This is a genomic window from Rudaea sp. 3F27F6, assembly GCF_005503555.1.
Taxonomy (GTDB): Bacteria; Pseudomonadota; Gammaproteobacteria; order Xanthomonadales; family Rhodanobacteraceae; genus Rudaea.
This window is the reverse complement of record NZ_SCNG01000005.1, coordinates 1-55,469: the sequence shown is the minus strand read 5'-3', so window position 1 is coordinate 55,469 and position 55,469 is coordinate 1. Positions and strand designations below refer to the sequence as shown.

Here is a 55,469-nt window from a genome sequence, read left to right as displayed (position 1 = left end):
CGTTCTGCGCGGACGGCGCGGCGGCCTGCTGGGTAACGGTCTGGACTTGCGACATGGCATTCTCCGACGCGAACGAAAACGATGCGTGGATTGCACCAAGATCGCATGTCCCTGCCTAGCTGGGTCGCACCCTAGCTAGGGACAACCCTAGGACCTTGCGAAGAGAGAAAGCGTGCGTGCCGAAGCGACGCGCCGATCAATAGCTGCCGTGCTGCATGTCGCCGTACCACCAGGCGAACGTCGTCGAAAGATCGGTGGTGCTGTAGAGCGTGTGGCCGCGGTTGAGTTCGTAGCCCATCGCGGGTTTGCCGTTCAATTGCCCCGACCACCACGCCGACTGATGCTGCCCCTTGAAGCGCACCGAGCCCGAGGCAAAGGTGAATTCGAGGGTCATATCCGCAGTGCCCGGCTCGGTCTTGATCTCCATGCGGCAGGTCTGTGCGGGCTCGGCGCCCGATTGGCAGTACAGCGTCGAAGCCGGCGTGCCGGCGTTCGCTGCTGCCGCGGTGCGCGGCGCGGCTTCTTTGTTTGGCGCCGATGCGCTTGATGACTTCGGCGCCGATTCCTGCGGCGCGGCGTTCGCCGTGCACGCACCGACGCCGAGACAGAAAAGAGCCATCGCGATAGTCCGCTGCAGCATATTCATTCCTTCGATCTCAGACGTGCAGCACGGGCTCGAACTCGATCTCGCCGAGTCCGCGTTCGGCGAAGCGCCGCGTCAGTTCGCTGCCGCAGTCGCAGATGCGTTCGTAGGAATCGCGTGCGCGAATATCGGCGCGCAGGCGCCAGCCGTTCTCGCTCCGCGTCAGGCTCAGCTCGGTGCCCGGCAGCACCGTGTCGGACAACTGCAGGCGCACGCTCGCATCGCGAGCGCCGCTGCGCGCGCCGTCGGACACGAGCAGGCGCGCGACTTGCTTTTCGATCAGCTCGGCCAGTTGCTGCGGCGGCGCGGGCGGCGGTGCGGACGCGACACTTTGCGGCGCGCTCTGCGCGACCATGCGCTGCGCGAGCAACATCGCGGACACGTCGGCCGGCGCGTTGCCGTCGGTGTCGGCGAGCCCGCCCTTGCGCCGCGGCGCGGGTTCGTCGGCATCGTCGTCGAGCACGCTGCGCACGTTCTGCCCGAGAGGATCGGGCGTATCGCCGCGCGGCGGCGTCTGCTTCGTTTCCAGCAAGGATCGGAACTGCTGCATATCGTCGGCCGACGGCACGCGCCGCGGCGCGGTGCGCGTCGCATCGCCGTCGCGCGCGCGCTGGGCTTCGCTGGATGATTCGCTACGCATGGTGCATTCCTCCCGCGGTGGTTCGCCGATACTGGGTCAATTCCTGCGCGCGCCCGTTTTCCGCACGCCGTTGCGCGCGTTCGAGTTCGCTGCGCCAGCGCTGCTTCTGCTGCTCCAGCGCATCGAGCTTGGCCTGCGCGGCGCGGAACACTTTCAACGCCTTCGCCACCTCGGCCTCGGCCTCGGCCACGCGCTGTTCGGCCTGCGCGACGCGCGCGGCCTGCTGCTCGATCTGCACGTCGAGCAGGAGAGTGCGCTGTTCGATGCGCGCGTATCCGCTCGGGCTGCACTCGCCGGCGTGGGTGACGTTGGCGAGATACTGCTGTTGCGTCGCACGCTGATCGCCCAGCTCGATGCGCTTGCGCAGCGCGGCGTCGCGTTCCGCACAGCGTTCGGCGAGTACCGCCTGCCGCGCCTGAGTTTCGCGCAACGCGCGTTCGCAGCGCAGCGTGCGCGTGGCGATCAAAGGTTCGAGCGGATAGCGGCGGCTCATGCGAGCACCTTGTCGAGTCCGGCGAGCGCGTCGCCGAACGATGTCAGCCGGTGTGCGTCCTGGCGCAGCAGCGCATTGATCACGCCGATGCGGTCAAGGGCGAAATCCGCGTCGGCGTCGCTGCCGCGCTTGTACTCGCCGAGCTGCACGAGCAATTCGATTTCCTGGTACTTCGCCAGATATTTGCGCAGCATGCCTGCGGCGCGCTGGTGTTCGGGCGTGGCGACGCGCGGCATCACGCGGCTGGCGCTGCTGAGAATATCGATCGCCGGATAGTGATAGGCCGCGGCGAGCTTCTTCGACAGCACGATGTGCCCGTCGAGAATCGAGCGCACCTCTTCGGCGATCGGATCGGAACCGTCGTCGTCTTCCATCAGCACGGTGTAGAGCGCGGTGATCGATCCGTGTTCGTTGTTGCCGGAGCGCTCGAACAGCTTCGGCAGCGCGGAAAATATCGACGGCGGATAGCCGAGCCGCGCGGGCGGTTCGCCGATGGCGAGGCCGACGTCGCGCAGCGCACGCGCGAATCGCGTGACCGAGTCCATCAGCAGCAGCACGCGCTTGCCGCGGTCGCGGAAATATTCGGCGATCGCGGTGCCGGTGTACGCGGCGCGGCTGCGCTCCAGCGCGGGCCGGTCCGAGGTGGCGACGATAAGCACACTGCGCGCGAGTCCTTCGGCACCGAGATTGTCGTGGATGAATTCGTTGACCTCGCGGCCGCGTTCGCCAACGAGCACGATCACGTTCACTTCGGCGTCGCCGCCGCGCGCGAGCATGCCGAGCAAGGTGCTCTTGCCGCCGCCGGCCAGCGCGAAGATGCCGACACGCTGGCCTTCGCCGAGGGTCAGCGCGGCGTCGATCGCGCGCACGCCGGAACCGAGCGGGCGCTCGATCAGCCGCCGCGTCAACGGATTCGGCGAGTCGCGATAGATCGGCACTTCGTCCGTACAAACCAGATCGCCCTTGTCGTCCATCGGCCGGCCGAGCGCATCGAGGATGCGGCCGAGCTGCGCGTCGCCCGCGGGCGTGGTCGCGCGGCGGCCGACGACGGTGACTTCGGTGTTCGGCGACAGGCCTTCGAGCGATCCGAGCGGTGTCAGCAGCGTGTGCTGCCGGGTCACGCCGACGACCTCGGCAAGCAGGCGCGAATGCGGCGAGATCAACTCGCAGACCTCGCCGATGCTCGCCTGGATGCCGGTGACGCGGATCAGCGTGCCGTAGGCTTCGGCGACGCGCCCGATCCGACGCACCGTGGTGCTCTGACGGATTGCGTCGCGCAGATGCGCATGTGCCGCGCCCGTTTCGATGCGCGCGTTCATGCGTGTTCCCGCGCGGCCTGCCGCAACGCCTCGGCGATCGCGGCGAGTTGTTCGTGCAGTCCCGCTTCGACCCAGCCCGATTCGGATTGCAGCACGCAGCCGGCCGGCGCGAGTGTCTCGTCGGCGACGACCTGGAATACGGCGATCTGCGGATGCTCCGCGCGCAGGCGTTCCAGATCGGCTTCGACGGCGGCGACCGCATCAGGCGCGACGCGGATCTGCACGGCCTGCTCGGCATGCACTTCGGCGAGCGCTGCATCGATCAGCGGCGGCAGCAGTTGGGCGACGTCGAGCCGCGGCGCGATGCGCGCGACGACGGCCAGCGCCAGTTCGACGATGCGTTCGCTCTCGTTCGCGAGCAGAGTGCGATTGGCCTGGTTCACGCGATCGAGTTCGTCGCTAAGTTCTGCGAGGCCGGCGCGGCGTCCCGCGGCGTGCCCATCGGCCAGGGCGGCCTCGCGCGCCGCCGCCGTTTCGCGCTCGATCTTGACGCGCGTGGCGTCGAGCAGCGCAAGCGCGGCATCGGCGCGTTCGAGCGATTCCCATGCGGCGCGCTTGATTACCGGCCCGCGGATCGCGAGCTTGAGGTCGCGCGCGTCGGTCACAGCGATATCAGCCATTGGCTACGCGCTCCTCGGTTTCGGCCGGCGCCTGGTCGGCGGCGGCGAGCAAGCCATCCAGGTGCGCCGCTGCGCGCGCGAAGTCCAACCGATGCGGCAGCGACGGAACCTTCTTCGGCGGCAGCGAAACTCGGATGCGCTCGGCACAGGCCGCATGCAACGCTCCGGCATGACCGATCAATTCGGCGTAGCCGTGCGCGAAAAAATATCTTTCCAGCGGTTTGTCGGCGACCAGCGCATCGGCGAAACCGGCGGGATAGGTATCGCCCGGCGGCTCGCTCAGCGCGAGCGCATAGCGCACTTCGCCGAGAACGCGCTTGAGGCGCAGCACCGCATCGCGCCTGACCGTGCCGCGGATCGATCCGGACAGCGCGAGCGCGGCGAGATCCAGGGCGGCTTCGTCCAAGGCCGGCCGCGGCCAGAACAACCACTCCGCGTGCGCCGGCATGTGCCAGAGCGGAACGGCAAACAGTTCTACGGCCGGGCCTTCCGCGAGCGCACGCGCGAGCATGCGCAAGCCGAGCGGCGAAGCGCGCATCTGCGCGATCAGCGCCGCGGACAATTCCGGCAGCCATTCGGCGTGCGCTTCCTGCAGCGCGAGCGAACGCAGGCGTGCGCAGTCGAAGGCGACGGCGGCTGACGCTTCAGTCACGGCGCGGCGTCCTCGCCTGCGCGAGCAGCGGCAGCCAGCGCTCGCGCGACCACCATGCGCAGGCCATGAACAGGCCGGCGAGCACGAGGCCGATGAGGAACGGCTCATAGCGCCGCAGCATCTTCGGCACCATGACCAGTGCCGCGGAGTGCGAAGCGTCCGTGCGCGGCACGCTCGAAGGCGCGTCGACGCCAGTGGTGAAGAAAGTGACGGTGATCTTGTTGGCGTCGTCGAGTCCCTCGACGCTGTCTTTGACGATCGCCTTGATCTTGGTTTCGTAGTCGAGCACCGGCGAACCCGGCCGCGCGGTGATCACGACCGAAGCCGAAGCGGACTTCGGATTCGGATCGAGCGCATCGTGCTGCGGCAGCGCGATATGCACGCGCGCGGCGATGACGCCGTCGAGCGTCGCGATCGTGTGCTCCAGTTCCTGCGATAGCGCGTACAGATAGCGTGCGCGCTCTTCCAGCGGCGAGGAGACGAAACCCTCCTTCTTGAACACCGTGCCGAGCGAGTCGAAGCTCGGCCGCGGCAGTCCCTGCGCGCGCAGCAGCTCGACGGCCTGCGGGAAATCGTCGCGCTCGACCAGCACCTTCCAGCCTTTCTTGTTGTCGGAAAGTTCCTTGTCCGCATCGATGTTCGCCGCGAGCAGCGCGCCTTCGACCTGATTGGCCTGGCGCTCGTCGAGTTCGGCGAACAGCACCGCGCGGCTGCAGCCGGCGACGAGAAAGACACACGCGATCAACAACCAGCGCATACGCATGGCAAGCCTCTCTAGGCGGGTTACGACTGCTGGCGGAACAACTGCTGCACGCCGTCCGACGAGCGGTTGGCGACGTTGGCGGTGAGTTCGCAGTGGAACATGAACTCGTGGCAGCGCACGGTCATCATGAGCATGTCGCCGGGGCTCATGTCCTTGGTCGCGCTGATGCCGGCGTTGTCGCCCAATCCGGCGGCGCGGCCGTTGAGCGCGTTGAGCGTGTTGAGCACGGCGCGGAATCCTTCCGACTCCTGCGCCTGCGACGGCGCGGCGACCTTGGCCGGGTCCTGCATTTCCACCGTCTGCCCTGCACGCGCGTAGGCATTCTGGAACTGCGCGATGTCGAACACCGTGCGGCTCTGCGCCGGCGACGCGGTGCTGCCGGCGGCGCCGAGCAGCGCCGTCAAATCCACTGTAGTGACTTCACCGATCATGACTGTCTCCTGTAAAAACGTTCGCGACCTGCGCCCGCCGCGCGAGTACGCGCGGCGACGAGCGAAGCGGATTTGCGCTTATTCCTTCTTGCCGAGCGTTTCCAGCGCCTGGCCGACCGAGTTGTTCGCCGTCGACGCGTTGTTGGCGAGGAACTGCATCTTCAAGCTCTCCGCGGTCAGCACAGTCATCGTCGACGGCTGGTCGCCGCCGTTGGAAAGCTCCTGCGACAGCTCGGTCACGCGCGACGCCTGCTGATCGAGCGCGTTGCCCCAGGCCCGCGCCATCGCCTCGAACCAGCTCTTCGCCTCTTCCGAGTCGACGGGCCTGCGTCCCGGTGCGAGCGAGCTGCTCGGCTGTTGCGTGCTGCCGGTGCCGCTCATATGCGAGGTGGAGGTGGAAGTGGTGTTGTTGATTGCCATGTCGTTCTCCTGCCGTTGAAAACGTAATGAAAGGATCCGCGCAACCCCATCCGAAAGGTTTGCGGCCTGCAGCGAATTCGAAACCGCTTCGAACCCGTTGCGACGAACCGGCTGCCTGCGCATCCGATTCGTACCGGGCCGTCCCTGGCCCGCGGGCACTGCGCATCGTGCGCAGTGCCCGTCTCGAACTAGCCGTTCTTGATGTTGTCCAGCCTGGCCAGATGTTTCACCGCGTTGCCGGTATCGACGATCACGTCCTGGCCGTCGATCGCCTGCAGCTTCGCCCCGCCGGGCAACGTCGCGCCGATGTAGTAGCGCGAGCCGTCCTTGGTCACGATGTACGGGTCTTTGCCGCCGACCACTTCGGAAATCAGCTTGGTGTCGTCGACCGGCTTGCTCGGCGGCGCGGGCGGCGCATCGGTGTTGAGCGTGACCACTTTCTTCAGTCCGGCGATCTCGTGCATCGCGCGCGATTCGATCACCTTCTGCAGCTTGGCCTGATCGCCGAAATGCCCGCGCACTTCGACCTGCCCTTCGGTGAGATAACGCCCTTCCGCCGGCAGTCCCGAAAGACGCAGCACGTCGACGACGTCCTGGGCGATGTTGCTGCCGCTGCGCAGATCGATGTCGGCCGCGGCCGGACTCGCACCAAGCACCTCGCGCAGCTTTTCCGCCTGCGCCGGCTCGGCCACGATGCCGCTGACGCGCACGCGTCCGCGGTCGCCGCCGACGCGCACTTCGGGCAGTTCGGACGCGCGCACGATGCGCTCGGCCATTTCCTGGCGTGCGGCCAGAGTCGGTGCCGCGGGCCGCAGCCACTGCGCGGAGATCGCGCAAGTGACCACACCGGCGACTGCGATCGCGGCACCGATCGCGAGACGCCGCCGATGCCGCGCCGTAGGCAGAGCCGGGTTGTCCGCACCGGCGCCTTCCGCTGCGGTCGATACCGCTTCGCGGATGCGCGCCCATTCTTCTTCGTTGGATGCCAGGCCCAACGCGAACGCGGCCGAACCGATTTCGACCACCTCGAACGGCGCGATGCGCACCGGTTCGCCCGGCGAAATCTCGCGGCCGCCGGCACGCACCGTCGCTTCGACTGCGCGCAGCCCGATATCCGAGCCGATCACGCTGACGATGCAGTGATGCGTCTGCACGGCCGCGTCGGCGAGGATCAGATCGCAGTCGTCGCCGCCGCCGATGACGACCACGTCGCCCGGACCGCAACGGCGTTCCGCGCCCGCATGCACGCCGCGAATGAGGCGCAGGGCGAGAGCCGGTTCGGTGTCGTCTGTCTTGCGCTGTTTGGGTCGTTGTATTTGCATATTTTCCATCCTGTTCCGCTCACGGCGGATCATTCGGCAACAGTGGAAACGCGTTTGTCCTTGTGGCGAATTTCCTCAGGCCTTCCCTGGCGGAGGAACCGGCGTCGCCGCCGGAACCGGCGGCGGATTTGCCGGCGGTGGATCGGCGCGATGGTGCTGCTCTCTTTCATCTTCGGCGTCGAGCCCTTCGACGCTCACGCCCGGCTGGGTCGCGCCGGGCGTCTGCCCGCTGATGCGATTGAGCGCGACCAGGCGTGGGCTGATCAGGAACAGGCGTTCTTTGCGGCTGCGTTCCTTCACCGTGTGCTTGAACGCATTGCCGAGCACGGGAATGTCGCCGAGCAGCGGAATCTTGCTGATCTGCACGTCGCTCGAATCCTTGACCAGTCCGCCGAGCAGCAAGCTGTCGCCGGCGTTGATGATGGTCTGCGTGTTCACCGCGGTGCGCGTGATCGTCGGATAGTTGGAGACCTGCGGAATGAATCCGCCGTTCGACACGGACTGAAAGCTCACGTCGCCATCTTCGATGTTCATCACCAGACGGATACGGTCGTGGTTGAACTCGGTGATGATGTGCGGCGTCACGCGCAGCACGGTGCCGGCGATGACGTTGAACAGATCGACTTCGTAAGCGCCGTTGACCGGCACGTACAGGGTCTGCGTATTCTCGATCACCGCCTCGACGTCGTTGAGCGTCATCACCTGCGGATGCGAAACGACGTTGGTGATGCCGCGCTGTCCGAGCGCGTTGATGCGCGCGATGAACTTGCCCGAGTCGCCGACGATCGCGCCGATCTGCAAGCCGGGCAGCTTCTCCGGAAGATTGGTGATGCTGTTGAGCCCGAGCGCCTGGGTGAGCTGGTTCTGGAACGCCGTCGTGCCCATGTCGGTGCCGAACTGAATCGCGGTGCGGCCGTTCTGCCAGCGCCAGTCGACGCCGAGATCGAGCAGCTTCTGCTTGTCGACGTCGATGATCGTCGCTTCGATCTCGACGATGCGCGGCTCGACGTCGAGCTCCTTGATCAGCGAGGCGTACAGCGGCATCGTGTCGGGTGCGTCGCGCACGATTACGGCATTGCGATACGGATCGGCGACGATGCGCGCGTCGCGTCCCTTGCCGGGCTGGCTCGACTCGACCGCGGTGGCGATCGGCACGCCGTTCGGGTAGTTGCCCGCTTCGGCGTAACCCTGCTGCGCAGACGGCGGCGCGAGCGGCGGCGGCAGCCCGTTGCGATCGGTCCCCGCCCTTCCGCCGTCGTTGCCGACGCCGGCGAGGCCGGTGCCCTTGAGGCGCGTCGCCGTGGCGCGCAGCACCTGATCGTGAGGTGCGGCGAAATTCGCCGAGCCCTGGTTCGGGTACATGAGCTGGCGCAGTATGGTCGCCACGCCGGGCACGTTGATGACGTGATTGCCGACCGTCATATTGGTGTCGGCGGCCATCGCGTACTGCAGAGTGAACAGGCGGAACGAGGCCGGCGCGGCGGTGTTCTCCTGGCGCAGCGTGGCGGTGAGCTCCTGCGCCTGGTCGATAAAGCGCGGCGTGCCCGACACCACGATCAAGCCGGTGTCTACGCGCGCGCTGAACGAGTTGTTGCTGTCGCCGAGACGCATTTCCTGGAAGGCGCGCACGAAATCCTGCGTCTTCATCGGCGGCACGGCGAAGTAGCGCGTGATGCGTTCGGACAATTTGTAAATGTATACCGCACCGCCGTCGTAATAGGCGGTGAGCTGGTTCGACGCGGCGATGCTGCGAAACACCAACTCCGGCGTACCGGCGCGCGGTCCGTTCAAAGTGCCGCCCTGATTGGCGACGAGCGGACTGACGACGGCTTGCAAGTTCTGTTCGGCGAAGAAGCGCTCGAGAAAATCCTTGAGCGGTTCGTCCTTCAAATCGTAACTGACCTGCTCGCGCTGGAACGGGATCGTCGCCGCCGCTGCGCTGCCGGCAAAGCCCACCGCCGAAAGCAACAGCCACGCCAGCAGCCACCAGCGCACGCAGAATTTCTTCTTCCCCAAAAACTCAACCATATGGACCGTCCTTTCCTCTTTGCTGAGAGTTCTGTTTTCCTCACGCACTCAACTGTCCGATCGGTTCGAGCTTGATGTCCGACACCAGCTCCTGGAACGACAATACGGGCAGTTCGAAATATTCGATTTCGATCAACTTGCGCAGGTGCCGGCGCACATCCAGCGAGGACAGCAGCACCATTCCTTCAAAGCCGCCTTCGCGATTGCGCCATTGGCCGATCTCGCCGAGGATGCGCGCGGCAAGCTCCGGATCGATCGCGAGCTGCGTGCCGGCGCTGCTGACGCGCACCGACTGGCGCAGCTTGTCTTCGAGTTCGGGATGCGCGACCAGCACTTTCAGCGAACGGCTGTCCGCGGCGTAGCGGTCGGAGATGTGCCGGCGCATGGCGACACGCACGCTTTCGGTCAGCAGCACGACGTCTTTCTCGCGGCCGCCAGCCTCGGTGATCGCCTCGAACACGTCGCGCAGATTGCGGATCGAGACATTCTCGTCGACCAGCCGGCGCAGCACTTCGGACACGCGCTGCGGCGCGACCACGCGCAACAGTTCCTTGACCAGATCGGGATAGTCGCGGCCCATGCGGTTGAACAGGTTCGACGCCTCTTGTATGCCGATGAACAGGCCGAGATGCCGGCGCAATGCAAGCTCGGCATGCAGGGCGAGCAGATCGAGCGGTTCGAGCGCGGCCGCGCCGTCGTCGGCTGCCGCTGCATGATCCGACCAATGCCCTTCGAGCGGCGGCAGGAAGCGCGCGGCGACGACGAGATCGTTCTTGCTCGCCGCCGCCGCGGCGAACGCACCGCGGCGGAAATGCAGATCGGTGCGCAGCACGCCGCTCATGATCAGCACGCCATGTGCATAGAGGCGATACGCACCGGGCGGCATCGCGCCGACCGGACGCACCACTGGAGCGGGCAGCGGCACGCCGAAGTCTTCGCGCATGCGCTGCGCCAGCCGCGCGAACTGCTCGCGCACGCGCGGCAGGCCAAGCGCAGCGGCGGTGCTGCTTTCGAGTTCGAGCAGCAAGCCAGGCAGCAGCGGCAGTTCGCTTTCGTCGCGCGCACCTGCGCGCGCATCCGCCGTGGCCGTCTCCTCGGGCAGACGCAGCAGGCGGCGCACGAAGCCGACCCGGTCGCGCACGCGCCAAGCCGTGAACGCGAGCAAGGCGACCGCGAGCAACAGAAACACGAACTTGGGAAAGCCGGGCACGAGCATCAGCATCAACGCGACCACGCCCGCGATCAGCGCGACGCGCGGCTCGCTCGAAATCTGCCGCGCGATGGCTTCGCCGAGATGGCGGTCGCGGTCGTCGCTCGCCGTACGCGTCACGATGAGGCCGGCGGAAATCGAGGCGAGCAGCGCGGGAATCTGCGAGACCAGTCCGTCGCCGATGGTCAGAATGCTGTAGGTGTGCACCGCATCGCCAAGCGGCATGCCGAGTTGCATCACGCCGACCGCCAGACCGCCGAGCAGGTTGATGATGATGATGACGATGCCGGCGACGGCGTCGCCTTTGACGAACTTCATCGCGCCGTCGAGACTGCCGTGCAACTGGCTTTCGGTTTCGAGCAGACGGCGGCGGCGGCGCGCTTCGTCCTTGTCGATCAGGCCGGAGCGCAGATCGGAGTCGATCGAGAGCTGCTTGCCCGGCATCGCATCGAGAGTGAAGCGCGCGGCGACTTCGGCGACGCGTTCGGCGCCCTTCGCCACGACGATGAACTGCACCACCGTGATGATGAGGAAGACGACGATGCCGACGACGAGGTTGCCGCCGACGACGAGATTGCCGAAGGTGTTGATGATGTGGCCGGCGTCGGCGTTGAGCAGAATGATGCGCGTGATGCCGATCGACAGCGACAGCCGGAACAGCGTCGTGATCAGCAAGACGCTCGGAAAACTGGCGAACGCGACGGGCGAAGGAATGTAGATCGCGAGGAGCAGCAAGCCCACGCCGATCAGGATGTTCACCGCAACGAGCGTATCGATCAGCGCCAGCGGCAGCGGCAAGATCATCAGCGCGACGACCGAGACGACGCCGAAGGCGAGCACGATGTCGCTGTAACCGCGTCCGCGCGGCTCGACCGTCGAATGAACTTCGGAAGCCGGCGTCACGATCGTCGGCTCCATGCAGAGCCGATCGTTTCACGAACATCGCGTGCGCCGCATAGCGCTTGGGCAATGCGACTGCCGCGTTCGTTTAAAACAACATCAGACAACAGAGAAACTAGGGGCGAGGTTCACTAGCTCTTCCTCCACAGCCAATGCCGTGTTCACGGAATAATTCCGCGCCCACGCCCCTGTCCCTATTTGTTCAGCCTACCCAACTAATCCACCGCTAGGCAAGCAACTTCGACAACAAAAATTTTCGTCGCGGAGTCTAAACGTCAAAGTGTTTGCGCGAAGTTAAGCTTCGCTTACAGCTGTGTGTCACTCGCTTGTGCGTCACTCGCGCGCGGCTCGGTGGGCCACTGCGCAAGCGTGCTCATCGACGTCGCACATACACCGATCACCAAGGTCTGCCGCTCCGTTTCCAACAGCACGATGCGCTCGCGCGGCCCCACTGCGAGCACGCTGCGTATGCGCAACGCATCGCCACCGCTGACGCCCGCGTAGCGCCGTTTGATCCACCACAGTGCGGCGACGCCGGCGGCGATAACGATGAGCAGCGGAGTGATCAATGACAGCACGTCCATCGAAAAAGACGGCGGCGCATTCGCCGGCTCCTGCGCGAACGCACTCAACGAATAAGACAAAAACAATAAGCATGACAAAACGAAAATGCGGCGGATCGGATTGCGCATGAAGACTCCTCGTCGTTTGCCAAATATGTGCCGCCTACGCGGCGCGTATCATGAAAATAGTTTCACGTTGCGCGCGAAAAACAATGCGCGCTTTGTGATGCTCGTCGCAAATATTTCTTTCGCGATAAAACCAAATCGAAGCATGCCTTACCAAAAAATAACACTTCCGGTGTTGCACTCTGAGTAGACTCCGCCCCTCTCGGTGCAGCATGGCAAGCATGACATCGAACGCGAACACACGGACTGTCACCCCTGCGCGCAAGCCTGCCACTCGTCGCGAGCGCACGAGTCACTCGCTTCCTTCGGCGCAAGCGCTGCTCGATGCCGTGCCACTTCCGTGTGCAGTGTTCGCAGAGGCCGACGGCGAACTGCAAATGCACAACGCGGCCTTCGCCGCGGAATTCCCCAACCTCGATCGACACACCACGCGCAGCGAGTTCCTGCGCCAATTCGAAGACGCGCCCGAGCTGCAGGCCGGCAACGAGGAAGTCGAAGCGTTTCACGCGGAGTCGCGGCGCTGGTATGCGCTACGCAGCGTCCGCTTCGCCGCGGCGGATCATGCGGCCGAGCTTCTTACCGTGGCGAACGTCAGTGCCCGTAACGAAACCTTGCGCCGGCACAAGACCCAGGCCGAGCGCTTGCTGTTCACTTCGCGAGTGATGAGCGTCGGCGAGATGACGACGACGCTCGCGCACGAACTCAATCAGCCGCTCGCGGCGATCGTCAACTATCTCAACGTCGCCCTGCGCCTGATCGGCCGCGAGTCCCCCGACCTTTCGCGCAGCGGTGAAGCGCTCATGCTCGCACGCGAGCAGGCCGCGCATGCAAGCGCCGTGATCGCGCGGCTGCGCGAGTTCGTGCGCGCGCGCGAGCCGAAGCGCAGCGCACTCGCCCTGAGCGACCTGGTCGCCACGGTCATGCAGTTGCTCAAGCTCGAAGCGGAGAAGCAGCGCGTGCGCGTCGCCACCGAGCTGCCCGCTTCGCTGCCGCCCGTGTTCGCCGATCGGGTCATGCTCGAACAGGTGCTGCTCAATCTGGTGAAGAACGCGATCGAGGCGATGCGCGACAGCGACCCGAAACACCGCGAAGTGCGCATCGGCGCGCGCATCAATCTCGACGAGCAGATCGAGCTGCGCGTCAGCGACCGGGGCTGCGGCCTGTCCGCGGCGGAAGCGCAACAGTTGTTCACGCCGTTCTACACGACGAAGAGCGACGGGCTCGGCATCGGCCTCGCCATCTGCCGCTCGATCGTCGAGTACCACGAAGGCCGTCTGTATTTCGAAGACAATCCGAAGGGCGGCAGCGTGTTCGTCGTCACCCTGCCGCAGGCGCGCGCGGAGGCGGCCGCATGAGCACCGCGGCAACTTGCGTGCATCTGGTCGACGACAACGAACCGTTCCGCCGTTCGACCGCATGGCTGCTCGAGACCGCGGGCTTCCGCGTACATGCCTACGCGAGCGCGCCCGAATTTCTCGGCGCGGCTACGGCCGCCGCACGCGCGCCGCTGATCGGATGCCTGGTCAGCGACGTGCGCATGCCCGAGATGAGCGGCATCGAACTGCAGGAGGAAATGCAGCGCCTCGGCGTGCGCATGCCCCTGATCTTCGTCACTGCGCACGGCGACGTTCCGCTCGCCGTCGAGGCGATGCGCCGCGGCGCCAGCGATTTCATCGAAAAGCCATTCGACAGCGATACCCTCATCGGCGCCGTGCAGCGTGCGCTCGCCGCGGCACCCGCGGACGACGACGACGGCGAGGCGCGCAAGAAACTGGCGAAACTCACGCCGCGCGAACGCGAGGTGATGGAGTACGTCATCGCCGGAAAATTCAACAAGGTCATCGCCGACATCTTGAACATCAGCGTGAAAACGGTGGAACTTCACCGCGCCAACATGATGGGCAAGCTCGGCGTGCACAACGTCCAGGAACTGGTCAGGCTGGCAATGAGAACGCGATGACGGCACACGCAAGCCAAACGCATCCCTCTCCGCACGACGCGGCAGCGGCGCGCACGCCGCAATCGCTGCGCGGGCGCCTGCCGAAACTCGACGGCGCCCGCGCACAACTCGCACGCAAGCTGTTCGACGCCGCCCGCGTGTTCACGGCGAAGAACGGCGTGCGCCTCAGCGTCGCCGCGCCCGGTCCGCTGCCGCGCGAACTCGTCGAATGCGAGGCGGGCAGCGAGCGCGTTCTCCTCGCCTTCGCCCGCGACGAGATACTCGACCCGTGCGCCGGCGGCGCCTGGAACGACTATCAAGGATTCGGCCGCTGCGTCGCATGGACGCTCGCGCACGAACGCTTGCTGCATGCTTTGTCCGACTTGCTCGGCCAGTCGTTGCTGCCGCGGAAACTGCTGGTCGCCGGCAATCCGACCGCGGGCGTGGTCTGGCTCGGCCTGCGCGCAACAGTGCAGGATGCGGAATCCATCGGCGTCGTCGCACTGTCGTCGGGCCTCGCGCATGCGCTCGCCGAAACCCTGCGCACACGCGCCGCGCAGTCCGCTGCGACCGCGCGGCCCGACGCCGGCCTGCTGCGCGAGCGCCTGCTGCTGACTGCACCGGGTCCGCGTTTGCGCAGGTCGGATATCGCCGACCTCGTTGCGGGCGACGTCATCGTGCTCGGAACGAAAACCGGCGTCCTCGCCGATCTGCGTCTGCGCAGAACATCGCATCGTCTCACTCAATGGCCGGCGACCTGGCGGGACGGCCGCGTACACGTCAATGGCCCCGCCACCACCGGCAACGCAAGGAGCTACCCCGTGAACGACACCGCCAGCGACATCCACAACACTGCTGCCACCGCCGCAAATGCGCAAGCGCAGATTCCCGTCGCACTCGAGTTCGAACTCGGCGCCGTCGATTCGAGCCTGCGCGATCTCGCCCGCATCGAACCGGGCTATGTGTTCGACCTGCCGCTGACGCTCGACCACGCCGCAGTGACCATCCGCAGCGCGGGCAAGCGCATCGGCCGCGGCGAACTGGTTGCCGTTGGCGATACGCTCGGCGTGCGTCTGACCGAGTGGATCGCCGACGGAGGCTGAGCGCGATGGATCTCACCAGCTTCAGTCCCGCCCTGATCATCGCGACAGTGGTGGGCCTCGCGCTCGCCCCGTTCGTCGCCGTGATGGTCACTTCGTTCACCAAGATCGTCGTTGTGCTCAGTCTGCTGCGCAATGCGCTCGGCCTGCAGCAGACGCCGCCAAACGTGGTGATCAACGGCCTCGCCATCGTGCTGTCGGTGTACGTGATGAACGCGGTGATGATGTCGAGCTACGACTCGATCAACGCGCGGCTGCAGCAGAACCCGAACCGCAGCATGGACGTGAACCGCATGGTCGAAATGGCCGACGCCGGCAAGGAACCGCTGCGCGCCTTCCTGCTCAAGCATTCGAGCGAATCCGAGCGGCAGTTCTTCCTGCGCAGCGCGCAGCGGCTGTTGCCGGCGGACAAGCAGGCCAGCGTGACCGACACCGACTATCTCGTCGTCGTACCGTCGTTCACCGTGAGCGAGCTGACCGCGTCGTTCAAGATCGGCTTCCTGATTTTTCTGCCTTTCCTCGTCATCGACTTGATCGTGTCGAACATCCTGCTTGCGCTCGGCATGATGATGCTGTCGCCGACGACGGTATCGCTGCCGTTCAAGCTGCTGCTGTTCGTCTTCCTCGACGGCTGGGCCAAGCTCGTGCACGGCCTCGTGCTGACCTATACCTGAGAGCCGCGATGAACGCCGACATCATCCGCCTGACTCAGGATGCGTTGTGGCTGGTGCTGATCCTGTCCGCGCCGGCGATCGTCGCCGCGTCGATCGTCGGTCTGACGATCGCGTTCCTGCAGGCGGCGACGCAGTTGCAGGAGCAGACCTTCAGCTATACGATGAAATTCTTCGCCATCGTGGTCACTCTGTTCGTCACCGCCGCGATGCTCGGCGGCACGCTGTACACCTTCTCGGAACGGCTGTTCACCCAATTTCCGTCGATGGTGCGCTGATGGCCTTCTTCACGCCGCAGCTTTTCGGTGACCAGGTCGTCGGCGTCGCGCTCACCTTGCCGCGCATTGCCGCGGCGTTTCTCATGCTGCCGCTGCTCACCGGCGAAAACATGCCGGCACTCGTGCGCAACAGTTTCTTCGTCAGCCTCGCCCTCGTCGTGTTTCCGCTCGCCTCTGCAGCTGCGCCGCTCAGCGCGGGTCTGAACAGCCCGTGGCCGCTCGTCATCGTCAAGGAAATTTTTATCGGCATCGCGATCGGCTTCAGTTTCGGCGCGGTGTTTTGGGCGATCGGCAGCGCGGGCAACTTCATCGATGCGAAGGTCGGCTCGACCATCGCGAGCGTGGTCGATCCTCTCGCCGGTCATCAGACCTCGCTGACCGGCGCGTTCCTGAGCCAGTTGGCCGCGTGGCTGTTCATGACCAGCGGCGCCTTCATGGTCTTTCTCGACCTGCTGCTGTCGAGCTACGCCATCTGGCCGGTCAGCGCCTTCCTGCCGCAGTTGAAACCGCCGGCCGCCGATTTCTTCATCGGCCAATTCAGCTACCAGATGACCACCGCGCTGCTGCTGGCCTCGCCGGCGCTCGTGGTCATGTCGCTCGTCGATCTTTCGCTCGGCTTGGTCAACCGCTATGCGCAGCAGCTCAATGTGTTCACCCTGACCATGCCGATCAAGGCGTGGCTCGGCACCTGGATCGTGCTACTGATGCTCGGCGTCTTTCTCGAAGTCGTGCTGCGCAAGCTGTTCGAAAACAAGACCCTGCTGACGACCTTGCGCGCTTTGTTCTGACGGCGGCGAGAGCGGAAGAAGGATCACGATCACGAAACCCGGAGATCGCGGAAAACACGGAGAAGAGCAGATCAAATTTTTGCCTTCTTCGAATTCGCCGCGTTTGAGTCTTGCGATCTTGCTTTTGAGGCTCGGCAACGTGCCGACTAACCGCGCGCGCTGCGCACGCTCTCGGCCCAGCGCAGCACCTCGGCCACCGCCTCGAAAAATTCCGCGGTGATGAAATCCTCGATCTCGATGTTTTCGTGCAGGCCGCGCGCGAGCGGCACGTTCTGCATGATCGGCACGCCGGCCTCCTCGGCTTCCTTGCGGATCAGCTCGGCCTCGTAATCCTCGCCTTTCGCCGCGACGATCGGCAGATCGGTTTCGCCGGGCTCGTAGATCAGGGCGACGGCGATATGGGTCGGATTGGTCACGACCACGCTCGACTTGCGCACCGCGGCCAGCATATTGCGCTGCGCCCATTCCTGATGCAGTTGGCGGCGGCGGCCCTTGATGTACGGATCGCCTTCGGTGTCCTTGAGCTCCTGGCGGATATCGCGCCGGCTCATGCGCAGTTTGCGCACGTAGGCGAAGCGCTGGTAGAACGCATCGACCGCGGAAACGAAGAAGAAGATGAAGGCGACCCAGATGCCGATGCGCAGCATGCCCTGCCAGTGCGCCGCAGCGACGGCCGCGGGCTGGCCGAACGGCAGCATGAGGAACTGATTCATCATCGAGAACACGACCCAGACGAGGATGCCGAACAGCGCGCCCGTCTTCACGATCGACTTGACCAGCTCGACCAGATTTTCCTGCGAGAAGATTTTCTTCACGCCTTCGGCCGGATTCAAACGCGACACCATGGGCTTCAAGCGCTGAAAGGCCATGATCGGCCCGACCTGGAGGAACTCGACCAGCACGCCGACGCCGCATGCGGCGAGCAAGAGTGGCGCGCAAATCCACAACAAGGTGCTCAGCGCTTCGATGAAGGTGGCGTGCAGGGCCATGTCCGTGGGCCGGCTCACCGCGGAGAAGACCTGCGCGAACAAGGCCTGCAGGCGCGCGACGACGTAGGGCATCAACAGCCAGAACATCAGCAGCCACGCGAGCACGAGCACCGTGGAGGTCAGCTCCCGGCTCTTGTGCACGTCGCCTTCCTTGCGCGCATCCTTGATGCGCTTGGCGGTCGGCTTTTCGGTCTTGTCGCCGCCGTCGTTCTTTTGCTTGCTCATGGCATCCGCCGCAGCCCGCTCGGCCGTATTCTAGACATGCTCCGGGTTAAGAATTTGCCGCGCCGGCGCGCAGCGGGCATCTAGGGTCGGTCCTAGGTGTCTCCAATCTGTAAAACGCCTAGAATCGTCGCCGTGAAAATCCAGGCCGACAATCTGCATCTGCAAGCCCTGCTGCACGCCAACGATGCGGCGAGCCTGGATGCGCTTGCGCGCGAGATTCCCGCGCTGGCCGAACAGGCCTCGACCGGCCGCGACGGCGCCGGCCACCGCGATCCGGGCGAAGACGTGCTCGCGCTCGATGCGTGGAACGGCGCATCGTCGCGCGATCTTGCCGCGACCTTGCCGGCATCGCCGACGACCTTCGACGCGGCCGGCCTGGACAGCCTCGCCGAATACATTCTGGCGCCGCTCGCCTGAGCGCGTTGCCATGAGCGCGGGCCCGTTCGATGCGGCAAGTCTGCGCGGCACCGCAGCGCGTCTGGCCGCCGCGCTGATCCACAACGACAACGCAGAATTCCGCCTCGCCCTGCTGAAGCGCGTCGCACGCCGCCTCGGCGACGACGACGGCTATCCGGCGTTTCTCAAGCTGATCCTGATCGTCGCCGAATCCGATTCCGACGAAGCCAAGCGCGCGGTCGCCGCGACCTTCGCGACCGCGCTCAAGCGGGCCGATCTGCCGGCCGGCCAGCTCACTTCGTGGGGCGCGGGCCGGCTGCGTCCGGCGGCGCTGCCGTCCGGCGTGAGTCTCGACAGCAGCTTCTTCGGCGCCGCGCCGAAGCGCGCGTTCGGGCCGATCGAATACCTGACCGCATGGTCGTGCCAGCGTACCCAGCGCGGCATGCTGAGCGACGAGACCTACGCCGGTGCGCTCGAACGCCTCGTCAGCCTCGTCGATTTCGACGCCGAAGCCGCCCGCCTCTACCCGGACAAGCTCGAAGCCGACACGCGCAGCGAACTCGAAGGCGCCTATACGCGCGCAACGCGCCAGCGCCTGACCGCGATCGCCACGGCGTGGAAGAGCAAGCAAACGCCCGAACGCGTCGCCGCCGCGGCGATTTCCGCTCCGAGCGATGTGGCGCCGCCGCCGTTCCCGCACGGCTGGCTGATCCGCGACCTCTAGGCATCGGGTTTTCCCTAGGTAGGGAACGCCCTAGTTACGCCTCCGCGACCGCATCGGTAACTTACTTCGCCAGCTAGCGGTGGAATTCAGTCGCCCCCCGCTGCAACCAGATCTTCCAGTGCGGCGAACGTCTACATACTTTGAAGGAGCAGTGCTATGAGTATCGGTGGCGGTGGCGGTCTATTCGGCGAAATCGGCAGCATCATCGGCGGCGTGATCGGCGGTCCGATCGGTTCCATGATCGGCCAGATGCTCGGTCAGCTCGTTTCCCAGGTGGCGAACGAAGCCATTCAACAGGCCGGCCAGCAAATGCAGCTCGGCCAGCAGGCGATCAGCGACGCGCAGCAGTCCTTCAACGATGCCTATAACGGCAGCTCGGGTCCGCTCGGCGGCGGTCAGAGCACGAACGATCTGCTCAAGGAGATCATCGATATGCTGCAGCAGAACGGTGGCGGCAGTGGCGGCGGCAGCGGCGGTTCTTCCGCAGCCGATGTCGGCAACCTGCAACGTCAGGTCGACGATCTGAGCAACCAGTTCCAGCAGTTCTTCCAGCAGGCGATGAAGGACCTCAAGGACATCCAGGACAGCCAGGACAACGGCACCGGCAACAGCAAGGCCAGCGGCAAGGCCGGCCTCAGCGGCGGCGGCGACTGGTTCAGCGCCCTGGCGCGTGCGCTCGGCAAGGGCCTGCAGTCCGAGGCCGACGCGGTCAAAGATCTGTCCGACAAGCTCTGCGACGCGGCCCAGCAGCATTCGCAGGATGTCATGGACACCAGCGACAGCGGCAAGGCGCAGGCGTCCGCGGACCAGGACAAGATCATGGAACTGCAGACTCAGCTGACCGCCGAGTCGATGCGCCTGAGCTACATGACCAACGGCATCCACAGCGCGATCACGCAGATCGGCCAGTCGTTGTCCAACCTCGGCCAGACGCACTGATAGGTAACAACCTCTTAACCCGAAACGAGCCAAGATTGCCCCCGCAGGGGCAATCTTGGTTTTTTCGCTCATGACGATGCCCAAACTCCAAGTCCGCAGAGTCGCATCGCGTCTGCCCGGCCTAAGTCTCGCCGCGGCGGCGCTGTTCGCGCCCTTGCAATACGCGGCGGCGCAGATCACGGTCGCCGGGCCGATGAATTTCGACCTGATGTCCAGCCATCTGCAAGCCGTGCAGATGCAGTCGTCGATCATCTCGACCAGCCGCATCCTGCAGCAGCAGAACGACTATCACAAATCCACGCTGCGCCCGTCGCGCGCACTGCCGTCGCGCGCCGGCGCAGGCTACGCGACGGCGCCGCCGCCGGTCGCCTCCGCCGCCGCGCCCGTGTTGCTGATCGGGCACGACCCGGGCGTGTCGAAAGAAATGCGCGGCGAGGTGTACTCGAACATCGCCAACGCCGCGGGCGCCGACACCGCGCGCAAGATCGACCAGACTCTCGGCGACATCCAGGGAACCTTCGCGCGCGCGGTCTCGCCGTACGGTTTGCACAACGACGATTTCGCCGACGTGATGGCCGCCTATCTCGTCGTGATGTGGATGTCGGCGAACGAGCGCACGGCGTTGCCTCCGGTCTCCAACGTGCAGGCGGTGCGTGCGCAAATGCACCAGCTCTATGCGACAGGCAACGCGCAGCCGCCGGCCGATTCGCACCACCGGCAACTGGTCGCCGAGGCGCTGATGTACGAGACCTGCCTGGCGATCGGCACGCGCGAAAGCGGCAATGTGCAGGCGATCCGCAATCTGGCCGACACGAGTCAACGCAAGCTCGCGCGAAGCGGTTTCGACATGCGCCATCTCGCCTTGACCGACGCGGGCCTGATCGCGAACTCGCGCTGACGGGCTCGCCCGCATGGACTTGTCCGATGACTTTCCCGGTGCGCTGCTGCTGCGCAGCCGCCGCCTGTCGTTGCGCGGCCTGCGCTACGGCGACATCAACACCGTGCAGGCCTTGAACGGCGATCCGCGCGTCGCGCGCTGGCTGCTCGAACCGTGCCATCAGGGATTCTTTCAAGTTGCCGCGATGATCGCGGAATCCAACCGCCTCTATCGCGAGCGGCCCGGACTCGGCGTCTGGCACGCGAGCGACGACGCAGGCCGCTTCGTCGGACTGTATTCGCTTATGCCGATCGAAGGCTCCGACGAGATCGAGATCGGCGCGCGGCTGCGCGCCGAATTCTGGGGCCACCTGTATTCGGTCGAAGGCGCGCGCGCGCTGTGCGTGCATGCGTTCGACACGCTGCGCCTGCCGCGCCTCGTCGGCTTCTGCGATGCGAACAATACCGCCGTACCGTCGATCTTCCGCCGCCTCGGCTTCCATGCCGTCGGCGACGTCGTGCATTTCGGCAAACCGGCGCGCAAGTTCGTGCTCGAAGCCGCGAGCCGGCGCTCCCTCGCCGCCCAGTCTACGGACAGGTCAAGCCTGCCGGCTGCGTCAACCGCGTAAGCGCCATGGTTCCGCTGCCGTAGCCGGCGACGCCGGAAGAATAATTGACCGTCGCGTGATTGCAGTCGGTGAAGCGGATGGTCTCGTTGCCCCAGTTCACCGCCTGCGTCATCGATGCGTTGTAGTTCGGCGGAAACAAGCCTCCCGGGCCCGTTCGCTGCGCCGCCGCCAAGGTCGCGGTATCGCCGCTGTAAGTACCTTGGGCGACGATCCACGTCGGCCCGCCGCTCGGTGCGAAGACGAACCACGATGCAAAGAAGCGGTTGTTCGGCAGCACTTCGAGCATCCAGCCGTGTCCGCTCTGATTCGGGTCGTACCAGCTGCCGGTCATGCCCGGGCCGATCTGCACGACGCCGTTCTGCGCGACGTTGACGTAGGCGTCGCCGCAATACTGATCCGAGGTGTTGCAATTGGCGAAATGCTCTTCGAGCACGAGCACGTAAGAGTTGTACGAAGGATCGCCCGGCGGCGTGTACTGCAGATGCAGATTCATGTCGTCGAAGGATTGATTCGGACCCAGCGTATCGGCGCCGCCCGACACATCGCGCGTATAAATCTGCGCGGTCTTGTAGCCGGAAATATTCGGGCTGTTGCCGGTCGCCGCGGACTGCACCGCCCACAGCTCGACGCGCAGCGAACCTGACGACGCCGTGCCCGAGTTGTAGATGCTCTTGATCGACACGTCGGCGCTGCCGGAATTGATCGCCAGCGTTACAGCGCCTTGAAAGTCGATACGCGAATCGAGGATCGCCACGGCGCCCGCTTCGAACGGAACGGCCGCGGCACAGAGAAACACGATGCCGGCAAGCGACGAGGCGCGAAAGCCGGGTCGATTGCCAAGATGCTTGCGCTCAATATTCATGACGGAAATCTCGTTTTTCTGCACGATGCGGACGGCAAAAATCTGTGCCGCGACAGGAACATAGGCTTGCCTCGCAGATGCCGCAACCTAGGGAAAACCCCAGGCGTATTTGCGCGCGCGAAGAGTAAGATCGAACCGGTAATGCTGTAGTGAGGCCGAGTCATGGGCGCCAATCCTGTCGGTAATGCCGGTCAATCCTGGCACGCACTGCAACCGCATCCGGATTCAGCGGACGCGGACGCAGCGAGCGCGCAGCACGCGTCCAATTCGCCGCATGCGCAAGTGCAGGACAGTGCGCACGACGACAACGCACCCTCGCCCGCCGCCGATCACGCGTCGCCGTCCACCGACAACGCGCCGCAGAATCCAGCGTCGGGCCAAAGCGGATCGACGCACATCGTCGATCACTCGAAACCGGCCGACGCAAACAAGCCGTCCGATCCGAACGCGCCGACGGATTCCGGCAACAAAGTCGACAATCAGGGAAGCCAGGACGGACAGACGCGCACGGGACAAGCGTCGGGCAACTCGCAGGGCGGTCAGGACAGCGTCACGCTCAAACCGCAGGGAGCACAAGGAAGTACCGATCCGCAAGCGAACAGTACCGGCGGCGCCGACGGCGGCAAGCTCGACGGAAAAAACAGCGGTTGGGGCGACGGCATCGGCGGCGGCCAGAACAAGGGCGGCTTCGACTACGGCAACAACACTAGGATCGGCGACGCGAACGGCTACGGCAGTCAGCGCAGCGACGGACAGGGTCTGCTCGACGTCGTCGGCAACACCCTCAACTCGGTCGGCAATACACTCGGTTCGCTGCTCTCGCGCGGCGCGGCCGACAATGTCTACGGCGGGAGCAACCTCTCGTTCGTCAACACGTATTCCGCGCAAGATTCTTTTTATGACGGCGGCGCCGGCCAGGCCCATTCCGAAGGACCGCTCTCGTTTATAGGCGATGCGGTCGGCGGCGCGGTGCACGACATCGGCGAAGCCGCGGCGTCCCTGCTCGACGGCCGCTCGGGCAATCGCGTCGATCCGTCCAATCTCAGCGACAAATCGTTCAACGACTGGGCCGGCAGCAAGAGCGATGCGAATGCATCTGCACGCGTGGGCAACGGCCAGGCCGGAAAAAATGCGGCGGAAACTAATAATTCCGCGCAGAGCCGCGGGGCCGACCCGAACGCAAACGTGGCGCATGCCGACGAAGAAGAATCGATCGGGCGTTCCGCCGGCAGCGACGAGGAAGCCGAAGCGAGCCTGCTCGGCACGGACAAATCCACTCCCTCGACCAATCTGCGCTTTGCCGACGTCGAAGAAGAAGCGGCGCCGATCGCACTCGGCGAGGAAGAAACCGAACTCGATGCGCTCGGACGCAACGCGGTCTCGACCGCGGCGACGAGCGTGGACGGCAAGCTCGCCGACGCCCTCAAGCAAATGGCGGAGCCGGCGCAGGAAGACGGCCCTTCCCTGCTGAACCTGCAGCTCAAACCCGGACAGGCGCAGACCGAAGCGGCGAAAGGCGGCAGCGTCGCGGAAGACGCGCAGGCCGAAGAGGCTGCATCGCTGCGGCAGAGTTTCGCCGCGCGCTCGCTCGACATCGCCGCAACCCTGCGCAACGCGGGCCTCGGCGAAAACGCGCTGCGCTCGAGTACGAGCGAGCAGATGCAGAATCAGCCTATGCAGAACGCCAACTATGTCGGCGAAGGACGCCAGGTCGCGCCCGACGCGAACAAGTCGCTGGTCGGCACGGTCGAACGCGTCGATGCGGTGGCGGCGAACTCGAATATCGAACACGACGAGATGAACCAGAACGAGCATCTCGACAATCAACAAATCTTGCTGCAGCAATTCACTCCGGCGCTGGTCGGCATATCCGCCTTGATCAGCAGCGCCATCGGCGGAACCACCATGCTCGTCAGCCCCGGCGGCAGCGCGGCGCCGTTCCTGCTCGGCGTCTCCGCCCTGCTGTTCGGCATGGGCGCGTGGCGCAGCGCGGGCACCGCACGTGCGCAGCTCGCGCAGGACAAGACCTGGGCGGAAATGCTCGGCGATCCCGGTGCGCGGCTGTCGCTCGTCGCGGCCGGTGCGAACGGGATCGGCGCGCTCGGCAGCGTCGGCCTTTCTTTGCTCGCGCTGGTCTGAACCCGCCGGGCGGCGAAATTCGATCGCCGCGCGAATTCCTTGCCAACGGCGTTACAGCGACGTGCAGTTGTGCCGCTCGGCAGCGCGCTTCACTTCGCGCCGATGGTCTTGTCGACCACGCTCTGCGCTTCTTCCTGGATGCGCTTGAGATGAGCCTCGTCGACGAAACTCTCGGCGTAGATTTTGTAGATGTCTTCCGTCCCCGACGGGCGCGCGGCAAACCAGCCGTTCGCCGCGACGACTTTGATTCCGCCGAGCCGCGCGTTGTTGCCCGGCGCGCGGTCGAGGATCTGTTCGACCTTTTCGCCGGCCAGCTCGCTGACGGTGATTTGATCCGCGCTGAGCTGCGACAGCTTTTTCTTCTGCTCCGCGGTGGCGCGCGCGTCGGTGCGGCTCGACAGCGGCTCTCCGTATTTCTTCACCAAATCGCGATAGTAGTCGCCGGGATCGCGGCCGCTTTTCGCGGTGATCTCCGCGGCGAGCAGCGCGGCGGCGATGCCGTCCTTGTCCGTTGTCCACACGCTGCCGTCCGCACGATTAAAAGTGGCACCCGCGCTCTCTTCGCCGCCGAAGCCGAGCGAGCCTTGCAGCAAGCCGTCGACGAACCACTTCAATCCGACCGGGGTTTCGTACACATGGCGGCCGAGCCCCTGCGCGACGCGATCGATCAGCGCGCTCGACACGGCCGTTTTGCCCACGCCGGCATCGCGTTGCCATAGCACGCGGTTGCGGAACAGATAGTCGATCATCACCGCGAGATAGTGATTCGACGGCATCAGCCCGGCGCCCGGCGCGACGACGCCGTGGCGGTCGTGATCGGTGTCGCAGGCAAAAGCGACATCGAATTTCTGCGCCAGCCCGATCAGCCGCTGCATGGCGAACTTGGACGACGGGTCCATGCGGATGCGGTCGTCCCAGTCCAAGGTCATGAAGCGAAACGTCGGATCGACCGTGGTGTTCACCACGTCGAGAGCGAATCCGTAAGTCTCGGCGATGCGCGGCCAATAATGCACGCCGGCACCGCCGAGCGGATCGACACCGAGCTTGAGCGCGGCGCCGCGAATGGCATCGAAGTCGATCACGTTGCCGAGATCGCCGACATAGCTGCCGAGGAAATCGTGCTCGTGCGTCGTCGCGGCGGCGCGTGCGCGCGCAAACGGCATGCGTTTGACTTCCGTGTTGCCGATTCCGATCAGGCGGTTCGCTTCCTTCTCGATCCAGCCGGTAACGTCGACGTCGGCCGGCCCACCGTTCGGCGGGTTGTACTTGAAGCCGCCGTCTTCCGGCGGATTGTGCGAAGGCGTGATGACGATGCCGTCGGCGAGGCCCGACGAGCGTCCGCGATTGTGCGTGAGGATCGAATGCGATACCGCGGGCGTCGGCGTGTATTCGTTGCCCGCCGCGATCATCGTGTCCACGCCATTCGCGGCGAGAACTTCGAGCGCCGTGGCAAACGCCGGCTCCGACAACGCATGCGTATCGAAGCCGAGGAACAACGGGCCGTCGATGCCGTTCGCTTTTCGATAAGCGCAGACCGCCTGGCTGATCGCGGCGACGTGCATGTCGTTGAAGCTGCACTGCCGGCTCGATCCGCGGTGTCCCGAGGTTCCGAAAGCGACGCGCTGTGCGGCAACGCCCGGATCCGGTTTTTCCACGAAATACGCCGTCACCAGACGCGGAATGTTTTCGAGAAGAGACTCGGGAGGAAGCTGGCCCGGATGTGCTGTCATCGCCCTACCTTCTTGTAGAAACTCGGAGAAAACTCGCATACCTGCGCCGCAGAGGCAACCCGCCGCCACTCAAGCCGATGCCGCGCCACGCGCATGCGCTCGACGCTTGTTGCCCGATATGCGCTGCCGCTGCAGCAGTTTTTGTACGCTGCGTTCGCTTGCGGACAAGGATCGCAAACCGATCGCCTTGCCGTTCGCCGGCATGTACAAATCGCCTTTTTCATATGCCAGAAGAATGCCTGGGTGAATATAGGATTTTCTGCAGATGGCCGCGGTATTGCCGAGGCGCTTGGCCACGTACTCGACCGCTTCGCCCATGCGGCGCGCGCGGTCCGCCGGCGCGGCGTCCGCTTGACCTGCGAGATATTGCGCGGCGAGCACGGTCGCCGCCCAGGTGCGGAAATCCTTGGCGCTGAACATCTCGCCGAGCGACGCGTGCAGATAGGCATTCACGTCGTTGGAGTCGATGCGTTCGACACCACCTTCGTCGTTGCGGTATTGGAAAAGGTACTGGCCGGGCAATTCCTGACAACGCCGCATGATGCGCGCCAGACGCGGATCGGCAAGGCGCACAGTGTGGAAGCGCCCACTCTTGCCGCGAAATTTGAACTCGATCTTCCTGCCGAAGATCTCCACATGCCGGTTGCGCAGCGTGGTCAGCCCGTAGGAGCCGTTGCTGCGCGTGTATTGCTCGTTGCCGATGCGGATCAGCGAGTGCTGCAGAAGAAGCACGACGGCGGCGATGACCTTATCGCGACAAAGACCGGGACGAAGCAAGTCCGCCGCGATCTGGCGGCGCAGTTTCGGCAGTCCCTGCGAGAACGCCGCCAGCCGGTCGAACTTGGCCGCGTCGCGCACTTTGCGCCAATCGGCGTGATAGCGGTATTGCTTGCGCCCTTTGGCGTCACGCCCCGTCGCCTGCAGATGGCCGCTGTCCTTGCGGCAAATCCACACGTCCACGTAAGCCGGCGGGATCGCGAGCTTGCGAATCCGGCGCAGGACGGCGGGGCTTTTCACCTCGCCACGCGCGCCGAAATAAACGAAGCGCCCACGCCGCCGCTGCCGGCGCAGGCCGGGCTCGTCGTCGCTCACATAAACCAGGCGCACGGCGTCAGCGTCCGGCCGGCGGCAGCGGTTCGACCGATAGGTTGGCGCGATCTACGGCGATGGCGAGCAGAGACGGTCTCCTGAGCCACCGTGATGGTGAACGGCACGCTCGCCGTTCTCATCGCGGTAGTGGGGAATGCGGACGCGCATCTGCAGATCGCTGCCGTCGTCCGCATCGGCATCGTCGATACCGTCGCGATTCCAGGCCTCGACCAAGCGCTTGCGCAATTCACGCCAATGAACTTCCTCTCGATCACGTGTGCTCATGATGTGCCTCGTCGCGAAAAGGATCGCTTCGACTCCCATCAATTTGTATGCCAACCCGAAGTTGGCCGAAGATCGCAACAATGTCCGCGCCTGCCGAGGGCGAACCGAGCAGTTTGCACGACTGCAAAAATTGCACCATGCAAATTGCCGAGGCAGGCAGCGATGACGAGAGAGATGCGCATGAACGCGACGACGCGAAGCACTGCTGCGCCGCGTTGGAATCGGCCTTGCGAATCCGTCAGCTTGCAACTGGCATGAATCTGGAATTGGTCGTTCGTGCTCGAGGCTACACTTTGCTGCGAACAAGGCTTATCCGGAAGAGTTCGAGGACCGCATCATGAAAGCGCTGCAGAAGGCCGCGGCTTCGAAAGCCGATACGAAGCGCCGGAAGCCTGCCACATCCGCAGCACCCGCGCAGCGACGTGCTGAAAAGGCGCCCAAGAACGTGGTATCGATGAAAGTCGCGATCACTCATCCGGACCGCATCGTCTATCCGGCGATGGAAATCACGAAGTCCGAGGTCGCCGAATACTATGCCGCCGTAGCGCCGTGGCTGTTGCGCGAAGCAATGCGACGACCGCTTTCGATCGTGCGCTGCCCGGGTGAAATCGAGAAAGCCTGCTTCTTCCAGAAACACGAGGAGTCGTCTCTCGGCGACGCGGTGCACAGCGCCAAAATCAAGGAGAAGAACCGCAAGACGGCACGTTATCTCTACATCGATTCGCCGCGCGGCCTCGTCCAGCTTGCGCAGATGAATGCCATCGAATTGCACGTTTGGGGCGCGACGATCGACGATCCGGATCATTGCGACCGCCTGGTCTTCGATCTCGACCCGGGTGCGGGCGTCGCCTGGAAGCGCATCGCCGCCGCGGCAAGAGACGTGCGTGCTGCGCTGAAAAAAACGCAGCTGCAATCCTGGCTGCGCGTTTCAGGCGGCAAGGGCCTGCACGTCGTCGTGCCGCTGCGGCCGGCCGCCGAATGGAACGCAGCGCATGCGTTCGCCGAGATGCTAGCGCGCACTCTCGCGGCGCAATCACCGCAGAACTACGTCGCCGTGGCCGGCGAGAAGAACCGCGAGAACCGGATCTTCATCGATTACCTGCGCAACGCGCGCGGCGCGACGAGCATCGCCAACTATTCCTTGCGCGCGCGCGACCATGCCGGCGTCGCCCTGCCGATCGGCTGGGAAGAGCTGCGGCGGATCTCTTCTGCCGATGCGTTCACCTTGCACGATGTGCCCGGTCTGCTCAAACGTCGGCGCCGCGACCCGTGGCAGGACATCGGCAAGATCGAACAGGCGCTGCCTGCGCAACCGTCATGAGAAAAAATCGCGCAAGCTGTGCAACTCTGCGTCGTGGCGATGAGGGGCGCACCCCTCATCGCCGCTCACTATTGATTAGTGCTTGCCATTGCCATGCTGGCTGGCGTATTCGCGCGACGCCTCTTCATCGGCGTGGCGGGCCTGATGCCCATGTCCCGTCGCCATATGAGCGTGATGATCGCCCTTCTGCTGGTCGCCGTTCTTGTAGTGCTTCGCGGCTTCCTGGTGATGCTTTGCGGCTTGGCTATGATGCTCGGCGGCCTTGGCATGATGCTCGGCATGCGAGCCCGACGAGGACTTTGGCGCAGACTGGTGGTTCTGGTTCATGGATTGCTCCTGATTGCAGAGGAAAGAACATCGAAAAATTCGATGTACTCTGGTCGGGAGCATCAATCGTGCCATTACGATTTGACGCCAATCGAAGCACATCGGGGCATGCAAAATGCGCGTCCGCGGCGCTCGCATCGGGCGAATTGCCTGCGGCCCACCGCGACCGCGACGTCGGAAATCGACAGCACGATGCGGTCCGCGCAATGCGAAGCGATATCGACTTCACTCTTATGAGAAGTGCCATCGCCGAGCGCTCACAAGGTAGTATCGATGGCGTCGAAGTTCCGGGAGATTGAAATGACGGCCCCAACGCATTTCGAGAACGGGCCCGCGCCGATGGACATGGCCGTGTTTCTGCGCGACCTCGTTCACGAACTGGCGAATCCTCTCAACTCGCTGTCGATGAACGTGGAGATTCTGCAGACGCTCATTCAACGCAACAGCGAACCGCGCGCCGGCGACGCCATCGAACGTCTGCGCCAGGATCAACTGCGCCTGGAGCATCTGCTACGAAGCCTGCGCACCTACGCGACAGCGCTGGCGCAACCCTCGCGCGCGACCATCGATCTGCACGAGCTGATCGAAGAAGCACAGGCGGCGACGCACGATGAAGAAGCGCCCGCGGTTGCGGTCGTCGTCACGAATGAAGAATCTCGCCTGTCCATCGCCCGCACCGCGGGCGTGTGCGCGATTGCTGCGATCTTGCGCAACGCGGCAGAAGCCGGCGCTTCGCAGGTGACGGTCGCCGTGGAATCCGCGGCGGGAAAGACGCGTCTGATCTTCGACGACGACGGACCCGGCATCGACGACCGCGCCCAGGCTCGCGTTCTCGATGCGTTCTTTACCTCGCAGCGCGACGATGCGCATTTCGGACTCGGACTGACCGCGGCCCGTGCGGTGGCGCGCGCGCACGGCGGCGACATCGAAATCCGCAAGAGCCCGAACGGCGGTGCGCGCATCGTGTTCGCGATCCGCGACTCCGCAGAATCCTCATTGGCGTAGATTGAACGGCACACGCACGGGGAGTCCGCCGAAACGTCATGCCCGCAATAGGATGCAGACTATGCGCAAGCTGATCTCTCCCGCGATCTCCAACCGCCATCGAACGCTCGGCATCATCATGCTCGGCGCCGTAGCCCTGGTCACTCTCGCCAACGCCGTATGGGGTTTGCGCAATATTGAATCCCTCGTCGCTGCGCACGAAGCGATGGAGCACGCGCACCAGACCGGCGATGCAATCGACGAATTGCTCTCGACCCTGCAGGACGCCGAGACCGGCCAGCGCGGCTACCTGCTGGCGGACGATGCACGATATCTCGAACCCTATCACCGCGCCATGCAACGCCTGCCCGAACGCATGGCGTGGCTGCGCGAACAACTTCGCGACGAACCCGAGCAGCAAGCACGGCTCGACGATCTCGAGAAGATCATCCGTGAGAAAAATGCCGAACTCGCGCAGAGCCTGCAACTGGTCGACGCCGGCCAGCGCGAGGCGGCGGTCGCGTTGCTGAAAACCGGTCGCGGCCTGAACCTCATGCAGAGCGCGCGCGACAAAGTCGCGGCGATGCGCAAAGCGGAGATCGAGCTGCGTGCGCAGCGCACCGGACGCGCTCAAAACGTCGAGGCACTCGCTCAATTTGCCAGCGTGTTCGGCGCCGTGATCGGCATCGCCCTGATCTTCGCCGTGGCTTTCCTGTTGCGGCGCGATCTGAATTTGCGCGCCGACGCGGCACGCCATCTGCGCGCCCAACGCGATTGGCTGCATACGACCTTGCACAGTATCGGCGATGCCGTCGTCGTCACCGACGAAACCGGCCGCATCGTCCTGCTCAATCCGGTCGCCGAAAACCTTCTCGGACGGCCCGCCGCGGAAGTCGTCGGTTTGCCGATAGCCGACGTTTTCGATCTCGTCGACGAAACCAGCGGGGAACCGATCCGCGATCCGGTTACGCTTTCGCTGAGCGATGCGCGCAAGGTTCCGCCGCGCGGTGCGGCCGTGCTGCGCACCCCGAGCGGCGCCGAGCATGCGATCGAAGACAGCGCCGCGCTGAGCATCGATGCACATGGCGCGATCCAGGGCGCGATCATGGTGTTTCGCGACGTGACCGAGCGCCGGCGCGCCGAACTCGCCCTGCATACGGCGACCGACGCGCTGGCCCGGCGCAACAGCAGCGCGCTCGCCAACGAACGTATCCTCGAAACGATTCTCGAGAATGCGCCGATCGGCATCTTCATGACCGGACCGGCACCGGATTTCCGCATCGTCGCCATGAGCCGCGTGACGCGCGAATGGATCGGCGATCAGACCAACCACGTGCCGGCCGACGCCGCGTATCACAAGATTCTGCCCGACGGCAGCTTCCCCGCGCCCGGACAGTTGCCGTTGCATCGGGCGATGCGCGCCGGCATCGCGGTGCACGGCGAAACCTGGATCATCTCACGCCAGAACGGCGCGCCGCTGCGCGTGCTCGTGGACGTGGCCCCGATCCGCGACGAGAACCACAACATCGTCGGCGCGGTGCATTGCTGGATGGATCTGTCGGAACGCGAACGCCTCGACCGCGCCCTGCGCATCACCGAAACGCGCCTCGGCGTCCTGCTTCATTCGAATGTCATCGGTCTCATTCTGAATTTCCGCCGCGACGGCACCGTCGTCGACTGCAATTCCGCACTGCTCGACATGCTGGGCATCTCACGCAGAGACCTGAAGAACGGCAACGTCAACTTGCTCGACCTGACGCCCCACGAGTTCCGCGGGAAAGACGAGAAAATATTCCGCCGGCTCGATCGCGATGTGTTCTGCCAGCCGTTCGAGAAGGAGCTGCTGCGCAAGGACACCGGGGAGCGCATCTCCGTCGTGGTCGGCTATGCCGCGATCGCGGGCAGCAAGGACGAATACGTCGGCTTCGTCCTCGACGTCACCGAACGCAAGGAATTGGAATACCGCCTGCGCCAGCGCACCGAAGACTTGCTGATCGCCGATCGGCGCAAGGATCACTTCCTTGCCATGCTCGCGCATGAGCTGCGCAATCCGCTCGGATCGCTGCGCAACAGCGTCTATCTGCTTGAAGCGCGCGCCGGCGACCGATCGAAGCACGACGCGCTGCCGGCAATGCGCCGCCAGCTCGACCATCTGGTCCGCATGGTCGACGACCTGCTCGACGTCGCGCGCATCAGTCAGGACAAGATCACACTCAAAAAGGAGGTGGTCGATCTGCGCGACGTGATGCAGGCGGCAGTTGAAATCGTATCGCCGCAGATCGAGACGAGCGCGCATCGCCTGCACATGCGCAAGGACGTCGAGCCGCACTATGTCATGGGTGATCACATACGCCTCGTGCAGATGGTGGCGAATGTTCTGCACAACGCCGCCAAATACACGCCGGTCGGCGGAGAGATTCGCGTCAGCCTGGACCGCGCCGACGGCAACGCGATCGTGACCGTGCGCGACAACGGCCAGGGCATTGCCGCCGATTTGCTGCCGCATATTTTCGACGCCTTCATCCAGGCCGATCAGTCGCTGGCCCGCACCGCAGGGGGCCTCGGCGTCGGTCTCGCGGTGGTGCGCAAGTTGACCGAGTTGCATGGCGGAAAAGTCCAAGCGCGCAGCGGCGGTCTCAACCAGGGAAGCGAATTCGAAATGCGCCTGCCTTTGATCGAAACCACCGAAATGCCGAAGGAGCAGCCCGCGAACGAAAACGATGTGACAAAGACTCGACGTGCATGGCGTGTGCTCGTCGTCGACGACAACGCCGATCTCGCCGCGAGCACTTCCGCGCTGCTCGAATTGTGGGGGCATCGGACGCAGGCAGCGCACAGCGGCAAGGCAGCGCTCGAAGTCATGACGGAATTCCTGCCGGATCTGATCCTGCTCGACATCGGCCTGCCCGGCCTCGATGGATTCGAAGTCGCCAAGATCATCCGCGCCGGGCCGGAAAACGCGGCGATCCGCCTGATCGCGATTTCCGGCTACGGTCAGCCGGTCGATCGCGAGCGCGCGAAGCAGGCTGGCTTCGATCATTACCTGGTCAAACCGTTGCGGCCGAGCGTATTGCGCAGCCTCGTCGAGAACGATGCTCCGCCGACCTGAGGGTCTGCTCGCATTGCGATCTGCATGTTCTGCGGCAAGTCCGCGGGCGATTCGCACGCTTTTTCTCGTGCGCGGAGCACGTGTGGCGTGAATTCACCGTTGGCATTCGGCACGCACGTCGCCGAGGAGAATATCCGCACTCACGCTACAGAAAACGATACCGTTGCCGCCGCAGGCCATGGCGAATAGCACACGCAGCCCGTATTGCAGATGCGGCCCGAAATAAAGCAAACCGTCGGAGGTTTCCGCGAAGGTGCTGACCCAGGAGAAAGCCGGCCCGATCTTCAGCCAAGGCAAGCGCTTGTGCAGCTTACCGAGCAGGGTGTGCACACCGACAAAATTGATCAGACGGACCGATCCATGCCGATCACATGACCGACGCTGATAGCCGGCAGGTAAGGTATGGCCTCTTTCGGCCACATTGAGACAGTCGGACCTGTCAATTGTGGGCCGCGAAGCGGCCGTTGTGTTCAGATGACCCGACAGCTCTCGGCGGCGAGCGCCATAACGCTTGAGCTAAGCGGCCGCTGCCGCGAGGAGCGGCAGGATACCGCAACCCGTCTCAGCGGTCCGATTGAACGAATAGTTAGCTGGCATTGCGTCGCGCCCGGGCCTGCTGACGAAAGGCCATAGAGCGTTCACGGAGGCCCATGACGTCTGCGGCTCTTTTCAAATTGCGCCAAAATGCCGAATCGACAGGAGTGTGCTTTGCAAGGTCCTCCAGAGTGCTAAGCGCGAGCTCAAGCTCATTGTGTTCAATGTATTCCTCGTAAAGGGCAAAGCCATCGGCCGCCGAAAGTTGCTTCGCCGCCTCGGAGAGAAGCGTTCGCGTGATTTTCCACCGCTTGAGGAGTCGCTCGTCTATCACCGTGACAGCTACCGCTCCGGTTCAGCGGCGGCCCGCGCAGCGGACCGTCCGCTGCACCTGATTGTTATGTGATAGGTCCTCATTTCTGTACCTGGGATAACCTGTATTTCACCATCTTAACGACCAGCGCCTTTGGAATCGGTTTGCTCAATGGGAATTGAATGGATCCCTTGGCGAGCTTGTACCCTGTAAGCTGATCCGCGAATGCGTCGATCACGTCCGGGCTAGGATAGAAGCCGACATGCTGGGCATATCCCGCGATCATGATCTGTTTGTCGCGCTTGCCGCCAACGACCAAGGCAAACGCCGGGATGTTGTAGTTCATCAGTTCGGAAACGCCGGGCGCGGCCTTCCAAATGCATGAGCGCAGTTCTTCAAGCGCACGCTGCGTATCCGGAGGTCGAGTAGCGATGTATACATCCACTTCCTTTGACTTATTCACTGCTTTACCCATCGCTGCCCCCCGTGATGAATCACATAACGCTTGAGCTAAGCGGTCGCTGCCGCAGGGAGTATCAGAATACCGCAACCCGTCACAGCGGTCCCCTTGGGCGAATAGTTAGGTTGCACCTACGAATTGCCTAGGACCAGGACAACGACGACAGCTTTAAGCCAGAAGTGAGCCAACATTGCAGCGCTTCGGCTGCCTGCGCGCGCCCGACGACCTGCGATGGCAACACCTCGAATAGCTCATTGTCCTCGTCTTGAAATTGAATGGATGGCCCAACGAATGATGCTCTCAGAGGATCTGATGCGTAGTGTTCTCGATGTTCGTCGAGACGGACGAAGGCGAGGTCTTCGTTATACCAAACATAAAAATTTCCGTAGTCCACGTGGTCGACGATGTGCGCTATGAAGATTGCGCAACGGCGGGCGGCAAGACTTGAACCAAAGCGAGTTGCCGCATCGCGAGTAGGAAATGTGTGTCGCTGCTCAGCGGGCACGGCGGAAAAATCTGTGACTACAAATTCGTACATTGGTCCGATGTGCAACCTAACTTGTTTTAACAGGTTTTTCTAGTTAACCAGATTGGCTCTCCGCAGAATCAATAGCTTACAAGGTAGTGACGGGCTGTCATACGCTTGTTTTGTCACAATCCTATGCTGAACGGCATAGGCTATGCGTCCCGGTACGCCACCGCCACTACGAGCCACGCGCCTGCTCGATCAGGTGCGCGAAAGGGTTCGCTACCATCACTATAGCCTCAGCACCGAACGGATCTACGTTCTCTGGATCCGCACCTACATCCGCTTCCATCGGCTGCGCCACCCGCGCGACATGGGTCAGCCGGAGGTGGAGAGGTTTCTCTCGTATCTGGCCAACGAACGCCGCGTATCGGCTTCCACCCACAAGCAAGCACTTGCAGCACTCCTCTTTCTCTACAAGCGGGTGCTGAATATCGAGCTGCCGTGGATGCAGGAGATCGGCTGTCCGCATACCCCGCAACGGCTACCGGTCGTCCTGAGTCCCAGGCTGTTTCATGTCGCTTCTGGTGTGCAACAACTCCTCTTTCGGCTGCTATACGGAACGGGCATGCGCAAAATGGAGTGCCTACAACTGCGCGTCAAGGATATCGACTTCGATCGGTGCCTCATCGTCATTCGTGAGGCGAAAGGCAACAAGGATCGGATTATGATGTTGCCGTCGGCGATGGAAGATCCCCCGCGTCGCCAGCTGGCCTACGCCAAGTCCCTATGGACCAGGGGCCGCGAAATGCGGCGCCCCGGTGTAGAGACGCCTCTATCTATCAAACACAAGTATCCCAGGGCCGGAGAAAGCTGGGCGTGGTTCTGGGCGTTTCCTGCCGACCACGAATCTCTTGATCCGAGGTGCGGCGTATATCGTCTGCATCACTTATACGAAGGAACCCTGGGAGCCGCGATCAAGCGCACGGCTCAAGCGAATATCGCCAAGACCTTTGGGGCGCATACGTTGAGGCATTCCTTTGCCACCCACTTGCTGGAGCGAGGCCAAGATATCCGCACGATCCAGGAGTTGCTAGGGCATCGCCACATGGATACGACCATGATCTACACGCATGTGGTCAACCGCGCATTGGAGGTTCGGAGCCCATTGGACGATCTGATTTCGTGAACCACTGCGCATGAAGCGATCGACCTCTTGCGAGAGTTTTCGTGAGACTGCTGCCGAAGAGCGGTCATTCGCGACTGACGGCTTCGGGTCGCGAGCCGCCCTCTCCTACCCACGATAAGGCTCCCTTTTAGCCCTACCCCACTTAGCCAATGGCTGCAGATGGTCGAAAGAGGTCTTACCTTACTTGCCAGTGATCAGTATTGGTCATGTGATCGCCATGGATCGGTCCGACTGATCAATTTTGTTGGTGTACGCACGCAGCTGAGCAAAGATCATCGCGCGAAATTGCTCAGCACACGACAGCGTACGAACGCGGGCATTGCCATCGTAGCGCCGCGCAAGGCGGGCGAAGCTCGTCTACGGGATGAAGGCATGAGCTTAGCAAACAGCGGCTTGCCGGTATTGATGTAGGCTTCTCGGGGCATTCCACCGCCCCTCACGCCTCCAGGCGGCGCGCTGCAGCTAGGAATACTGCAGCGTCACCAGTCCCTCATTGCTGAATTGATTATAGAAAACGTACAAGACGCCACTCATGAACACATTCTTGTGCGTCGGAATGATCTTTCCGAAGTACATCCCGGAAATCTGCATCACGAACTGGTTGCCGGCGTAGTCGAACCTGTCTTGAAGCCAATTGGGGCCGCCTCCAATCTTGTCGTCGATGTCCTCGACGAACTCGTCTTCGTCCGTCGCGAACTTCTTGTTCAACTCCAGCTTCTTCGCCGGAAGGATCGGATCCCCAAACTCCTGTCTCGGCGCCTCCGCCGGATGGACAACGACGAATCCACGCTCACGGCCTCGGGCCATGTCGATCGGATACTCGATGTCTTCTTTCTCGTATGGGCAAAAGATCGAAAGAATGTGCCCTTGCGGAATGTCGATTCCGCACTCCGATTTCAAAAGATCCGATGAGAGCGACGCCAGGAACATCAGCTTCTTGCCAAAACGATCAACTGGCCAACCAATGGACTGAGGCAACAAGGAACTGCCCCCCACCTTGCTGCGCTCCTGATCGTTCGTATCTTTCTCGTACGTGACATAGCTCGCCATCTGATTTTCCAGTCGCTAACAACAGCACAGGTTTTTCGAGAATTCTTCGGCCTGAAGTCCAATAAGTAACCTGATTAGCCCACCCCGCAAAGCTGCGTAAATTTTTCTCGATCAAGTTCAAATCAACACCGCCCGGATTTGCTCTGCAACCAGATTTCGCCTGCGGCGCCGATGGCGAAGAGGGAAGCACCCGCTCGAATCATGCTGATGCTATAGAGAACGAGCGCAGCAATGAGGATTGCGGTGGCAAGAAGATGCTGCTTCATCTGCCCTCAGGGCAGAGCTTGCGGCGGAAGGCTCGAACAATTGACTTTGAGTCGATGCTACGCCGCTCGTCACTAAGAGACCACCAAGACGCAAAAGCGTCGTAGCGGCCTAACGCTTGAGCTAACCGGCCGCCGCCGCGAGGGGTTTCAGGATACCGCAACTCGTCGCAGCGGTCCGCTTGAGCGAATAGTTAAGCCGCAGCTAAATGGGTTACTTGCCCGGTAGTGTGCGGACGAACTCAAGTGCGCGCGAAAAAAGCTGTGTGCGCAAAGAGTCCTCACCGTAAACATTGGACTTGCAACGGACCCAGCCGTGCATAACGCGACCGCGTGAGAGCATTGGCTCGACGCCGGTGATTTGAAGTGCCCATGTGTCTCTACCTTTTCCCAAGCGAACAAGCATGCCGTCGTCGCGTGCACCGCAGAGCAGATTGCCGTTGAGGAGCCAAGCCTGCCCACCAAACATAGACTTGCTCGAGATGCCGGAAACGGATTGCAATTCTTCGCGAATCAACTCCTCCAAGCCGATGTCACGAGCCATGCCTCATGCCCCTGTTGGTTTCTTCTGCAGCCTAACGCTTGAGCTAAGCGGCCGCCGCCGCGAGGAATGCCAGGATACCGCAACCCGCCATAGCGGTGCGCTTGAGCGAATAGTCGGGCGCCAACTCACTCGTAGATTTTGACGCAATACAGGAATACGGAAAATTTTTTCCAGAGGCTGGTTGATGCCAGGCCCTGGCTGGCACCGACGTCGAATGCCTCAGCCCAAACGAGAGCCGACTCAAGGAAGGACTCGATGGAAACATTCTCCGAGCCGCCAGCATCTTGGCCGTAGGGCGAGGACAGAGTTCGGGTTTCCGCAGCCGCCGCTGCCGCTGCCGCTGCCGCCCAGTCTAGCTGCAACGCTCGTGCGAACGTGCAAAGCATCGACAGAGACACGATCGGCAAACTGCACGAAAGCGAAATTCCGCCGTGCGATTTGCATGCCGGCGGCGCACTAATCGACCAACGTGCGGGCCTGCGGCGCTGGCACAGACCTTGCCACCACTCCAGCAGGCCCACCAACTCTTGGTGCGCCCGGTTTCATAACGCGGAGATCGATATGGCAAAAAAAACTTCCCCATTCACCGCCACCGAAACGATACGTGCGCGTGCCCGCGAGAGTCTGGGGCAAGGCGCCATCACGAAAGGCTATAGCGCTGACCGCGCGGCCGTGGTCGAGCTGCTCAACTCAGCACTCGCCACCGAAATCGTCTGCGTGCTGCGCTACAAGCGGCACTATTTCTGCGCGGAGGGAATTCACGCGAAAAGCGTCCAGGCCGAATTCCTCGAGCATGCGCAGGAAGAGCAGGAACATGCCGACCGCATCGCGAAGCGCATCGTCGAGCTCGGCGGCGAGCCGGATTTCGATCCCAAGCACCTCGCTTCGCACGCTCACTCCGAGTACGTGCCGGGCGACGATCTCGTGCAGATGCTCGAAGAGGACTTGATTGCCGAACGGATCGCGATCGACACCTATCGCGAAATGGTCGGCTACCTCGGCGGCGACGATCCGACCACGCGGCGCATGATCGAAGAAATCCTCGCGAACGAGGAGGAGCACGCCGAGGACTTGAGTTCGCTGCTGGCCGAGCTCGGCAAGAAAGGCGAACCCGCACCTCGCGACGCGGCTACTGCAAAGATGCGCTCCGCCTGACATGCCGCGTCGTCGCGCGATGAACTTCGGTCATCCGTGTGGCTTGCAAGAGCGCAGACCGCGCTCCTTGCAATTTGCCCGGACGGACGAGGTGCGCGCAGGCGCAAGTCCTTCAACTGTCGCGGCGCGTTCTTGGCACGCTCCGTGCTCATAGAACTATTGGCGGACACATGTTCGTCCCAACAACAGGAGACACACCATGCTCTACTACGCGTTGGTTTTTCTCGTCATTGCGCTGATCGCCGGAGCGCTGGGCTTTTTCGGCATTGCCGGTGCCGCCACCAGCATCGCGCAAATTCTGTTCTTCCTGTTTCTCGTGTTGTTCGTGCTTTCGCTGATCTTCGGCAGAGTGCGCAAGCCGCCGCTGTGAGGCGGCGTCCGAATAGGGCTATAGACCGTATTCCTTGCGTTTACGATACAGCGTGGAAGCGTCTATGCCGAGGATCTTTGCCGCCGCGTCGAACGAGTTTGTACCGGCAAGCACACTGGTGATGTGCGCGCGCTCCAGATCCTGCAGGCTGACCGCCTCGCCGATACGAGGATGCTGGCGCGGAGAGCTCTCCGGCGATATCGAAAGATGCTCTCCGCCCAGTTCTTCGCTGCCGCTCAGGATGACGGCGCGTTCGATCACGTTCTGCAGCTCGCGGATGTTGCCCGGCCAAGAGTAGGTGCGCATGGCCTCGATCGCGGCCGCGCTGAAGCGGCGCGCCTTGCGGTGATAGTTCGCCGCGAAGCGCAGAAGGAATTTCTCAGCGAGTAGATCGATGTCCTCGATGCGTTCGCGCAGAGTAAGCATGCGCACGCTGATGACGTTGATGCGATAAAGCAGATCCTCGCGGAACGTGCCTTCCTTGACCATTTCTTCGAGATCGCGATTGGTCGCGGCGACGATGCGAACATTGGCGCGTCGCGTCACCGGATCGCCGACGCGCTCGTATTCGCGATCCTGGATAAAGCGCAGCAGTTTCGGCTGCAGCACCAGCGGCACGTCGCCGATTTCATCGAGGAACAGCGTACCGTTCTCGGCCTGATCCACGCGCCCGAGTTTGTTCTCGGTGGCGCCGGTGAACGCGCCGCGCTTGTGTCCGAACAACTCGCTTTCGAGCAGTTCGGCCGACAGCGACGGGCAGTTGACGGTGACGAAATTCTCCTTCGCCCGCGCACTGCACTGATGCACCATGCGCGCCGCCAGTCCCTTGCCGGTGCCGCTCTCGCCGAGGATGAGCACCGAAGCATCCGTATCGGCGACCTGGCGCAGAGTCTCCAGGATCTTCTTCATCGTCGGGTTCGCGCTGTCGAGTTCGGCGACCTGGGTGAAGCAATCTTCTTTCTCCAGCGCCTCCAGGCGGCGCTCCAAGCGCCGCGCGGAAATTTGTTTGGCGGCGGCCAAGCGTAGTTGCTCACACGAGCAAGGCTTGACCAGATAATCGACCGCACCGGCGCGAATCGCGTCGATTGCGGTATCGATCGAAGAATAGGCTGTCACCATGATCGTGCGCATCCACGGCGCCACTTGTTGCAGCACGGGCAGGAAATCGATGCTCGATTCATTGCCGATGCGCAGATCGATAAAACAGAGATCGAACACGTCGGACTGCAGCGACACTTCCGCCTGGCTGAAATCCGAAGCCGTGGCCACCCGGTGCCCGGCGGCTTCGAGGCAAGCGCGAAAGGTGCGGCGAATGCCGGGGTCGTCGTCGATCAGGAGAATGCGGCTGACGTCTTCACCGTGTGGCGTAGTCATAAGGGAGATCGTAACACTCGATTCATAGGGTTCGCGGCCAGCCACTGTCTGCCGCCGCGACTAAGGAAGACCGGGCGTGTGCGAATCACTGGACGGAGAAAGAATCCGCTGTGAGATGCGCGCTCGCGGTCTCCGCACTGCCGATAAGGCCCGCGCCGGGCCGACGCGAACCGGAGATTCGGCGGCGCGCACAGGCGTGGCCTGGACGACGGGCGTCGCGCACCCCGGTTGTTGTCCTTTTGCCGATTCTTCCGCACGCACGGTTTCTGCTATTTCCCATAACGTAGTCATGATGCACCTCCACGCAAAGCGGGAGCACCCAACAATCCTTGCCAGCATGCTCCCGCCACTTTTCAAGAGAAGTGGTTTTATATCGGATCAATGCAGACGATCGCGAAATTCCTTGACCTGCTTCTGTGCTTCGTCCTTCGCGATACCGTAACGTTCCTGCAATTTACCGGCAAGGTATTCGCTGTTGCCCTCGGCAAGGGTGACGTCGTCGTCCGTGAGCTTGCCCCATTGGGCTTTGATTTTCCCGGCCAGTTGTTTCCACTGGCCCGCGATGCGGTCCTGATTCATGGCGATTTCCTTTGCGAAGAATGGGTTTAGTTACGCGATTTGAGCGCGGACGAATCGACATCGTGCACGCCCTTCACAGCGCGCGTCACGGCCACGGCCTTTTCGACCTGGACTTTGCTGTCGACGACACCGGACAGAGTCACGGCGCCGTTGGTCGTAGTGACGCTTATATCCGTCGAGGAGATGCCCTTGGTGGCCATCAGCTCCGCTTTGACTTTCGTCGTGATCCAGGTATCCGTTCCGGGCTGTGCCGATTGCTCTTGAGCGGCCTGGTCCGCATACGCGGCGGAGAACGTGGCGAACGGCAGCGTGCACGCCATGGCGGTGCAAAGAGTCGTTGCTAACAGTCTTTTCATGTTGCGGCTCCTTCGTGGGTGGTGCAGAGAAGGAGATCAATTTGCATGCCAGAATATTTTTCTTTGGCAATCACAGTGCTACAGGGATTTAACGCTGTGTTCTCAGGCAAATTGCAATGCAGGATCAGGCACGATGCAGCGTCATGCACGATCTTTTTACAACGCGCCGGGAGCCGCGAATCGTTTGCGTGGTGGCGAAGGAATATGGGGAGAAATCGGATCGCTCGCCGGAAACGTCTCGATCAAGGCCTGATCGAGACGGTCGTCTTCTTCTTGCTTGCGCACGATGCGCGTGGCTTCCGGACTGTTCTCGCGCCGACCCACAGCGACGACGGCGCGCACGGCGACCGCCGGCTTTCTGACGAAAGCGCGCCGCATGCGTAGACGCAGCGAAGACAGCCAGGAAGCACGCATCTCAAGACCTGCAAAATCCGCAGCTATTCGCGTTCGATGGTGAAATCGCCGACCGCGATACCGAGATCGATGCCCTGGCCGGAACCGGCTAAAGCCAACGACACCGTGCCCTTGGTCAGCACCTGCGCCGTACCCGATTTGACGATGCCGGCATGCGCCTCACCGCGCGCGTAGCTGCCGAGTACATCGTCAATAGTACGCACGTCCGTGAACGTACCGCTGCCATTGTCGACGCGCGATTTTCCCGCGGTAAGTCCGACGCCCTTCGCGGAAATTTTCACCGCCATGCGCTGGCCGTTTTCGCAGGTTACGACGCCCTTGCCTTCCGAATGTTCAAGGATGGCCGACCAGCCGGAAAGGGAAAAACGCAGCTTGCAATCGAGATTGGCGCCGGCGGCGCCGGCCGTGGCGCTCGCAGCCGTAAGCGTGAGAAGCAGCGCGGCGCCGAGAATCTTTCGAGTCGAACGAGTCATGAAATCTTCCTCTTGAGGGTTCGCCGGTTCGTTGAATTTCCTGCAGAGGCCGGCACTCGCCTGCAGGCACAGGAGGCGAAAGCAACGAACGTGCCGTGTTGCGAGTCGACGGCAATGGTCGGCCGGAACCTCGGTTTCCCAAAAATAGTTCGTGCGTCGGCGGCGGCCGCGTACAGAACCGCCGGAAACACGGGGACCGCGAAGCGGCGCAAGCCGCTCGAAGCGCTGATACAAGAACACAGGAAATTGCTCGAGCTGAGCTACCGCCGGCCGGCGTAGCGCTGTTGCCAGTCGAAGCGGATAACCACCACCGCCTCTTTTTCGCGCGTGAATGGGGTTGGCTGACCCAAGACTTGCGCAGGCCGCGCAGCCGAAAATCAAGGCTCATCGAACGCAGCTAAGCGCCAGGCAATGCGTGAGCATTCATGGATAACGAATGCCCGGCCACACTAGAAAGTCCGCGCATCCCGGTGCACTTCGAGCATCGTTCCGCAGAACCGAGGCCTTTATTTCCTGGCTACCTGCATCAGTTGGGCGCGCATCATGCGCGACCTCGTCATCTTCAGCATCACGGCGATCGCTACATACGCTCCGGCGATCAGTAGCAAAAGAAGACTGGCGGCAATCAAGAGGAATTGGATCAGCATGACGTGTTGCTCCATGAAGGGCTTGTCGTTCGATGCAAGATATCCGCCATGCCGGAGCGCCAAGTTTGTCGTGCAATGGTCGGGAAATTTGCACGATCGATAGTCGCCTATCGTGCAGGTTGCCGATCTGCTTAAGGCGACTTGCGCGGCAGATAGCAATGCGGCGGCGGTATCTCGATCGAGATTTTTTATCGGCAGTCCGAGTCGCGCAATGCACCCATCGCGCGACTCGGCTAGCAGCGACAAGAATTGACCATGTTTCGCGCGAGACCTAGCGCAGACGCCGTTTCCTCGTCTGCGCTGCTTTGCGTGCAGCGGCGGCTCGGCCTTTCGCGCCCTTGGTCTTGACGGCTTTGCGCGCCGAGGCGGAACGCTCGCTCGCAGTGCGGTTGCGCGCGGCTTTCTTCGCATGGGCCGAGAGCGCCTTCGGCGTGGCGGCGGCATGGCTCTCGCGCTTGAGCGCACGCGTCACTGCGCGCGAGCGCTTGGCGTAAGTGGCTTTTCCGGTTTTTGATGCAGCACGAGCCGCTTTCTTCGGACTTGTGCTCGCACGCTTGGACGATGCGCGTTTGCCCTGTGCGGGCACGGCGATACCGGCCTTGCGCGCAAGCGACAAGCCGATCGCGATGGCTTGTTCGGTCGAACGCGCGCCGTGCTTTCCCTCTCGGATATGTTCGATTTCTTCGCGCACGAATTCGCCGGCCTGCGTGCTCGGCGATTTGCCCGCGCGTTTGTCGCGCCTGGCGCGTTCGATGGCTGTTCGTTCTGGCATGGGGCTCTCCTGATGGCGACGTCATGTTCGCGGGCGCGACAAAACGGGGATGGAGGAATCGGTCCTCGGCGTAATACGAAACTATCGGCGGCTACCGGATCCTGCGCCACTTCGTGCCGTCGGCGGTTGCGAATTCCGTATCCGACAGCGGCATCAGCGCTTCACCCGTACGCAGTCGGAGATCCATGCCCAGCGGCACCGTTCGCCTATCTCCGTGCTCGTCTTCCTTGATCGGCTTGGTTTGAACGGCGACCGAACGATTGCCGTGCTCGTCTTCGACTTCAAATGCATGAGTCTCGACATGTGTTTGTTCGTTCATGGCATTGCCTCGCACCCGTGTACTTACTCAGGGGCACGATCCGTGCCAATCTCGCGCAGTCGGCGCCGTGGCATCTACGCTAAGCGAGAACGCTCCAAATCAACTGCTCCGGGTCCAGCAGAAAGATTCGCTCGTTAGCTGTATGAACTTCCCTATTATCGATCATGCTTGCGACTTTGCCGCCCCAAACACGAATCTCATTCGACGCTGAGAGGACGGCGCGATGGCGATAGATCCAACCAGGGACGTCACCGGATGTTTTCAACCGCTCGATTCGAAAAGTCCGTGTATCCAGCACGTACACTGCGGTGGTTCCGAATCGCCGCGCATCGGAGTATCCCAGCGATCCGATTATGTAGATCTTTTCTCCGACGAGCGTTGCCGTGTGGAAATCCGTCGGTGGAAATTCCTCGGCGCGATAGCCGAACATTCGAAAACTGCCGTCGATTTCGTGCACAAAAACATCGTTGTAGATGCAGAAGTCCGGATCGTAAGAATCTTCATGCTCTCCCCCGATCTGGATCACTCTTCCATCCGCGAGAAATGTAATCGACTGACCGAAGCGCTGTGCGCACCAGACGGGCTCGCGGCCATGCGCAGTACGCTCCGTGAAGCGGTTTTCGGCTTCATATCCGCTCACTCCGGAAACGACCATATTGCGCCAGAAAGGCTCGGTCATTTCTTCCGGATTGGCGATGCCGAAGCGGCGATGCCACCCCCGCTGAAACTCGTCTTCCGACGCCTGCAGCAGTCGCAACTCCGGCGTTGACGGAAGTCCGGCCAGAGCACGTCGCATCTCGAAGGGAAGCGAGCCTGGATCGGCGCCGGCATTCAATAACACCCTGGCGATGGCCGGGGAGGAAGTTGAGTAAAGCGCGTTGAGATGATCGCTCTTCTCATCGGGGTCCATACCGGCATCGAGCAGGATGCGCACCGCCGAGAGATTGTTTTCCTCTGCCGCGGCCGTCAGTGCCGGCGTACCAAACTCGTCTGTCTGTCGAAGAGAAAACCCCTGCGAAAGCAGCCAGAGGAGCATCGGTTCGTGATGCTCTTGTATCGCATAGAAGAAAGGCGGCTTGGCGCATCGCCCGGTTGCCGTCACATCGGAGCCATGCTCGATCAAACGACGTACTTTAGTGATATCTCCAGTCATAATTGCGACCAGCAATGGGGTACGCTTCCAAAAGTCGCGGTGTTCGAGTGCGGCGCCGGCAGCGAGTGCAATTTCAATATCCGCCAATGTTCCGATCGCGACGGCCTTGGTCAGACTCGACCACTGCAACTGAACCTCGTCGGCGCCCGCATCGAGCAAGAGCATGACGGCATCAAACCGGCCGCGATTCGACAACACGCGCAGCGCGGATTCCTCGTACCTGCTCACGTCGTTGAGACGCGCACCGCGCGCGATGAGCAACTTCAATAATGCCAGCAACCTCGTGTCGCAGCGGATATCGCGGCCATGCACCGCGTCGAGCATGGCGCCGAAGCCGTCCCTCGAGTAATTTAGGTTCGCACCTGCGTCGAGCAGCACCTCAACTTTCGCAGGATCTCCAGCCGATATGGCGAAAGACAATGCAGTTCGCCCCTTTTCGTACTCCCAGCCTGCGGGGGCCTCCAGGCTTGCTCCATGCTCGATCAGAACACGCAGTACATCGACGCCCGCCTCGCTACTCTCCGCGGCATAGCTCAGGGGTGACCTGAGACGATCATCTTCGATATTCAAAGCGTCCGGACTGAGTCGGGGAAGCAGTCGGGTGATCGCCGCCATGTCACCCGTACGGACAGCTTCATTAAACTCGGCGGAATGGCTCATGATGCAGTCAACTTTGCCGACGAACCACGTCGGACATGCTTACACAAGAGCCGGCACGAACGGCAGCAGCACGGCCATAGGCACTGTCGGCTGCGCCAGACGCAGCAGGAAGTATCCCGTGCCGGCGACGCCGAGCATCAATCCGTCGCTGATCCCGTTCGCAATACCCAACCCGCTTTCCCATGCGGAACCTGCCTCATGACGAGCAATCGCGTCGCACGCAGTTCGTGCGGCGACGTCGCGCCATTGCGTATCGTCCATAACGTGCGCGGCGGTCAGAAGAATGTCGGCATTGCCGAGCGGTCCATGACACAAGCTGTCGTTCGTGCCGGCGGCCGGCACCGATCGCGACAAGTCTGCCACGATTGTTTGCAATGCCGTCGTCGCAGATTCGAGGAAGGTGGCGTCGCGCGTAATGCGCCACAACGCCAGCCGCGACAGCGCGATTCCAGGTGCACCGTGGCACCACGCCATACCGCAGGATTGCGGGCGATCGTCGAACGATTGCGCATCTTCGGCGAAGAGATACGGCCAATTGCCCTGCGCCGGCAGAAACCAATATTTTTCGTACGCGAGCGTGGTATTCAGTGCGTCGCGCCAAGTCGCATCCGGATCGATGCGTTCCAACTCGGCAAACGCGACGGCGATGCCGGCATTGCCGTGAGACAAACCGGAGAGCCCGAGCGGCGCGCCGTTGGCCGGCCAATGCCAGCCGTGGCTCGACCGCTGCGCGAGCGCGCACAGCGCGCGGCCGTAGCGGCGCGCGACGTCGATCGCAGCGGCCGCATGCTGCGGAAGGTCCCGTGCAATCTGCAGCAGGCACAAGACTGCACCGGCCATGCCGTGCATCAGGTCCGCGTCGACGGTCGCCTCGGGCAAGGTCGCGATGAGACGCGCCGCCTCTTCGCCATAGTCGTGCACGAGCTTTGCGTCGCCCAATGCTTTTGCCAACGTCAATCCGCCGGCGACAATGCCGAGACGGCCCTCGTACAAACTCGCTTCGTTCGCAGCCGGATGATGCAAAGCGTGTCGCAACGCGGCCGCGGCAACGTCCGCAAAGATCGTTTCACCCGTGGCGGCCGCCAGCGGCACAAGGAAGCTTGCAATACCCAGTGTTCCGTCGTAGAGATTGCCGTTCATCGTGCGCGCGAACAGCACCTGTCGACCGTCCACGTCTTCAACGTCGTCGGTGATCCAGGTGCAGCGATCTCCATGCCACAGAGCGTTGGCACACAACTGCCGTCCGATGCGTGCCGCATGTTCGAGCGCCGTACTCTCCAGAGTTGTCGCAGACGTGAGCGTGCCGCGGCTCGTGCGGTGGCCGTCAGCCGCTTCGAAGCGCAGCGCGCGCAAGCCGAACGGGTCGCCCTGCTCCAGATGCGGGAAGTCCCAATCGATGCCGGCATCGACGAACGCGTCGTGTACGTGCGCGATGACGCTAGCGGGTTCGGCAGCGGAAGTCGCTGCGTTCAGCAGTCCCCGTGCAAGGGCTCGGCAGCGACTGCCGCCGAAGCTGTCGTCGCTCGCGGGATCCTGCGCGAACGCCACACCCGGCAACAGTTGGAGTGCCCATAACGGCGCGACGGCACGCACCCAGCGGCGCAGAGAACGCGCGTGTTGTGCGATTACCCGATGAACCAGGGCGGCGTAGCGCGCACCGACGTACAGGACCACGGCGTCGCTGCGCAGCAGATCGGACTGTTGTGCCGGATACTTCAGCTGGAACGGAACGCAAGCCGCATCGAGCCGGCTCGTCAGCCAACGCACCAGCGCTTCGAGATGTTCGACGCGGGCCGCAAAGTAGTAGCGCACCGTCGCCGCGTCGCTCTGCGCATCCGCCTCGGTTTCGCCGAATAGATACTGAAACGAAGGGTCGAGCACGCGGCTCGCGCGCGCGCGCTGACGCATGACGACACTTCCGCGAATCGGCCGCGCGGGCACGCCATCGTACAGATACTCGCCGGCTTCGAGGCGGCGAACGAGCATGTCGCGCTGCGCGACCAGTGCTCCAGGCGCGAGTTGTTCGAGCACGCGCCACGGACCGGAACGCAGCGGTGGGAGATCGTCCGCCTGCCAGGTCGGAGAATCGGCATCGACGCTTTCGATGCGTGCGTAGTGGACGTGGTACAGATGCCGCTGCAGCGCCGCCACGCGCGGATCGGGATCATGGAACGGATCGTCGAGTGCGGCCGTGCGAACGTGATTTTCGAAACGCGCACCGCCGATCACGAACGTGCCGTCGTCTGTACACGACATCGGCGTCAACGTATCGCAGATCGCCAGCCACCACGGCGGATTTTCGTTTTCTGCTGCGCTCATGCGGCCCCGAACAAGGATTCGGCGCCGCGCTCGGGATCGGCGAGCGCATTGCATGCGAGCTGCAGCACGATAGCGTGCTGCGGCGCTATGTCGGGCTCGCCGGCGATATCTTCATACAGCGTCTGGATCAGACGCGCCGCCAGCAGCGCGGCCAAACGTGGGCGCGATGCGCCGCGCTCGACCGATGCGTAGCCCGACCACAATTCGCGCAATGCGGCTCGATGCGTCGGAAATGCGTCGGCCGCGTGCTGCACGGTTGCATCGCTCGCGTCGGTCGTCTCCGCGGGAAAAATGTTCATCCAATCGCCGATGTAGGACTGCGCCATGCCGGCCAGATCCCATAGCGGATCGCCGAGCGCCGCCATCTCCCAATCGATAAATACGCAGCCGGATGTTGCGGACCCGGGTTCTGCCGGCAGCAGACAGTTCTGCCATTTCATATCGCCGTGAATCAGGCGGCGCTGCGGCCAGGTGCGTTCCAGGCGTTCGAGAGCGGCCATGGTCGCGCGCTCACTCTGCACGATGCGCACGAGTTCAGCCTGGCCCCAGCTCTGGTCCGCGGTGACGACGGGAAACAGATTGCGCAAGCGCAGAACCCACGGAGTCTGTTCGGAAAAAGCGAAGTCATCACTCGCCCGCACACGCACCAAACCCGCGTGCAGGCCGGCCAGGGAGCGCCCGAGATGACGCGCGACCGCCAGAGGATCGCTTGCCGAGGACCGCGCGAGGTCGCGGCACGGCAACATGCCGGACAGCCAGTCCGTCACGAGAGTCTGCGCGACGGCATCGAAATAACGCAGCGTCGGTACGCTGCCATGCAGCGCGGCGACGTCTTCGAGGACTCCGAGAATGCGCGCTTCGTTGACGACGCTGGAATCGGATTCCCAGAGGCCCTCATCGGGCATGTGCTGCTTGACGTAGAAACCCTGATCCTGCCCCCATGTCACGCTGAAGCCGCGATTGCGATGGGTGTTCGAGCGGACTTCGACGACATGCTCCATCAATGTCTGCGTCGAGAGCAGTCCCGCGTTGAGCAAAAACACCGGCGTGTTATGGCGCGTGAGTATCAAGCAACGACCTCGACCCCAATCGAAGAAACAAGTCTAGCGCAGCACGTACGCCCGCGACCGGCGTACGTGCCACTTTCCTTCAGGCCGGCAGCGTCGCTTGCGCGACCGCCAAGAGCAGGTTCAGCCGGGTGGTCTGCAGCAAGGATTGCGGGTCGGCTTGCAGGTCTTGGTCTGCGTGCCCTTGACAGCCGTCTCGCCGGGCGGCCTCGGCTTGCAACAAGGATTGCGCGTCGGCTTGCAGGTCTTCGTCTGCGTGCCCTTGACCGCCGTTTCGCCGACACCTCTGCAGCACGGGTTACGCGTGGGCTTGCAGGTCTTCGTCTGCGTACCCTTGACGGCGGTTTCGCCGGGAGGTTTGCAACACGGATTGCGCGTCGGCTTGCAGGTCTTCGCCTGGGTGGCGTTGATGGCTGTCTCACCGACGGACTTGCAGCATGGATTGCGCGTGGGCTTGCACGTTTTCGTCTGCGTGCCCTTGACCGCCGTTTCGCCGACACCCCTGCAGCACGGATTACGCGTCGGTTTGCAGGTCTTCTCTTTCGTCCCCTTGACGGCCGTTTCGCCGACGGACTTGCAGCACGGATTACGCGTGGGCTTGCAGGTCTTCGTTTGTGTGCCCTTGACGGCCGTTCCGCCGGGCGGCATCGGCTTGCAGCATGGATTGCGCGTCGGTTTGCACGTCTTCGTCTGCGTGCCCTTGACGGCGGTCTCGCCGGGAGGTTTGCAGCACGGATTGAGCGTCGGCTTGCACGTCTTGTCTCTCGTGTTTACCGGAGCGGCTTCAAGTGCCGGTTTCGATTCGTCGGTGTATTGCGTTACCGCGGGTTTTCGCTCGAAGTGCCTTGCCAGGATATTTCCCGCCAGCATGCTGGCGATTGCGTCGGGACTGCTGCCATTTTGTAGTGATTCGTTACCCTGTTTCATATCGAATCCTTTTTACTGTCGTTGGACTGCGATTTACGGTTGAGCCCAGTGCGATCCTTATCGCCGGCGCGACCGTCCCAGAGGGCATTCAACGCGTCTAGCCTTCGTTGCGTTACACCTTCCCCTACTATTTTCGTTGTCTTCCCCCTGCGCACATACAATACATCGTCGCAGTTCGTTTCATCATTCCCAAGCTGGATGCGTCCGCTTTGCCGTACTGGTCCACAGTACCGCGGCAAGAAACGGACCATTCGCGAGATTCGAGCGGAACGTGAATTGGGCCGCAATATTCCTTGCGCGCAAAATGTAGGCCGCTACCCGTGAGGACACGGGTCTTTGTATTGCCGAGCTTGACCGATGAGTTCGCTGCTGATGCCGCTATGGCTGAGCGGATGATTTTTCATCCGATCGCCAAGGCATTTCTCTTCGAGCCGAGCCAACCCGGAAAAACAAAAAACCCAGATTTCCCGCTGGCTCAAAAAAATTCACGCGGTTGCTTCATCGCGGAATTTAGAACGGTTCTGCCTACTTCTGTAGGTGTTACATAAGACGATTTCTCAATCGGCACAAGCAAACGCAGTAAGCAATACAACAACGCCACTGCATTTGTTGCGAATAGCAGCTCTTTGAGGGCCCAAATGCAACATTTTCATTTTCGCAAGTTTGCTTGCACGCTTGAGAGCATCGAGCGAACTGGACCTGCGCTCGCGCGACCATGTCCTCGCTATTCCGACGCAGCGCTGAGCAAGTCGAAATCGCCCGCCAACACGCGATCGAGACGGCCGCTGCGCCATCCGCGAACACTGTCCCGCACCAATGGCGAAGGACCATCGGTATAACGGCGGCATACGCGCGACTCCGAGTCAGTCTGAGTTGGCGGCACGGGAGACACCGAATCGGGACTGACGCTGACACGTACACTGTGGCGAACTTCAGTTTCGCCGAGCCGAGATTCAAGGACATGCAGTCCTTGCTCACTCCTCAGCGTTTGATATGCCCCGAATCCGGAAACATCAAGATGCAGGGCGCCCGACGCCGCGTTGGGTCCTCGCCGCCTGATGCGCATCCCGCGCGCCTGCGCCCAGGACACATACATGTCGGCGATCCGATCGCGCCATTCCAGCGCGGATGCCGTGCGTATGTCTGCGGGGATGATTTCGATCTGCGCCCCTTCGGCTTCGTTGTTCTTTATGGCGCCGATAGCCGAGTCGATGGCCATCACGAGCAGAACTAGCCGCCGCACGAACTCAGCGGCACTCCGCCCAGCGCCGCGGCTGAGGCGCGCATAAAGTGAATTGGCAGAGCGCAATCCGGACTCGATTCGATCCATGCGCTCGAGCCGATCGAGCACCTGCTGACGTTCCGGTTGCTGCCAGAAGTCGCTGCGCTGCATCGCCTGCACAGCTTCCTCTTTGAGCTCCAGCCAGACCGGCTCCTCAAGCTTCTCTGAACGCGCGTCTATTTCGCGCTGCAACACCGCAAGCGTCGTGTCGTCGAGACGGGGTTCCAGGGCCAGCGTGCGCAGATCCGAGGAATCTCGAGCCGCCGCTGCGGGCGCGTCGACTGCCGTCTCGTCCGGATCGACGAAACGGACGCGCAGTGAGTCTTCCTCTCCTTGCACGAAAAGGAACTGCTCACCTTTCGGCACGCGATGCTCCACCATCGTCCGCGCCAGCGGTGCGAGCAGATACTGGTCAATCGCACGGCGCAACGGACGCGCGCCGAGATCCGGCGTGAAGCCCTTTTCGAGCAAAAATTCGATCGCGGAAGGCTCCCACTCCACCGCCCAGTTGCGCCCGCGGAAGCCGCGGCGCTCAAGCACGCTGCGCAGTTCCTTCTCAAGTATGTCGCGCATGAGGGCGCGCGTCAGCGGGTTGAACACCACGACGCGATCCAGTCGATTGACGAACTCTCGGCGGAACGTCGTGTCGATCGCGCGCTGCACGAGTTCACGAGAAAATGCTCCGCGCTGCCCGACAAACCCCATGCCCACGCCGGTAGAGATCGTCGAACCTAGATTTGAGGTCAAGATAATGATGCTATGGCGGAAATCCGCGGTGTTGCCGCTACGATCAGTCAGGCGGCCGTCGTCAAAAACCTGTAGGAACAGGTCCCAGATGCGCGCACTGGCCTTCTCGAACTCGTCAAGCAGGATCACGGAAAACGGATGCTGGCGGATGCGCGTGGTCAGCGAGGTGGCGCGCCCTTTTTCGCCATCGTCGATCAACCGCCAGTACGCGTCGTCCGATTGATACTCGCTCATGTCAAAACGCAACATGCGATCAGGGCTTCCGAACAGGAAGCGCGCTAGTGTCTTCGCGATCTCGGTCTTACCGGTTCCGGTCGGCCCTGCGAATAGAAATACGCCGATCGGACGCCGCGAATCCGTCAGACCGGCTTTGAGCATGCTGATGCGATCCACCAAGCAATCGACCGCTTCTTCCTGGCCGATCACGCACTGCAGAAAATAGCTGCGTATTGCGGCAACATCGAGCATGCGACCGATGTCGAGAATCTCGAGTGGCAGTCCACTGCTGCGCGCAAGCGTTGCCAAGAGCTGGTCGCGATCGATAGGCAGCGTCGGCGGTTGCGTGCGTTGTGCGGCGGCAAGTGCTTCCTTGAGCAAGTCGAGCGAGCGTCCCGGCTCCGGCCGCTCCGGAAATTGCTGACGGCTCAGCTCACACGCTTCACTGGCGACCGCATCGCTGATGACCTCACGCCCAAGCTTGTTTTGCCATTTCAAACTCCAGTCGCGCACGAGCGCGAGGGCTTCGGCGTCAGTCATCGGCTCGACACGCAATGCCGCGATCAGAACCTCGACACGCGGGCGCTGCGCGATCACCCGCGTCCAGGCCACGGCGGTCGATTCACCGAGGATCTGCAACGCCCCGCGCTCGATATAAGGCAGCAAATGATCGAGAATGCCATGTGGGTTCTGCGACCACGTTCCGGCTTCGAGCAGTTGATGACAGTCGGGCACGAACCAAATAGCACGCCCGCTACCGAGGCCGTGCACGAAGTTTTCTATCCGCTGCTCCAGTTCGCCGATGTACTTTTGACCGGCCATCATCTGCGCGGGCGTGGCTTCAATGATCCGCCAGCCTTGTTTGACAAGCTCACGCAGCGCAGCCCGGGCAAGCGTCGTCTTGCCGACACCATCCGGGCCGACCAGCACCAGACTGGGTTTACCGGGACGCAGCAGCGTTTGCGTCAGCGCTTGGATGCGTTCGTGGGTCGCCTCGTTCTCGGCGAACGGCTCTTCTTCTTCGGCAGGCAGCGCACGCCCTACGCGCAGAACTTCGCGCTCGCCACTGCGAACACGGTCCGCCCGTTTCAGCGCTTCAAGAAAGTCGTTCACCAGCGGATGTGAGATCGCGCCAAGAACCTCGCTGCGCTCATCGAGATCCCAATCGCCGCCATCGGGTACTTCCCCGACGACCGGATGGATGTCCAGGCCGTGCTGTCGATCCAGCAAGGCAACAAAAGCGGCGCGTGTCGGTGGATGTTCAGTCCACCAACGCTGCGCGCGCAGCAACACGGTTGCGCACACTTTGGGATCCTTCGCTTCACCGAGGTACCTGAGGATGAAGTGCAAGGCCATATAACCCATACGCGCAAGGACACGAGCCACGCCGAGCTGGCTTTCATCGCCAACGGCAGCCATCGCGGCGAGCCCGGCGCAGCTCATCGCGATGTTCTGAGACGTCACCAGGTTCAGACGGTCCTGGGGTGTAAACGGCGCCGTGGAGAGAATAGCTCGCAACTCATTGAAGCGTGGTTCGTGCTCTAGATCGTCGCCTTGATCCGCGCTTTCACAAAACTGCGCAAGCTCTCTCGCCAGCCCATTCGCGCGAGCGCGCGGATCGGGGGCGGAACCCGCAGCAACGGTAGCCGCCCCGTCCAGGTTTGGCGATCCCGCGGGCGCATCACTCGCCCCATTGGCTGCCTCCTCCTGCGCAGGAGCGCCCGCTGGCGCCTGCGGCGTCGGAGCAGCGGAAACCGTCTGCGCCCGACTTACACGAGCGAGCAGCCATCCCAATCCCGCTCCGATCAACAAGAAGACGATATCCATACTGGCGATTCCGCCGCAGAGTAAAGGGCGCAGTTTACTCTGCGAACACGGCCAAACGTTTCCAATCAACTCTGCCGCTGCGAGCTCCCCCTTTCGGCAGTTGGGTCGTCACGAAGGGCGATGCCTGCAAGTTCCGCAGGACCGTTTCATCGGTCAGAAGTGGGAATCTTTCCTTCGGAATTTGGCAGAAGAAAAAAGCGAAATCAGTGCACGCGTGATTTCGACAGACGGACAATGCAGCAAAATTTGGTGCTAGCGCCGATCGAAAAACTACTCCCGATCCGCAACAACCCTTTTGGACAGCAAAAAGCCCGCAGCAATGCGGGCTTCAGAAGAAAATGCACCATCTTTCAGCGAGGTATCCCTCAGAAGGGGATTTCGTCGTCGTCGAAGCTGTCCGCCGGCATCTGCGGTGCCGGGGCGCTGCGCGGGGCAGGCGCCGATTGCGGGCCGCGCGCAGGGC

At 62.9% G+C, this 55,469-nt stretch carries 61 protein-coding genes and 1 pseudogene (1 of these 62 running past the window's edge); 22 read left to right on the top strand and 40 right to left on the bottom strand.

Translation table 11 applies throughout. The annotated features are described in order from the left end of the window. From FFS30_RS17925 to FFS30_RS17860, 14 genes are all read right to left on the bottom strand, one after another. Window positions 1-55 carry the beginning of a phage tail tip lysozyme gene (locus tag FFS30_RS17925; protein ID WP_137914568.1) on the bottom strand. 1,502 nt of this gene lie to the left of the window's left edge, so the window shows 55 of its 1,557 coding nt (coding positions 1-55); the start codon lies at window positions 53-55; the stop codon falls past the left edge of the window. Between the two features lie 141 nt (window positions 56-196). Next, window positions 197-619 carry a hypothetical protein gene (locus FFS30_RS17920; protein ID WP_137914567.1) on the bottom strand — a complete coding sequence of 141 codons (423 nt, stop codon included), beginning with the start codon at window positions 617-619 and terminating at the stop codon, window positions 197-199. 37 nt (window positions 620-656) lie between these two features. After that, window positions 657-1,283, bottom strand: a complete 627-nt coding sequence (locus tag FFS30_RS17915) for a type III secretion HpaP family protein (RefSeq protein ID WP_137914566.1) — start codon at window positions 1,281-1,283, stop codon at window positions 657-659. Beyond that, the gene (locus FFS30_RS17910; protein WP_137914565.1) at window positions 1,276-1,776 is read right to left on the bottom strand and encodes a hypothetical protein; all 501 of its coding nucleotides are present in this window, start codon (window positions 1,774-1,776) and stop codon (window positions 1,276-1,278) included. Before FFS30_RS17910 ends, FFS30_RS17915 begins: the two co-directional genes overlap by 8 nt. Continuing rightward, on the bottom strand, window positions 1,773-3,095 hold the full coding sequence (locus FFS30_RS17905; RefSeq protein ID WP_137914564.1) for a FliI/YscN family ATPase: 1,323 nt from the start codon (window positions 3,093-3,095) through the stop codon (window positions 1,773-1,775). Before FFS30_RS17905 ends, FFS30_RS17910 begins: the two co-directional genes overlap by 4 nt. Beyond that, on the bottom strand, window positions 3,092-3,715 hold the full coding sequence (locus FFS30_RS17900; protein ID WP_137914563.1) for a FliH/SctL family protein: 624 nt from the start codon (window positions 3,713-3,715) through the stop codon (window positions 3,092-3,094). The genes FFS30_RS17905 and FFS30_RS17900 overlap by 4 nt, the downstream gene beginning before the upstream one ends. Continuing rightward, window positions 3,708-4,367, bottom strand: coding sequence for a hypothetical protein (locus FFS30_RS17895; RefSeq protein ID WP_137914562.1), 660 nt, complete (start codon window positions 4,365-4,367; stop codon window positions 3,708-3,710). Before FFS30_RS17895 ends, FFS30_RS17900 begins: the two co-directional genes overlap by 8 nt. Then, window positions 4,360-5,130, bottom strand: a complete 771-nt coding sequence (gene sctJ / locus FFS30_RS17890) for a type III secretion inner membrane ring lipoprotein SctJ (RefSeq protein WP_137914561.1) — start codon at window positions 5,128-5,130, stop codon at window positions 4,360-4,362. Before sctJ ends, FFS30_RS17895 begins: the two co-directional genes overlap by 8 nt. A gap of 20 nt (window positions 5,131-5,150) precedes the next feature. Next, complete coding sequence (locus FFS30_RS17885) at window positions 5,151-5,561, bottom strand: hypothetical protein (protein WP_137914560.1); 411 nt, start codon at window positions 5,559-5,561, stop codon at window positions 5,151-5,153. A gap of 78 nt (window positions 5,562-5,639) precedes the next feature. Then, window positions 5,640-5,981 (bottom strand): hypothetical protein, encoded by a 342-nt coding sequence (locus tag FFS30_RS17880; RefSeq protein ID WP_212742515.1) that lies wholly within the window; start codon window positions 5,979-5,981, stop codon window positions 5,640-5,642. 188 nt (window positions 5,982-6,169) lie between these two features. Then, the gene (locus tag FFS30_RS17875) at window positions 6,170-7,303 is read right to left on the bottom strand and encodes an FHA domain-containing protein (protein ID WP_171014709.1); all 1,134 of its coding nucleotides are present in this window, start codon (window positions 7,301-7,303) and stop codon (window positions 6,170-6,172) included. 75 nt (window positions 7,304-7,378) lie between these two features. Further along, window positions 7,379-9,331, bottom strand: coding sequence for a type III secretion system outer membrane ring subunit SctC (gene sctC, locus FFS30_RS17870; protein ID WP_137914558.1), 1,953 nt, complete (start codon window positions 9,329-9,331; stop codon window positions 7,379-7,381). Between the two features lie 40 nt (window positions 9,332-9,371). Continuing rightward, window positions 9,372-11,459 carry a type III secretion system export apparatus subunit SctV gene (gene sctV / locus FFS30_RS17865; protein ID WP_137914557.1) on the bottom strand — a complete coding sequence of 696 codons (2,088 nt, stop codon included), beginning with the start codon at window positions 11,457-11,459 and terminating at the stop codon, window positions 9,372-9,374. Window positions 11,460-11,746: 287 nt separating this feature from the next. After that, a complete protein-coding gene (locus tag FFS30_RS17860; RefSeq protein WP_137914556.1) occupies window positions 11,747-12,133 on the bottom strand; it encodes a flagellar biosynthetic protein FliO in 387 nt (128 codons plus the stop codon). A gap of 374 nt (window positions 12,134-12,507) precedes the next feature. Here FFS30_RS17860 and FFS30_RS17855 point away from each other — a divergent pair, with 374 nt between their 5' ends. Genes FFS30_RS17855 through sctT form a run of 6 tightly spaced genes read left to right on the top strand, consistent with a single transcriptional unit; the run spans window position 12,508 to window position 16,906 of the window. Then, window positions 12,508-13,485 (top strand): ATP-binding protein, encoded by a 978-nt coding sequence (locus FFS30_RS17855; protein ID WP_171014708.1) that lies wholly within the window; start codon window positions 12,508-12,510, stop codon window positions 13,483-13,485. After that, entirely contained in the window at window positions 13,482-14,090 is a 609-nt protein-coding gene (locus FFS30_RS17850; RefSeq protein ID WP_137914554.1) for a response regulator, read from the top strand. The genes FFS30_RS17855 and FFS30_RS17850 overlap by 4 nt, the downstream gene beginning before the upstream one ends. Continuing rightward, on the top strand, window positions 14,087-15,172 hold the full coding sequence (locus tag FFS30_RS17845) for a FliM/FliN family flagellar motor switch protein (protein ID WP_137914553.1): 1,086 nt from the start codon (window positions 14,087-14,089) through the stop codon (window positions 15,170-15,172). The genes FFS30_RS17850 and FFS30_RS17845 overlap by 4 nt, the downstream gene beginning before the upstream one ends. A gap of 5 nt (window positions 15,173-15,177) precedes the next feature. Continuing rightward, window positions 15,178-15,843: a type III secretion system export apparatus subunit SctR gene (gene sctR / locus FFS30_RS17840; protein ID WP_137914552.1), complete on the top strand. Its 666-nt coding sequence runs from the start codon at window positions 15,178-15,180 to the stop codon at window positions 15,841-15,843. Between the two features lie 8 nt (window positions 15,844-15,851). Then, entirely contained in the window at window positions 15,852-16,118 is a 267-nt protein-coding gene (gene sctS / locus FFS30_RS17835) for a type III secretion system export apparatus subunit SctS (RefSeq protein WP_137914551.1), read from the top strand. Continuing rightward, a complete protein-coding gene (gene sctT / locus FFS30_RS17830; RefSeq protein ID WP_137914550.1) occupies window positions 16,118-16,906 on the top strand; it encodes a type III secretion system export apparatus subunit SctT in 789 nt (262 codons plus the stop codon). The genes sctS and sctT overlap by 1 nt, the downstream gene beginning before the upstream one ends. A gap of 146 nt (window positions 16,907-17,052) precedes the next feature. Here sctT and sctU read toward each other — a convergent pair whose 3' ends face one another. Beyond that, window positions 17,053-18,120 carry a type III secretion system export apparatus subunit SctU gene (gene sctU / locus FFS30_RS17825; protein ID WP_137914549.1) on the bottom strand — a complete coding sequence of 356 codons (1,068 nt, stop codon included), beginning with the start codon at window positions 18,118-18,120 and terminating at the stop codon, window positions 17,053-17,055. Between the two features lie 132 nt (window positions 18,121-18,252). On the opposite strand from sctU, the gene FFS30_RS17820 reads away from it, so the two are divergent. The 5 genes from FFS30_RS17820 (at window position 18,253) to FFS30_RS17800 (ending at window position 21,684) form a co-directional block, all read left to right on the top strand. Then, a complete protein-coding gene (locus FFS30_RS17820; RefSeq protein WP_137914548.1) occupies window positions 18,253-18,537 on the top strand; it encodes a hypothetical protein in 285 nt (94 codons plus the stop codon). A 10-nt stretch (window positions 18,538-18,547) separates the two neighbouring features. Further along, complete coding sequence (locus FFS30_RS17815; RefSeq protein ID WP_137914547.1) at window positions 18,548-19,240, top strand: hypothetical protein; 693 nt, start codon at window positions 18,548-18,550, stop codon at window positions 19,238-19,240. A gap of 156 nt (window positions 19,241-19,396) precedes the next feature. Further along, complete coding sequence (locus FFS30_RS17810) at window positions 19,397-20,179, top strand: hypothetical protein (protein WP_137914546.1); 783 nt, start codon at window positions 19,397-19,399, stop codon at window positions 20,177-20,179. Window positions 20,180-20,255: 76 nt separating this feature from the next. Beyond that, window positions 20,256-21,077 (top strand): hypothetical protein, encoded by an 822-nt coding sequence (locus FFS30_RS17805; protein WP_212742514.1) that lies wholly within the window; start codon window positions 20,256-20,258, stop codon window positions 21,075-21,077. A 13-nt stretch (window positions 21,078-21,090) separates the two neighbouring features. Beyond that, window positions 21,091-21,684: a GNAT family N-acetyltransferase gene (locus FFS30_RS17800; protein WP_137914544.1), complete on the top strand. Its 594-nt coding sequence runs from the start codon at window positions 21,091-21,093 to the stop codon at window positions 21,682-21,684. Here FFS30_RS17800 and FFS30_RS17795 read toward each other — a convergent pair. Beyond that, the gene (locus FFS30_RS17795) at window positions 21,644-22,546 is read right to left on the bottom strand and encodes a hypothetical protein (protein WP_137914543.1); all 903 of its coding nucleotides are present in this window, start codon (window positions 22,544-22,546) and stop codon (window positions 21,644-21,646) included. The two genes, FFS30_RS17800 and FFS30_RS17795, sit on opposite strands and share 41 nt — an antisense overlap. Window positions 22,547-22,708: 162 nt before the next feature. Between FFS30_RS17795 and FFS30_RS17790 the strand changes: the two genes are divergently transcribed. Beyond that, entirely contained in the window at window positions 22,709-24,685 is a 1,977-nt protein-coding gene (locus FFS30_RS17790; RefSeq protein WP_137914542.1) for a hypothetical protein, read from the top strand. An 89-nt stretch (window positions 24,686-24,774) separates the two neighbouring features. Here the strand turns inward: FFS30_RS17790 and pgm are convergent, their stop codons facing one another. From pgm to FFS30_RS17775, 3 genes are all read right to left on the bottom strand, one after another. Next, window positions 24,775-26,415, bottom strand: coding sequence for a phosphoglucomutase (alpha-D-glucose-1,6-bisphosphate-dependent) (gene pgm, locus FFS30_RS17785; protein WP_137914541.1), 1,641 nt, complete (start codon window positions 26,413-26,415; stop codon window positions 24,775-24,777). Window positions 26,416-26,484: 69 nt separating this feature from the next. Beyond that, a complete protein-coding gene (locus FFS30_RS17780) occupies window positions 26,485-27,522 on the bottom strand; it encodes a DNA topoisomerase IB (RefSeq protein ID WP_171014707.1) in 1,038 nt (345 codons plus the stop codon). Between the two features lie 51 nt (window positions 27,523-27,573). After that, window positions 27,574-27,789, bottom strand: a complete 216-nt coding sequence (locus FFS30_RS17775; RefSeq protein ID WP_137914539.1) for a hypothetical protein — start codon at window positions 27,787-27,789, stop codon at window positions 27,574-27,576. A 454-nt stretch (window positions 27,790-28,243) separates the two neighbouring features. On the opposite strand from FFS30_RS17775, the gene ligD reads away from it, so the two are divergent. After that, window positions 28,244-29,110 (top strand): non-homologous end-joining DNA ligase, encoded by an 867-nt coding sequence (gene ligD / locus FFS30_RS17770; RefSeq protein ID WP_137914538.1) that lies wholly within the window; start codon window positions 28,244-28,246, stop codon window positions 29,108-29,110. 75 nt (window positions 29,111-29,185) lie between these two features. On the opposite strand, the gene FFS30_RS17765 is transcribed toward ligD, so the two are convergent. Further along, a complete protein-coding gene (locus FFS30_RS17765) occupies window positions 29,186-29,437 on the bottom strand; it encodes a hypothetical protein (protein WP_137914537.1) in 252 nt (83 codons plus the stop codon). Between the two features lie 300 nt (window positions 29,438-29,737). Here FFS30_RS17765 and FFS30_RS17760 point away from each other — a divergent pair, with 300 nt between their 5' ends. Both FFS30_RS17760 and FFS30_RS17755 read left to right on the top strand, forming a co-directional pair. Further along, complete coding sequence (locus tag FFS30_RS17760; RefSeq protein ID WP_171014706.1) at window positions 29,738-30,442, top strand: HAMP domain-containing sensor histidine kinase; 705 nt, start codon at window positions 29,738-29,740, stop codon at window positions 30,440-30,442. Window positions 30,443-30,503: 61 nt separating this feature from the next. Beyond that, on the top strand, window positions 30,504-33,530 hold the full coding sequence (locus FFS30_RS17755; RefSeq protein ID WP_171014705.1) for a CHASE3 domain-containing protein: 3,027 nt from the start codon (window positions 30,504-30,506) through the stop codon (window positions 33,528-33,530). 93 nt (window positions 33,531-33,623) lie between these two features. On the opposite strand, the gene FFS30_RS17750 is transcribed toward FFS30_RS17755, so the two are convergent. Next, window positions 33,624-33,860, bottom strand: a complete 237-nt coding sequence (locus FFS30_RS17750; RefSeq protein ID WP_137914534.1) for a hypothetical protein — start codon at window positions 33,858-33,860, stop codon at window positions 33,624-33,626. A gap of 373 nt (window positions 33,861-34,233) precedes the next feature. Between FFS30_RS17750 and FFS30_RS17745 the strand changes: the two genes are divergently transcribed. Then, the gene (locus FFS30_RS17745) at window positions 34,234-34,470 is read left to right on the top strand and encodes a hypothetical protein (protein WP_137914533.1); all 237 of its coding nucleotides are present in this window, start codon (window positions 34,234-34,236) and stop codon (window positions 34,468-34,470) included. Window positions 34,471-34,477: 7 nt separating this feature from the next. On the opposite strand, the gene FFS30_RS17740 is transcribed toward FFS30_RS17745, so the two are convergent. Together FFS30_RS17740 and FFS30_RS17735 are read right to left on the bottom strand one after the other, a co-directional pair. After that, entirely contained in the window at window positions 34,478-34,852 is a 375-nt protein-coding gene (locus FFS30_RS17740) for a DUF1801 domain-containing protein (RefSeq protein ID WP_171014704.1), read from the bottom strand. Window positions 34,853-34,979: 127 nt separating this feature from the next. Beyond that, a complete protein-coding gene (locus tag FFS30_RS17735; protein ID WP_137914532.1) occupies window positions 34,980-35,375 on the bottom strand; it encodes a hypothetical protein in 396 nt (131 codons plus the stop codon). Window positions 35,376-35,517: 142 nt separating this feature from the next. Here FFS30_RS17735 and FFS30_RS17730 point away from each other — a divergent pair, with 142 nt between their 5' ends. Continuing rightward, on the top strand, window positions 35,518-36,492 hold the full coding sequence (locus FFS30_RS17730; RefSeq protein WP_137914531.1) for an integron integrase: 975 nt from the start codon (window positions 35,518-35,520) through the stop codon (window positions 36,490-36,492). A gap of 258 nt (window positions 36,493-36,750) precedes the next feature. Here FFS30_RS17730 and FFS30_RS24280 read toward each other — a convergent pair. The 5 genes and pseudogenes from FFS30_RS24280 to FFS30_RS24105 form a co-directional block, all read right to left on the bottom strand. After that, window positions 36,751-36,899, bottom strand: a pseudogene (locus tag FFS30_RS24280) (DUF4372 domain-containing protein); the annotation flags it as partial. Window positions 36,900-36,954: 55 nt separating this feature from the next. Beyond that, window positions 36,955-37,542, bottom strand: coding sequence for a DUF1963 domain-containing protein (locus FFS30_RS17720; protein ID WP_137914530.1), 588 nt, complete (start codon window positions 37,540-37,542; stop codon window positions 36,955-36,957). Between the two features lie 122 nt (window positions 37,543-37,664). Then, window positions 37,665-37,808, bottom strand: a complete 144-nt coding sequence (locus FFS30_RS23925; RefSeq protein ID WP_171014703.1) for a hypothetical protein — start codon at window positions 37,806-37,808, stop codon at window positions 37,665-37,667. Window positions 37,809-38,019: 211 nt separating this feature from the next. Beyond that, window positions 38,020-38,349, bottom strand: a complete 330-nt coding sequence (locus FFS30_RS17715; RefSeq protein WP_137914529.1) for a TfoX/Sxy family protein — start codon at window positions 38,347-38,349, stop codon at window positions 38,020-38,022. A gap of 125 nt (window positions 38,350-38,474) precedes the next feature. Continuing rightward, window positions 38,475-38,747: a hypothetical protein gene (locus tag FFS30_RS24105; protein WP_212742513.1), complete on the bottom strand. Its 273-nt coding sequence runs from the start codon at window positions 38,745-38,747 to the stop codon at window positions 38,475-38,477. A gap of 163 nt (window positions 38,748-38,910) precedes the next feature. Here FFS30_RS24105 and FFS30_RS17710 point away from each other — a divergent pair, with 163 nt between their 5' ends. Beyond that, on the top strand, window positions 38,911-39,504 hold the full coding sequence (locus tag FFS30_RS17710) for a ferritin-like domain-containing protein (RefSeq protein ID WP_137914910.1): 594 nt from the start codon (window positions 38,911-38,913) through the stop codon (window positions 39,502-39,504). 199 nt (window positions 39,505-39,703) lie between these two features. Beyond that, window positions 39,704-39,874, top strand: a complete 171-nt coding sequence (locus FFS30_RS17705; RefSeq protein ID WP_137914528.1) for a DUF1328 domain-containing protein — start codon at window positions 39,704-39,706, stop codon at window positions 39,872-39,874. 18 nt (window positions 39,875-39,892) lie between these two features. Here the strand turns inward: FFS30_RS17705 and FFS30_RS17700 are convergent, their stop codons facing one another. From FFS30_RS17700 to FFS30_RS17650, 11 genes are all read right to left on the bottom strand, one after another. Then, a complete protein-coding gene (locus FFS30_RS17700) occupies window positions 39,893-41,248 on the bottom strand; it encodes a sigma-54 dependent transcriptional regulator (protein ID WP_137914527.1) in 1,356 nt (451 codons plus the stop codon). Between the two features lie 378 nt (window positions 41,249-41,626). Continuing rightward, window positions 41,627-41,827, bottom strand: coding sequence for a CsbD family protein (locus FFS30_RS17695; protein WP_137914526.1), 201 nt, complete (start codon window positions 41,825-41,827; stop codon window positions 41,627-41,629). Between the two features lie 26 nt (window positions 41,828-41,853). After that, window positions 41,854-42,183 carry a BON domain-containing protein gene (locus FFS30_RS17690; RefSeq protein ID WP_137914525.1) on the bottom strand — a complete coding sequence of 110 codons (330 nt, stop codon included), beginning with the start codon at window positions 42,181-42,183 and terminating at the stop codon, window positions 41,854-41,856. Window positions 42,184-42,339: 156 nt separating this feature from the next. Next, window positions 42,340-42,525 carry a hypothetical protein gene (locus FFS30_RS17685; RefSeq protein WP_137914524.1) on the bottom strand — a complete coding sequence of 62 codons (186 nt, stop codon included), beginning with the start codon at window positions 42,523-42,525 and terminating at the stop codon, window positions 42,340-42,342. Between the two features lie 95 nt (window positions 42,526-42,620). Then, window positions 42,621-43,451: a hypothetical protein gene (locus tag FFS30_RS24505; RefSeq protein WP_343182333.1), complete on the bottom strand. Its 831-nt coding sequence runs from the start codon at window positions 43,449-43,451 to the stop codon at window positions 42,621-42,623. 125 nt (window positions 43,452-43,576) lie between these two features. After that, a complete protein-coding gene (locus FFS30_RS17675) occupies window positions 43,577-43,963 on the bottom strand; it encodes a hypothetical protein (RefSeq protein ID WP_137914523.1) in 387 nt (128 codons plus the stop codon). Between the two features lie 25 nt (window positions 43,964-43,988). Next, window positions 43,989-44,489, bottom strand: coding sequence for a DUF6496 domain-containing protein (locus tag FFS30_RS17670; protein WP_137914522.1), 501 nt, complete (start codon window positions 44,487-44,489; stop codon window positions 43,989-43,991). 91 nt (window positions 44,490-44,580) lie between these two features. Next, entirely contained in the window at window positions 44,581-44,808 is a 228-nt protein-coding gene (locus tag FFS30_RS17665) for a hypothetical protein (RefSeq protein WP_137914521.1), read from the bottom strand. 79 nt (window positions 44,809-44,887) lie between these two features. After that, window positions 44,888-46,621 carry an ankyrin repeat domain-containing protein gene (locus tag FFS30_RS17660; protein WP_137914520.1) on the bottom strand — a complete coding sequence of 578 codons (1,734 nt, stop codon included), beginning with the start codon at window positions 46,619-46,621 and terminating at the stop codon, window positions 44,888-44,890. Window positions 46,622-46,660: 39 nt separating this feature from the next. After that, window positions 46,661-48,940 carry a lanthionine synthetase LanC family protein gene (locus tag FFS30_RS17655; protein ID WP_171014702.1) on the bottom strand — a complete coding sequence of 760 codons (2,280 nt, stop codon included), beginning with the start codon at window positions 48,938-48,940 and terminating at the stop codon, window positions 46,661-46,663. Next, entirely contained in the window at window positions 48,937-50,010 is a 1,074-nt protein-coding gene (locus FFS30_RS17650; RefSeq protein ID WP_137914518.1) for a phosphotransferase, read from the bottom strand. Before FFS30_RS17650 ends, FFS30_RS17655 begins: the two co-directional genes overlap by 4 nt. A 97-nt stretch (window positions 50,011-50,107) precedes the next feature. Here FFS30_RS17650 and FFS30_RS17645 point away from each other — a divergent pair, with 97 nt between their 5' ends. Together FFS30_RS17645 and FFS30_RS17640 are read left to right on the top strand one after the other, a co-directional pair. Beyond that, complete coding sequence (locus tag FFS30_RS17645; protein ID WP_137914517.1) at window positions 50,108-50,977, top strand: hypothetical protein; 870 nt, start codon at window positions 50,108-50,110, stop codon at window positions 50,975-50,977. A gap of 307 nt (window positions 50,978-51,284) precedes the next feature. Continuing rightward, the gene (locus FFS30_RS17640) at window positions 51,285-51,482 is read left to right on the top strand and encodes a hypothetical protein (protein ID WP_212742512.1); all 198 of its coding nucleotides are present in this window, start codon (window positions 51,285-51,287) and stop codon (window positions 51,480-51,482) included. Window positions 51,483-51,658: 176 nt separating this feature from the next. Here the strand turns inward: FFS30_RS17640 and FFS30_RS17635 are convergent, their stop codons facing one another. Further along, complete coding sequence (locus FFS30_RS17635; RefSeq protein ID WP_137914515.1) at window positions 51,659-55,006, bottom strand: AAA family ATPase; 3,348 nt, start codon at window positions 55,004-55,006, stop codon at window positions 51,659-51,661. Between the two features lie 234 nt (window positions 55,007-55,240). Here FFS30_RS17635 and FFS30_RS24100 point away from each other — a divergent pair. Beyond that, the coding region (locus FFS30_RS24100) for a hypothetical protein (protein WP_212742511.1) at window positions 55,241-55,469 on the top strand (229 nt) is incomplete at its 3' end.

Excerpts from the sequence above, each read along its gene's own strand:
- FFS30_RS17920 (WP_137914567.1), bottom strand. The coding sequence starts at position 619 with ATGGCTCTTTTCTGTCTCGGCGTCGGTGCGTGCACGGCGAACGCCGCG.
- FFS30_RS17915 (WP_137914566.1), bottom strand. The coding sequence starts at position 1,283 with ATGCGTAGCGAATCATCCAGCGAAGCCCAGCGCGCGCGCGACGGCGAT.
- FFS30_RS17910 (WP_137914565.1), bottom strand. The coding sequence starts at position 1,776 with ATGAGCCGCCGCTATCCGCTCGAACCTTTGATCGCCACGCGCACGCTG.
- FFS30_RS17905 (WP_137914564.1), bottom strand. The coding sequence starts at position 3,095 with ATGAACGCGCGCATCGAAACGGGCGCGGCACATGCGCATCTGCGCGAC.
- FFS30_RS17900 (WP_137914563.1), bottom strand. The coding sequence starts at position 3,715 with ATGGCTGATATCGCTGTGACCGACGCGCGCGACCTCAAGCTCGCGATC.
- sctJ (WP_137914561.1), bottom strand. The coding sequence starts at position 5,130 with ATGCGTATGCGCTGGTTGTTGATCGCGTGTGTCTTTCTCGTCGCCGGC.
- FFS30_RS17885 (WP_137914560.1), bottom strand. The coding sequence starts at position 5,561 with ATGATCGGTGAAGTCACTACAGTGGATTTGACGGCGCTGCTCGGCGCC.
- FFS30_RS17880 (WP_212742515.1), bottom strand. The coding sequence starts at position 5,981 with ATGGCAATCAACAACACCACTTCCACCTCCACCTCGCATATGAGCGGC.
- FFS30_RS17875 (WP_171014709.1), bottom strand. The coding sequence starts at position 7,303 with ATGCAAATACAACGACCCAAACAGCGCAAGACAGACGACACCGAACCG.
- sctC (WP_137914558.1), bottom strand. The coding sequence starts at position 9,331 with ATGGTTGAGTTTTTGGGGAAGAAGAAATTCTGCGTGCGCTGGTGGCTG.
- sctV (WP_137914557.1), bottom strand. The coding sequence starts at position 11,459 with ATGGAGCCGACGATCGTGACGCCGGCTTCCGAAGTTCATTCGACGGTC.
- FFS30_RS17860 (WP_137914556.1), bottom strand. The coding sequence starts at position 12,133 with ATGCGCAATCCGATCCGCCGCATTTTCGTTTTGTCATGCTTATTGTTT.
- FFS30_RS17855 (WP_171014708.1), top strand. The coding sequence starts at position 12,508 with ATGCACAACGCGGCCTTCGCCGCGGAATTCCCCAACCTCGATCGACAC.
- FFS30_RS17850 (WP_137914554.1), top strand. The coding sequence starts at position 13,482 with ATGAGCACCGCGGCAACTTGCGTGCATCTGGTCGACGACAACGAACCG.
- FFS30_RS17845 (WP_137914553.1), top strand. The coding sequence starts at position 14,087 with ATGACGGCACACGCAAGCCAAACGCATCCCTCTCCGCACGACGCGGCA.
- sctR (WP_137914552.1), top strand. The coding sequence starts at position 15,178 with ATGGATCTCACCAGCTTCAGTCCCGCCCTGATCATCGCGACAGTGGTG.
- sctS (WP_137914551.1), top strand. The coding sequence starts at position 15,852 with ATGAACGCCGACATCATCCGCCTGACTCAGGATGCGTTGTGGCTGGTG.
- sctT (WP_137914550.1), top strand. The coding sequence starts at position 16,118 with ATGGCCTTCTTCACGCCGCAGCTTTTCGGTGACCAGGTCGTCGGCGTC.
- sctU (WP_137914549.1), bottom strand. The coding sequence starts at position 18,120 with ATGAGCAAGCAAAAGAACGACGGCGGCGACAAGACCGAAAAGCCGACC.
- FFS30_RS17815 (WP_137914547.1), top strand. The coding sequence starts at position 18,548 with ATGAGCGCGGGCCCGTTCGATGCGGCAAGTCTGCGCGGCACCGCAGCG.
- FFS30_RS17810 (WP_137914546.1), top strand. The coding sequence starts at position 19,397 with ATGAGTATCGGTGGCGGTGGCGGTCTATTCGGCGAAATCGGCAGCATC.
- FFS30_RS17805 (WP_212742514.1), top strand. The coding sequence starts at position 20,256 with ATGCCCAAACTCCAAGTCCGCAGAGTCGCATCGCGTCTGCCCGGCCTA.
- FFS30_RS17800 (WP_137914544.1), top strand. The coding sequence starts at position 21,091 with ATGGACTTGTCCGATGACTTTCCCGGTGCGCTGCTGCTGCGCAGCCGC.
- FFS30_RS17795 (WP_137914543.1), bottom strand. The coding sequence starts at position 22,546 with ATGAATATTGAGCGCAAGCATCTTGGCAATCGACCCGGCTTTCGCGCC.
- FFS30_RS17790 (WP_137914542.1), top strand. The coding sequence starts at position 22,709 with ATGGGCGCCAATCCTGTCGGTAATGCCGGTCAATCCTGGCACGCACTG.
- pgm (WP_137914541.1), bottom strand. The coding sequence starts at position 26,415 with ATGACAGCACATCCGGGCCAGCTTCCTCCCGAGTCTCTTCTCGAAAAC.
- FFS30_RS17775 (WP_137914539.1), bottom strand. The coding sequence starts at position 27,789 with ATGAGCACACGTGATCGAGAGGAAGTTCATTGGCGTGAATTGCGCAAG.
- ligD (WP_137914538.1), top strand. The coding sequence starts at position 28,244 with ATGAAAGTCGCGATCACTCATCCGGACCGCATCGTCTATCCGGCGATG.
- FFS30_RS17765 (WP_137914537.1), bottom strand. The coding sequence starts at position 29,437 with ATGAACCAGAACCACCAGTCTGCGCCAAAGTCCTCGTCGGGCTCGCAT.
- FFS30_RS17760 (WP_171014706.1), top strand. The coding sequence starts at position 29,738 with ATGACGGCCCCAACGCATTTCGAGAACGGGCCCGCGCCGATGGACATG.
- FFS30_RS17755 (WP_171014705.1), top strand. The coding sequence starts at position 30,504 with ATGCGCAAGCTGATCTCTCCCGCGATCTCCAACCGCCATCGAACGCTC.
- FFS30_RS17740 (WP_171014704.1), bottom strand. The coding sequence starts at position 34,852 with ATGGGTAAAGCAGTGAATAAGTCAAAGGAAGTGGATGTATACATCGCT.
- FFS30_RS17735 (WP_137914532.1), bottom strand. The coding sequence starts at position 35,375 with ATGTACGAATTTGTAGTCACAGATTTTTCCGCCGTGCCCGCTGAGCAG.
- FFS30_RS17730 (WP_137914531.1), top strand. The coding sequence starts at position 35,518 with ATGCGTCCCGGTACGCCACCGCCACTACGAGCCACGCGCCTGCTCGAT.
- FFS30_RS17720 (WP_137914530.1), bottom strand. The coding sequence starts at position 37,542 with ATGGCGAGCTATGTCACGTACGAGAAAGATACGAACGATCAGGAGCGC.
- FFS30_RS23925 (WP_171014703.1), bottom strand. The coding sequence starts at position 37,808 with ATGAAGCAGCATCTTCTTGCCACCGCAATCCTCATTGCTGCGCTCGTT.
- FFS30_RS17715 (WP_137914529.1), bottom strand. The coding sequence starts at position 38,349 with ATGGCTCGTGACATCGGCTTGGAGGAGTTGATTCGCGAAGAATTGCAA.
- FFS30_RS17710 (WP_137914910.1), top strand. The coding sequence starts at position 38,911 with ATGGCAAAAAAAACTTCCCCATTCACCGCCACCGAAACGATACGTGCG.
- FFS30_RS17705 (WP_137914528.1), top strand. The coding sequence starts at position 39,704 with ATGCTCTACTACGCGTTGGTTTTTCTCGTCATTGCGCTGATCGCCGGA.
- FFS30_RS17700 (WP_137914527.1), bottom strand. The coding sequence starts at position 41,248 with ATGACTACGCCACACGGTGAAGACGTCAGCCGCATTCTCCTGATCGAC.
- FFS30_RS17695 (WP_137914526.1), bottom strand. The coding sequence starts at position 41,827 with ATGAATCAGGACCGCATCGCGGGCCAGTGGAAACAACTGGCCGGGAAA.
- FFS30_RS17690 (WP_137914525.1), bottom strand. The coding sequence starts at position 42,183 with ATGAAAAGACTGTTAGCAACGACTCTTTGCACCGCCATGGCGTGCACG.
- FFS30_RS17670 (WP_137914522.1), bottom strand. The coding sequence starts at position 44,489 with ATGCCAGAACGAACAGCCATCGAACGCGCCAGGCGCGACAAACGCGCG.
- FFS30_RS17665 (WP_137914521.1), bottom strand. The coding sequence starts at position 44,808 with ATGAACGAACAAACACATGTCGAGACTCATGCATTTGAAGTCGAAGAC.
- FFS30_RS17660 (WP_137914520.1), bottom strand. The coding sequence starts at position 46,621 with ATGAGCCATTCCGCCGAGTTTAATGAAGCTGTCCGTACGGGTGACATG.
- FFS30_RS17655 (WP_171014702.1), bottom strand. The coding sequence starts at position 48,940 with ATGAGCGCAGCAGAAAACGAAAATCCGCCGTGGTGGCTGGCGATCTGC.
- FFS30_RS17635 (WP_137914515.1), bottom strand. The coding sequence starts at position 55,006 with ATGGATATCGTCTTCTTGTTGATCGGAGCGGGATTGGGATGGCTGCTC.